At 64.5% G+C, this 57,671-nt stretch carries 52 protein-coding genes and 1 tRNA gene (2 of these 53 only partly in view); 31 read left to right on the plus strand and 22 right to left on the minus strand.

The annotated features are described in order from the left end of the window. The 14 genes from fdhF to HYG81_RS36355 all read left to right on the plus strand — a co-directional run. Positions 1-2,130 carry the 3' portion of a formate dehydrogenase subunit alpha gene (gene fdhF, locus HYG81_RS36290; RefSeq protein ID WP_180841015.1) on the plus strand. It extends 1,212 nt beyond the left edge of the window, so the window shows 2,130 of its 3,342 coding nt (coding positions 1,213-3,342); the start codon falls outside the window, past its left edge; its stop codon occupies positions 2,128-2,130. Positions 2,131-2,212: 82 nt separating this feature from the next. Next, positions 2,213-2,950, plus strand: a complete 738-nt coding sequence (locus HYG81_RS36295) for an NAD(P)/FAD-dependent oxidoreductase (RefSeq protein ID WP_180841016.1) — start codon at positions 2,213-2,215, stop codon at positions 2,948-2,950. A gap of 100 nt (positions 2,951-3,050) precedes the next feature. Then, positions 3,051-5,198: an IucA/IucC family protein gene (locus HYG81_RS36300; protein WP_180841017.1), complete on the plus strand. Its 2,148-nt coding sequence runs from the start codon at positions 3,051-3,053 to the stop codon at positions 5,196-5,198. 190 nt (positions 5,199-5,388) lie between these two features. Then, positions 5,389-6,561, plus strand: coding sequence for a bifunctional phosphopantothenoylcysteine decarboxylase/phosphopantothenate--cysteine ligase CoaBC (gene coaBC / locus HYG81_RS36305; RefSeq protein WP_180841018.1), 1,173 nt, complete (start codon positions 5,389-5,391; stop codon positions 6,559-6,561). Positions 6,562-6,676: 115 nt separating this feature from the next. Further along, positions 6,677-7,357 carry a DUF7344 domain-containing protein gene (locus HYG81_RS36310; protein WP_425607528.1) on the plus strand — a complete coding sequence of 227 codons (681 nt, stop codon included), beginning with the start codon at positions 6,677-6,679 and terminating at the stop codon, positions 7,355-7,357. A 138-nt stretch (positions 7,358-7,495) separates the two neighbouring features. Next, complete coding sequence (hpt, locus tag HYG81_RS36315; RefSeq protein ID WP_180841019.1) at positions 7,496-8,065, plus strand: hypoxanthine/guanine phosphoribosyltransferase; 570 nt, start codon at positions 7,496-7,498, stop codon at positions 8,063-8,065. A 155-nt stretch (positions 8,066-8,220) separates the two neighbouring features. Further along, entirely contained in the window at positions 8,221-9,882 is a 1,662-nt protein-coding gene (locus HYG81_RS36320) for an ABC transporter substrate-binding protein (RefSeq protein ID WP_180841020.1), read from the plus strand. A 22-nt stretch (positions 9,883-9,904) separates the two neighbouring features. Then, complete coding sequence (locus HYG81_RS36325) at positions 9,905-10,852, plus strand: ABC transporter permease (RefSeq protein ID WP_180841021.1); 948 nt, start codon at positions 9,905-9,907, stop codon at positions 10,850-10,852. A 12-nt stretch (positions 10,853-10,864) separates the two neighbouring features. After that, complete coding sequence (locus HYG81_RS36330; RefSeq protein ID WP_180841022.1) at positions 10,865-11,989, plus strand: ABC transporter permease; 1,125 nt, start codon at positions 10,865-10,867, stop codon at positions 11,987-11,989. After that, positions 11,989-13,068: an ABC transporter ATP-binding protein gene (locus HYG81_RS36335; RefSeq protein ID WP_180841023.1), complete on the plus strand. Its 1,080-nt coding sequence runs from the start codon at positions 11,989-11,991 to the stop codon at positions 13,066-13,068. The genes HYG81_RS36330 and HYG81_RS36335 overlap by 1 nt, the downstream gene beginning before the upstream one ends. Then, positions 13,065-14,393: an ABC transporter ATP-binding protein gene (locus tag HYG81_RS36340; protein ID WP_180841024.1), complete on the plus strand. Its 1,329-nt coding sequence runs from the start codon at positions 13,065-13,067 to the stop codon at positions 14,391-14,393. Before HYG81_RS36335 ends, HYG81_RS36340 begins: the two co-directional genes overlap by 4 nt. After that, positions 14,390-14,923 carry a DUF7974 family protein gene (locus HYG81_RS36345; protein WP_180841025.1) on the plus strand — a complete coding sequence of 178 codons (534 nt, stop codon included), beginning with the start codon at positions 14,390-14,392 and terminating at the stop codon, positions 14,921-14,923. Before HYG81_RS36340 ends, HYG81_RS36345 begins: the two co-directional genes overlap by 4 nt. 163 nt (positions 14,924-15,086) lie before the next feature. Next, a complete protein-coding gene (locus HYG81_RS36350; protein ID WP_180841026.1) occupies positions 15,087-16,109 on the plus strand; it encodes an ABC transporter ATP-binding protein in 1,023 nt (340 codons plus the stop codon). Then, positions 16,106-17,002: an ABC transporter permease subunit gene (locus HYG81_RS36355; protein ID WP_180841027.1), complete on the plus strand. Its 897-nt coding sequence runs from the start codon at positions 16,106-16,108 to the stop codon at positions 17,000-17,002. The genes HYG81_RS36350 and HYG81_RS36355 overlap by 4 nt, the downstream gene beginning before the upstream one ends. Positions 17,003-17,220: 218 nt before the next feature. Here HYG81_RS36355 and HYG81_RS36360 read toward each other — a convergent pair. The 3 genes from HYG81_RS36360 to HYG81_RS36370 all read right to left on the minus strand — a co-directional run bounded on the left by HYG81_RS36360 (position 17,221) and on the right by HYG81_RS36370 (position 18,228). Further along, positions 17,221-17,295: transfer RNA gene (locus HYG81_RS36360), tRNA-Met, on the minus strand. A 66-nt stretch (positions 17,296-17,361) separates the two neighbouring features. Further along, complete coding sequence (locus HYG81_RS36365) at positions 17,362-17,808, minus strand: GtrA family protein (RefSeq protein ID WP_180841028.1); 447 nt, start codon at positions 17,806-17,808, stop codon at positions 17,362-17,364. A 141-nt stretch (positions 17,809-17,949) separates the two neighbouring features. After that, positions 17,950-18,228 (minus strand): HAH_0734 family protein, encoded by a 279-nt coding sequence (locus tag HYG81_RS36370; protein ID WP_180841029.1) that lies wholly within the window; start codon positions 18,226-18,228, stop codon positions 17,950-17,952. Between the two features lie 130 nt (positions 18,229-18,358). Between HYG81_RS36370 and HYG81_RS36375 the strand changes: the two genes are divergently transcribed. The 5 genes from HYG81_RS36375 to HYG81_RS36395 are packed head-to-tail and all read left to right on the plus strand — an operon-like array spanning position 18,359 to position 20,576. Next, positions 18,359-18,640 (plus strand): 50S ribosomal protein L44e, encoded by a 282-nt coding sequence (locus HYG81_RS36375; RefSeq protein WP_098724294.1) that lies wholly within the window; start codon positions 18,359-18,361, stop codon positions 18,638-18,640. Between the two features lie 5 nt (positions 18,641-18,645). Continuing rightward, positions 18,646-18,819: a 30S ribosomal protein S27e gene (locus HYG81_RS36380; protein ID WP_097378458.1), complete on the plus strand. Its 174-nt coding sequence runs from the start codon at positions 18,646-18,648 to the stop codon at positions 18,817-18,819. Then, positions 18,816-19,616 carry a translation initiation factor IF-2 subunit alpha gene (locus tag HYG81_RS36385; RefSeq protein ID WP_180841030.1) on the plus strand — a complete coding sequence of 267 codons (801 nt, stop codon included), beginning with the start codon at positions 18,816-18,818 and terminating at the stop codon, positions 19,614-19,616. Before HYG81_RS36380 ends, HYG81_RS36385 begins: the two co-directional genes overlap by 4 nt. Positions 19,617-19,622: 6 nt before the next feature. Continuing rightward, positions 19,623-19,802, plus strand: coding sequence for an RNA-protein complex protein Nop10 (locus HYG81_RS36390; protein ID WP_180841031.1), 180 nt, complete (start codon positions 19,623-19,625; stop codon positions 19,800-19,802). 6 nt (positions 19,803-19,808) lie between these two features. After that, positions 19,809-20,576 carry a proteasome assembly chaperone family protein gene (locus tag HYG81_RS36395; RefSeq protein WP_180841032.1) on the plus strand — a complete coding sequence of 256 codons (768 nt, stop codon included), beginning with the start codon at positions 19,809-19,811 and terminating at the stop codon, positions 20,574-20,576. Between the two features lie 57 nt (positions 20,577-20,633). Here the strand turns inward: HYG81_RS36395 and HYG81_RS36400 are convergent, their stop codons facing one another. Beyond that, positions 20,634-20,999, minus strand: coding sequence for a DUF7344 domain-containing protein (locus HYG81_RS36400; RefSeq protein ID WP_340674428.1), 366 nt, complete (start codon positions 20,997-20,999; stop codon positions 20,634-20,636). A gap of 77 nt (positions 21,000-21,076) precedes the next feature. After that, on the minus strand, positions 21,077-21,856 hold the full coding sequence (locus tag HYG81_RS36405) for a DUF7839 domain-containing protein (protein WP_180841034.1): 780 nt from the start codon (positions 21,854-21,856) through the stop codon (positions 21,077-21,079). A 111-nt stretch (positions 21,857-21,967) separates the two neighbouring features. Between HYG81_RS36405 and artA the strand changes: the two genes are divergently transcribed. Together artA and HYG81_RS36415 are read left to right on the plus strand one after the other, a co-directional pair. Continuing rightward, positions 21,968-23,083 (plus strand): archaeosortase A, encoded by a 1,116-nt coding sequence (gene artA / locus HYG81_RS36410; protein ID WP_180841035.1) that lies wholly within the window; start codon positions 21,968-21,970, stop codon positions 23,081-23,083. After that, on the plus strand, positions 23,076-23,789 hold the full coding sequence (locus tag HYG81_RS36415; protein ID WP_180841036.1) for a metallophosphoesterase: 714 nt from the start codon (positions 23,076-23,078) through the stop codon (positions 23,787-23,789). The genes artA and HYG81_RS36415 overlap by 8 nt, the downstream gene beginning before the upstream one ends. A gap of 250 nt (positions 23,790-24,039) precedes the next feature. Here the strand turns inward: HYG81_RS36415 and HYG81_RS36420 are convergent, their stop codons facing one another. The 10 genes from HYG81_RS36420 to HYG81_RS36465 form a co-directional block, all read right to left on the minus strand. After that, positions 24,040-25,380 (minus strand): NAD(P)/FAD-dependent oxidoreductase, encoded by a 1,341-nt coding sequence (locus HYG81_RS36420; RefSeq protein WP_180841037.1) that lies wholly within the window; start codon positions 25,378-25,380, stop codon positions 24,040-24,042. Between the two features lie 138 nt (positions 25,381-25,518). Further along, positions 25,519-25,656 (minus strand): transporter, encoded by a 138-nt coding sequence (locus HYG81_RS36425; protein ID WP_180841038.1) that lies wholly within the window; start codon positions 25,654-25,656, stop codon positions 25,519-25,521. Positions 25,657-25,738: 82 nt separating this feature from the next. Then, positions 25,739-26,458, minus strand: coding sequence for an ABC transporter ATP-binding protein (locus tag HYG81_RS36430; protein ID WP_180841039.1), 720 nt, complete (start codon positions 26,456-26,458; stop codon positions 25,739-25,741). Then, on the minus strand, positions 26,455-27,186 hold the full coding sequence (locus tag HYG81_RS36435; protein ID WP_180841040.1) for an ABC transporter ATP-binding protein: 732 nt from the start codon (positions 27,184-27,186) through the stop codon (positions 26,455-26,457). Before HYG81_RS36435 ends, HYG81_RS36430 begins: the two co-directional genes overlap by 4 nt. Next, a complete protein-coding gene (locus HYG81_RS36440) occupies positions 27,183-28,301 on the minus strand; it encodes a branched-chain amino acid ABC transporter permease (RefSeq protein ID WP_180841041.1) in 1,119 nt (372 codons plus the stop codon). The genes HYG81_RS36435 and HYG81_RS36440 overlap by 4 nt, the downstream gene beginning before the upstream one ends. Further along, positions 28,294-29,175 (minus strand): branched-chain amino acid ABC transporter permease, encoded by an 882-nt coding sequence (locus HYG81_RS36445; RefSeq protein ID WP_180841042.1) that lies wholly within the window; start codon positions 29,173-29,175, stop codon positions 28,294-28,296. The genes HYG81_RS36440 and HYG81_RS36445 overlap by 8 nt, the downstream gene beginning before the upstream one ends. Positions 29,176-29,177: 2 nt before the next feature. Beyond that, positions 29,178-30,515: an ABC transporter substrate-binding protein gene (locus HYG81_RS36450; RefSeq protein ID WP_180841043.1), complete on the minus strand. Its 1,338-nt coding sequence runs from the start codon at positions 30,513-30,515 to the stop codon at positions 29,178-29,180. 364 nt (positions 30,516-30,879) lie between these two features. Next, positions 30,880-32,376, minus strand: a complete 1,497-nt coding sequence (gene gatB, locus HYG81_RS36455) for an Asp-tRNA(Asn)/Glu-tRNA(Gln) amidotransferase subunit GatB (RefSeq protein ID WP_180841044.1) — start codon at positions 32,374-32,376, stop codon at positions 30,880-30,882. Positions 32,377-32,781: 405 nt separating this feature from the next. Then, a complete protein-coding gene (locus tag HYG81_RS36460; RefSeq protein ID WP_180841045.1) occupies positions 32,782-34,812 on the minus strand; it encodes an AMP-binding protein in 2,031 nt (676 codons plus the stop codon). A 2-nt stretch (positions 34,813-34,814) separates the two neighbouring features. Further along, positions 34,815-35,672, minus strand: coding sequence for an SDR family NAD(P)-dependent oxidoreductase (locus tag HYG81_RS36465; RefSeq protein WP_180841046.1), 858 nt, complete (start codon positions 35,670-35,672; stop codon positions 34,815-34,817). Positions 35,673-35,900: 228 nt separating this feature from the next. Here HYG81_RS36465 and HYG81_RS36470 point away from each other — a divergent pair, with 228 nt between their 5' ends. After that, positions 35,901-36,617, plus strand: coding sequence for a helix-turn-helix domain-containing protein (locus HYG81_RS36470; RefSeq protein WP_180841047.1), 717 nt, complete (start codon positions 35,901-35,903; stop codon positions 36,615-36,617). Between the two features lie 332 nt (positions 36,618-36,949). On the opposite strand, the gene HYG81_RS36475 is transcribed toward HYG81_RS36470, so the two are convergent. Genes HYG81_RS36475 through HYG81_RS36495 form a run of 5 tightly spaced genes read right to left on the minus strand, consistent with a single transcriptional unit; the run spans position 36,950 to position 41,908 of the window. Next, positions 36,950-37,720: an ABC transporter ATP-binding protein gene (locus HYG81_RS36475; RefSeq protein WP_180841048.1), complete on the minus strand. Its 771-nt coding sequence runs from the start codon at positions 37,718-37,720 to the stop codon at positions 36,950-36,952. Next, positions 37,717-38,490 carry an ABC transporter ATP-binding protein gene (locus HYG81_RS36480; RefSeq protein ID WP_180841049.1) on the minus strand — a complete coding sequence of 258 codons (774 nt, stop codon included), beginning with the start codon at positions 38,488-38,490 and terminating at the stop codon, positions 37,717-37,719. Before HYG81_RS36480 ends, HYG81_RS36475 begins: the two co-directional genes overlap by 4 nt. A gap of 1 nt (position 38,491) precedes the next feature. Further along, complete coding sequence (locus HYG81_RS36485; protein ID WP_180841050.1) at positions 38,492-39,634, minus strand: branched-chain amino acid ABC transporter permease; 1,143 nt, start codon at positions 39,632-39,634, stop codon at positions 38,492-38,494. Continuing rightward, positions 39,631-40,551 (minus strand): branched-chain amino acid ABC transporter permease, encoded by a 921-nt coding sequence (locus HYG81_RS36490; RefSeq protein WP_180841051.1) that lies wholly within the window; start codon positions 40,549-40,551, stop codon positions 39,631-39,633. Before HYG81_RS36490 ends, HYG81_RS36485 begins: the two co-directional genes overlap by 4 nt. 28 nt (positions 40,552-40,579) lie before the next feature. Continuing rightward, on the minus strand, positions 40,580-41,908 hold the full coding sequence (locus HYG81_RS36495; protein WP_180841052.1) for an ABC transporter substrate-binding protein: 1,329 nt from the start codon (positions 41,906-41,908) through the stop codon (positions 40,580-40,582). A 280-nt stretch (positions 41,909-42,188) separates the two neighbouring features. Here HYG81_RS36495 and HYG81_RS36500 point away from each other — a divergent pair, with 280 nt between their 5' ends. From HYG81_RS36500 to HYG81_RS36520, 5 genes are all read left to right on the plus strand, one after another. Beyond that, complete coding sequence (locus HYG81_RS36500) at positions 42,189-45,233, plus strand: PAS domain-containing sensor histidine kinase (RefSeq protein WP_180841053.1); 3,045 nt, start codon at positions 42,189-42,191, stop codon at positions 45,231-45,233. Positions 45,234-45,471: 238 nt separating this feature from the next. Then, positions 45,472-45,789: a DUF7518 family protein gene (locus HYG81_RS36505; protein ID WP_180841054.1), complete on the plus strand. Its 318-nt coding sequence runs from the start codon at positions 45,472-45,474 to the stop codon at positions 45,787-45,789. 87 nt (positions 45,790-45,876) lie between these two features. Further along, positions 45,877-49,467: a chromosome segregation protein SMC gene (gene smc, locus HYG81_RS36510; RefSeq protein ID WP_180841055.1), complete on the plus strand. Its 3,591-nt coding sequence runs from the start codon at positions 45,877-45,879 to the stop codon at positions 49,465-49,467. Then, entirely contained in the window at positions 49,460-50,485 is a 1,026-nt protein-coding gene (locus tag HYG81_RS36515) for a segregation and condensation protein A (RefSeq protein ID WP_180841056.1), read from the plus strand. Before smc ends, HYG81_RS36515 begins: the two co-directional genes overlap by 8 nt. Before the next feature lie 96 nt (positions 50,486-50,581). Then, positions 50,582-51,202: a DUF8108 domain-containing protein gene (locus HYG81_RS36520; protein ID WP_180841057.1), complete on the plus strand. Its 621-nt coding sequence runs from the start codon at positions 50,582-50,584 to the stop codon at positions 51,200-51,202. Between the two features lies 1 nt (position 51,203). On the opposite strand, the gene mtnP is transcribed toward HYG81_RS36520, so the two are convergent. Beyond that, positions 51,204-52,064, minus strand: a complete 861-nt coding sequence (gene mtnP, locus HYG81_RS36525) for an S-methyl-5'-thioadenosine phosphorylase (RefSeq protein WP_180841058.1) — start codon at positions 52,062-52,064, stop codon at positions 51,204-51,206. Positions 52,065-52,226: 162 nt separating this feature from the next. Between mtnP and HYG81_RS36530 the strand changes: the two genes are divergently transcribed. Together HYG81_RS36530 and HYG81_RS36535 are read left to right on the plus strand one after the other, a co-directional pair. Next, on the plus strand, positions 52,227-53,669 hold the full coding sequence (locus HYG81_RS36530; RefSeq protein ID WP_180841059.1) for an MATE family efflux transporter: 1,443 nt from the start codon (positions 52,227-52,229) through the stop codon (positions 53,667-53,669). A gap of 258 nt (positions 53,670-53,927) precedes the next feature. Continuing rightward, positions 53,928-54,569 carry a class I SAM-dependent methyltransferase gene (locus tag HYG81_RS36535; RefSeq protein ID WP_180841060.1) on the plus strand — a complete coding sequence of 214 codons (642 nt, stop codon included), beginning with the start codon at positions 53,928-53,930 and terminating at the stop codon, positions 54,567-54,569. Positions 54,570-54,617: 48 nt separating this feature from the next. On the opposite strand, the gene HYG81_RS36540 is transcribed toward HYG81_RS36535, so the two are convergent. Continuing rightward, positions 54,618-55,316, minus strand: coding sequence for a phosphoribosyltransferase (locus tag HYG81_RS36540; protein ID WP_180841061.1), 699 nt, complete (start codon positions 55,314-55,316; stop codon positions 54,618-54,620). Positions 55,317-55,476: 160 nt separating this feature from the next. Here HYG81_RS36540 and thiC point away from each other — a divergent pair, with 160 nt between their 5' ends. Then, complete coding sequence (thiC, locus tag HYG81_RS36545) at positions 55,477-56,922, plus strand: phosphomethylpyrimidine synthase ThiC (RefSeq protein WP_180841062.1); 1,446 nt, start codon at positions 55,477-55,479, stop codon at positions 56,920-56,922. Positions 56,923-57,029: 107 nt separating this feature from the next. Further along, a protein-coding gene (locus HYG81_RS36550) for an alpha/beta hydrolase family protein (RefSeq protein WP_180841063.1) crosses the window boundary here: on the plus strand, positions 57,030-57,671 show its start. 699 nt of this gene lie beyond the right edge of the window; 642 of the gene's 1,341 nt are visible here — the first part of the coding sequence; it begins with the start codon at positions 57,030-57,032; its stop codon lies off the right edge, out of view.

Genomic DNA, 57,671 nt, shown 5'->3' on the forward strand with positions numbered 1-57,671 from the left:
ACCTGCGGGTTCTGCGCCGTCGGCTGTCGCTTCGAGATGTGGGGCAAAGACGGCGACTCGCTCGGCGTCGTCCCCGTCGACGACCCCGACGACGCGCCCGCGAACAACTTCTCGACCTGCGTGAAGGGGAAGTTCGGCCACGAGTTCGCCAACAGCGAGAATCGGCTCACGAGCCCGCTCGTCCGGAACGACCGCGGCGAACTCGAGGAAGCAACGTGGGACGAAGCGCTGGACCTCGTCGCCGAACGGCTCACCGAGATCCGGGACGAACACGGCGTCGACGCGATCGGCAGCCTCGCGTCCTCGAAGGGCAGCAACGAGGAGGCCTACCTCGTCCAGAAGTTCGCCCGGCAGGTGCTCGGGTCCAAGAACATCGACAACTGCGCGCGGCTCTGTCACTCCTCGACGGTGGCGGCGCTCCAGCAGACGGTCGGCTTCGGCGCGATGACTAACCGCATCAACGAGGACGTCGGCGAGGCCGACGCCTACCTCATCAGCGGTTCGAACACCACGGAGTCCCACCCGGTGCTGGCGACGCGCATCAAGCGGAACGTCAGGGACGGTGCCGACCTCGTCGTCTTCGACCCGCGGAAGGTCGGCATCGCCGAGCACGCCGACCAGTACACCCGGACGACCCCCGGATACGACGTGACGTGGCTCAACGGGCTCATCCGGTACATCATCGAACACGACCTCCACGACGAGGCGTTCATCGAGCGCAACACGAAGAACTTCGAGGAGCTGAAAGAGAAGGTGCAGGCCTTTACGCCGGAGACGGTCGAGGAACTGGCCGGCGTCTCCCCCGAGGAACTCGCGTCGGCCGCCGAGACACTCGCCGAGGCCGACTCCGTCGTGTTCGGCTGGGCGATGGGGATGACCCAGCAGAGCACCGGCACCGACAACCTGCTGGCGATGGCCGACCTCGCGCTCGTGCTGGGCCAACTCGGCAAGCCGGGCGCCGGCCTCTCGCCGTTCCGCGGCCAGAACAACGTCCAGGGCGGCGGCGGAGACATGGGGACGCTCCCCGGGAGTCTCCCCGGCTATCAGGACCCGGCCGACGACGAGGTCGGCCAGAAGTTCGCCGAGGTGTGGGGCGAGCGACCGCCCGAAGAGCCCGGCCTCACGGTGCCGGAGATGCTCGCGGAGGCCCACGAGGGCAACCTGCGCGGGATGTACGTCGTCGGCGAGAACCCCGCGCTCTCCGAACCCGACATCGATCACGCCGGGGAGGCGCTCGCGGACCTCGAGTTCCTCGTCGTGCAGGACATCTTCATGACGGAGACCGCCGAGCACGCCGACGTGATCCTGCCGGCGGCGACCTCGCCGGAGAAACACGGCACGTTCACGAACACCGAGCGCCGGATCCAGCGGGTCCGGCCCAGCGCCGAGCCGCCGGGAGCGGCCAAACAGGACTGGGAGATCACCCAGGCGCTCGCCGAGCGGATGGGCTACGACTGGGGCTACGACCACCCGCGCGAGATCATGGACGAGATCAGCTCGCTCACCCCGATCTACGGCGGCGTGAGCTACGACCGACTGGAAGACGGCGAGGAACACGGCCTCCAGTGGCCGGTTCCCGACGAGGACCACCCCGGAACGCCCTACCTCTACGACTACGAGGAGGGCAACTTCAACTTCGAGGACGGAAAGGCGCGGTTCGTCCCCGCGGACGGCGGCCACCCCGGAGAGTTGCCCGACGAAGAATTCCCGCTCACGCTCACGTCGGGGCGCGTGCTCTACCACTGGCACACCGGCCAGATCACTCGCCGCGTCGAAGGGCTGATGAGCCACGTCGGTCAGAGCTTCGTCGAGATCCATCCCGAGACGGCCGCCGACCTCGGCGTCGAAGACGGAGAATACGTCCGCGTCGAATCCCGTCGCGGCGAGATCGTCGTGAAGGCGCAGGTCACCGACCGCGTCGGCGAGGGAACGCTGTTCATCCCGATGCACTTCGCGACCGGCGCGGTCAACAAGCTCACCCAAGAGACGTTCGACCCGCAGGCCGGCATCCCCGAGTACAAGATCTCGAGCGTCCGGCTCGAGGCGCTCGGTGCGGAGACCGACGAAGCGGTGTTGGAGACGCCGGACGTCAGTGCCAGTAGCGGTCCGAACGTCGCCAGCGACGACTGACGTCCGACCGAACTCGTCGCGCTCCGTTTCGGGGCCGCGACGGACGACAACCTTCTATACCCGCGACGGGCAACGAACGGGCATGCGAGACGTCTGTATCGTCGGCGGGGGCGTCGCCGGCCTCGCCGCCTCGATCTTCACCGCACGCGCGGGACTGGATACCCTCGTCATCGACGGGGGCGAATCGATCCTCGCGCGCAACGCCAGCCTCGAGAACTATCCCGGCTTTCCCGAAGGCGTCGACGCGCGCCGCTACCTGCGACTGAGCCGCGAACAGGCCCGCAACGCTGGCGCCGAGTTCGAACTCGGTCGGGTCACGAGCACGGAACTGGTCGACGAGACGGATCTCGAGGCCGGTTTCGTCCTCGAGACCGAGGGCGGCGAGCCCCTCGAGGCGCGGCGGGTGATCGCGGCCTCGTGGTCGGACAGCGAGTATCTCGTCCCGCTCGACGTGGGTCGCATCCAGCGCGGGAGCAAATACTTCGTCGATACCGACGAGGCCGGCCGGACGGCCGTCGACGGCGTCTACGCCGCGGGCCGACTCGCGGAGGAACCCCACCAGACGATCGTCGCCGCGGGGCACGGTGCGAAGGTCGCCCTCGCCGCGATCCACGATTCGGACGCGAACTTCTATCACGACTGGGTCGCGCCGGAAGGCTACTTCACCGGCCGCGGGCGCGAGGTGCCGCCGGGCTGTGAGGAAATCGACGACGCGGAACGACGCGAGCGAGACGAAAAAGCGAGGGCCCGCATGCTCGAGGCCTTCGAGGAACCGCTCGACGAAGAGCCGACGATGCATCCCAGCGTCGAACGGGATTGAGCACCAGCATTCGCGTCGAATCGCCGTTTTCACGAACCGGACCGCCCCCCGTGAGTTAACACGGTCCGCGTCGAACTCCCGTACTGGTTCTTTCGCGACGATGAACGGGACGAATCGACGGAATCCGGAACAGCGATCGCTCGCCACGGCCGCGGAACGAGACGCGCTCGGTGCCGCGACCGGATACGCTCGAGCGCACGGACTCACGACGCCAGCCGAGGCGGCCTATCTCGAGGCGCTCGATGATGCACGCCGGGAGATTCTGCACCGGTTCGTTCGCGGCGTGCTTCGCGGCGATCCGAACGGGCTCCCCGACTCGCGTCTCGTGGCGCTCGAGTCGCTGTCGTCGGCTCCGGTCGTTCCGGACGCACCCGACCCGCTTTCGGCCCTCGAGCGGGAGCGACTGCAGTCGATCGTCGCGCCGCGTCCCGAGGCGTGTCGCCGGCTCGCGCTCGTTCCGTTGCCCGCGTCCGGAAGCGTCCTGATCGCGGGCATCGCGGCGAGACACGGCTACGACCGGTTCCGACTGGTCGGGCCGGTCCATCGCTGGTCGGCGGACGGTGACGCGGATTCGTCACCGCCGACGGACGCCGACCGAGTCGCCCATCCGGTGGAACTCGTCCCGATGCTCGAGCGCGAGGGCGCGTTCAGCGACGCCGAGCAGGCCGAACGGATCCGGGCGGAAGTGGCCGAGAGCGTCGCCAACCTCGCGCTCGCACGACTCGCCGCGGCCGTGCATGCACAGGTCGAACCGGAGCCGGACTCCGGATCGCCGCTCGAGACCGTCGCGAGCGGGATTTCGGCCGCCGACGCCGCCGCGCCGTTCGAGCGGATCGTCACCGACGGCCACCCCTTCCATCCCAGCGGCAAGATCCGACGCGGAATGACCCCTGCCGAGGGACTCGCGTACGCGCCCGAGTTCACCGACCGGATCGATCTCCGCTTCGTCGCGATCGACCGGGAGTACGCCCTCGAGACGCGCGCGACGGGTGCCGACCGGTCGACCGCTCGGCTGCTCGACGCGTTCGACGGGCTCGAAGGCGCGCTCGAGCGGGCGCTCCCTGCGGCGCGCGAACCCGGCGAGTACGCCGTCGTTCCCGTCCATCCGCTCCAGTACCATCGCACGATTCCGGACCGCTACGCCAGCCAGCGTGCAGACGGCCGCGTCGTTCCCCTCCCCGAGTACGCGCAGCCGGCGATGCCGCAGCTCAACCTCCGGACGGTGGTTCCGTACGAGACCGAACGAACCGGAGACGGGCCGCTGCCACGCTGCAAGCTCGCGATTCCCGTCCAGACGACGAACGTCGTTCGAACGCTGTCGCCAAATGCCGTGGCGAACGGCCCACAGGTGACCGACGTCGTGCGAACGATCGAGGAGCGGGAATCGCTCGAGACGCTGGGGCTGCTGGCCGAACCCGCGGCGACGTGCTACTACCCGCCCGGCGGCCCTCACTCGAGCGGCGAGGGATACGACGACGCTCGCCACCTCTCGGGTCTCCTTCGGACGCCGCCGGCTGAGCATCCGCTCGTGACTGACGATACCGTTCCGGTGGTGGCCTCGAGTCTCGTCGCCGACTCACCGGCCAGCGGACGGCCGCTCGTCTGCGACCTGATCGATCGGTACGGGGCGAACCGGGGGGAGACGAGCACCGCGGACGCGGCGCTCGCGTTCGTCGAGCAGTACGCGAGCGTCGTCGTCCCCGAACAGCTCCTGGTGCTCTGTACGTACGGGATCGCCCTCGAGAGCCACCTCCAGAACAGTCTGATCGTCTTCGACCGCGAAGACGCCCGTCCGGAAGCGACCCTGGTGCGCGACCTCGGCGGGATTCGGGTCCACGGGGACCGTCTCGCCGAGCACGGACTCTCCCTCGAGCCGTATCCGGAATCGGACGTGGACGCCGACAGTGAGGCCGATCTCCACCGGAAGCTGTACTACGCGCTCTTCCAGAATCACCTCGCGGAACTCATCGCGACGATCTGCGACGAACTCGGCGTCGACGAACGGGCCTGCTGGGAACGGATCCGCGAGCAGTGCGAACGGGCCTTCGAGCGTGCTCGAGCGGCGGATGCGGTTCCCGAGGCACGGATCCGACGCGACGAGCGGGCGCTGTTCGCGGAACCGACGGTCCACAAGGCGCTGACAGCGATGCGGCTGCGGGGCAAGCGCCACGAGTACGTGACGAGTGCGGTGTCGAACCCGCTCTCTCCGGACGGACGGCAGCGGATCGATCGCCGCGATGGGACGTAGTGGGTCTCGCCGTTCTCCGTTCGGCCCGAACGGGCTACGGGCCTGAGCGGGCTACGGACTCGTTCGGAGGAGCGACTGACGCGAAGGGGGAGGCCTGCGATGTCGTCGCCGATCACACGCCGGTTCCGGTCGCGACAGTCTGCCGACGCCCCGCTACGCTTAACATACCCCGAGAGAGACTAGCAGACGAATGCTCGAGGGAGTCAACGTCGCGCTCGGGATCACGGGGTCGATCGCGGCCGTGAAAACGGTCGAACTGGCCCACGAGCTGCGACGCCAGGGAGCGGCGGTTCGCGGCGTGATGACCGACAGCGCGCAGGGGATCATCCACCCCTGGGCGGTCGAGTTCGCCACCGAAAACGAGGTCGTCACGGAGATCACGGGGGGCGTCGAACACGTCGACCTCTGCGGCTACGACGGCTGGGCGGACGTATTTTTGATCGCGCCCGCGACGGCCAACACCGTCGGCAAGATAGCAGGTGCCGTCGACGACACGCCCGTCACGACGTGTGCCACGACCGCGCTCGGTGCCGACACGCCGGTCGTCGTCGCGCCCGCGATGCACGAACCGATGTACGACCACCCCGGCGTGCTCGAGGCCATCGACACCGTCTCCGAGTGGGGAATCAACTTCGTCGACCCGCGCATCGAGGAGGGGAAAGCCAAGATCGCGAGCGAAGAGGCGATCGTCTGTGACGTGGCCCGCGCAGCCGGCGACCGACCGCTCGAGGGCGAGCACATCGTCGTCACGAGCGGCGCGACGAGCGAGTCGATCGACCCCGTCCGAGTCATCACGAACCGGTCGTCGGGCAAGATGGGACGAGCGGTCGCGAAAGCCTGTTACGTCCGCGGAGCCGACGCGACGCTCGTCCACGACGGGCCCGACGTGCCCTACGCCGAGACTCGGCGGGTCGAGAGTGCCAGCGAAATGCTTGCGGCCACGCGCGATGCCTGTTCGGACGCCGACGCGCTCGTCTCGGCGGCCGCGATCGGCGACTACACCGTCGAGGAGAGCGACGAGAAGATCCGCTCGGGCCAGGAGCTCACGCTCGAGCTCGAGCCGACGCCGAAGCTCATCGACGAGCTCCGCACTGCATATCCCGACCTGCCGATCGTCGGCTTCAAGACCGAAACCTCCGGCGACGAGGCGGCGATGATCGAGCAGGCCAGAAAGACCCTCGAGCGGGCCGGTCTCGCGTTCGTCGTCGCCAACGACGCGAGCGTGATGGGGTCGGAGACGACGCGCGCACTACTGGTCCACGCGGATGACGCCGCCCGATACGAGGGGACGAAAACCGGACTTGGCAGCGAAATCGCCGACTCGATCGCGGCGGTTCTCGGAGTCGAGTCCGCAGACGGCTGATTTAGCGCTGAGTCCGTCAGGAGAATTATATGGGTGGGGTTCATGCGACCGAACTAATGGGTATTCGACTTGGTTTGGACGCGATCGAACTACCGGAATCGTCCGGCACTCCGAGGTGATCGACGTGGTACAACAACACCGACCTAACGATGGCGACGACCCAAATGATGGAGACGACAGTCCCATCGACGGTGATGTGGCCTCCGCTTCGGACGCCGACGCGACCGACGATCCCGACGCGGCCGACGAGCCGCTCACCAAGGGCGAAATCTTCGAAGTACTGCGAAATCAGCGGCGTCGCTATATCCTGCAATACCTCAAGCAGGACGATCGTCCCGTCGAACTCGGTGACCTCGCCCAGCAGATCGCCGCTTGGGAGTACGACACGACTCTCGAGGGCGTCACTCCCGAGCAGCGAAAGCGGGTCTATACGACGCTCCAGCAGACCCATCTCCCGAAGATGGACGCGGCTGATATCCTTTGCTTCGACTCCGATCGGGGCGTCATCGAGGGGACCGATCGAACCGGAGATATCAGCGTCTACCTCGAGATCGTCCCCGGCCGGGAGTTCGCGTGGCGCGAACTGTACCTCTCGCTGGGCGCGATCAGCTGTGCGCTGGTCGCTGCGCTGTGGCTGGGGATCTATCCGCTCACCCAACTCTCTGATCTCTCCTGGATGACCGTCGTCGCGGCCACGTTTACGCTGACCGCGGTTGCACACATCTACCACGAACGAAACATGCGTCTCGGTCACGGCGACCAGCCACCGGAGCTGAGCTACAGCACGGACGAGTGACCGACTCCGAACAGTCCGGTCGGCCCGAACGGGACGAGCGCCGGGGAGCCTGTAGGGACGGAATTCCCACGTCGGAATATCTCGCGGCTCACTCGCTCGGATCGTCAACTTTTACTCCGCGACGGTTCGACCCACAGCATGGATCAGTTGAAGCAGTCCCTCCTCGAGGCCCCGATCATCGAGAAGAACGGCTATCACTACTTCGTGCATCCGATCAGCGATGGGCTTCCCAAACTCGATCCGGGGCTGCTCCGCGAGATCGTCATCCGAATCATCCGAAAAGCCGAACTCGAGGAGGTCGACCGAATCGTCACCCCCGCGGCGATGGGCATTCACATCTCCACCGCCGTCTCGCTGATGACCGACATCCCGCTGACCGTCATCCGAAAGCGCAAGTACGGCCTCGAGGACGAGGTCGCAATCTCCCAGAAGACCGGCTACTCCGAAAACGAGATGTACATCAACGACGTCCGCGAGGGCGAGCGTGTCCTCGTCCTCGACGACGTCCTCTCGACGGGCGGCACGCTCGCATCGGTGCTCACGGCGCTCCACGAGATCGGTGCGGAGGTCGTCGACACGGTCGCCGTGATCAAGAAGGTCGGCGGCGAGAACAAGGTCGACGACGCCGGCTACGACGTCAAGACGCTGATCAACGTCGACGTCGTCGACGGCGAGGTCGTTATCGTCGACGAGGAAGGCGATCAGTAAGCGCGCTTCGATAAGCAGTTCGTTGAACCGTTCTCACACGAATTACGGACAACCGGCGGACTGCAGACGGAACTGAGACTCGAGTTTGGGGTTTCGACCCCCTCCGTGTCTACTCAACACAAGGAATATGTTTGCAGGATTAGAATCCCACGACGATGGCAGGGAATAGCGTCGGGCCGGGTGAACGCGGTCGGCTGCGACGGCGTTCACTCCTGAAGCGTGCGGGGGCGGCTGGGATCGCGGGACTCGCGGGCTGTCTCAGGTTCGACAGCGTCACGGCCGACGGTCCGGCCGAGGAGCTGATACAGGAGGGGTTCGAGGCGGCAGATATCGAGCCGCCGTTCGAGACCACGATCGCCATCACCCAGGACGAGGAACGGGACAAGTTCGCACAGCTACTCCGGAACGAACTCAACGGGACTGGCTTTTTCGACATCTCGATTACGTCTCAGGACTTCGGCTCTCACGTCGATCTGATGCTCGCCGCGGCCGAGGAGAACGAAAACGTCGTATTCATCTCGAGTTGGACCGGCGGCTGGGATCCCAGCAATTTCGTCGACATGCTCTTTCACTCGGACAGTCACGCGCCGAGTGGGTTCAACGTCGGTCACTACTCCAACGAGACCGTCGACGAGTACCTCGACGCGGGCCTCACCGAAACGAATCACGAAGATCGCGTCGAGAGCTACCAGAACCTGCAGACGGAACTGGTCGCCGACTCGCCGGCGTCCTTCGTTCGCTTTCACGAAGAGACCCACGTCTGGGACGACGACGTCGTCAGTCGCTGGGAGACGTATCCACTCCGGCCAGGGGCGTACTACGCAATATACGCACCCTGGGCCGGCGTTTACACCGATCTCGAGGAGGGGGCCGAATTTATCGGCGACCTCGGGAGCGACGTCACCAACTACGATCCCGTCTCGATAACCGGGACCGTCTCCAGTCAGGCGACGGCACTGCTCTACGAGCAACTCGTCGGCGTCGACTTCGACGGCGATATTCAGCCGATGCTCGCCACCGATTGGGAGCGAATCGACGAAGGGCAAACCGACGGGATGACCTACCGATTCACCCTCCGCGAGGGCGTCCGCTTTCACAACGGCGAAGAGCTCACCGCGGATCACGTCAAAGGCTCGCTCGAACGCTACGAGGGAACGACTCGAGAGAGCGACATCAACGACTGGTACGAGAGCAGCGAGGTTATCGACGACGAGACGATCGAGATCAGTTGCTCACGGGAGTACGGCCCCTTCGAAACCGCGCTGTTCAACGTATCGATCGTTCCGATGGCGGTGATCGACGGCGAACACGACCTCGAGTCGGAGCCCGTCGGAACCGGGCCCTACCGATTCGTCGAACACGAGAGCGACGACCACTGGCGAATGGAGCGGTTCGACGAGTACTGGTACGGGGGCGACAAAGCGGTCCCCGAAACGGCACCGATCGAAACCGTCACGCTCGAGATCATCTCCGAGAAGTCCTCTCGACAGGGCGCACTCGAGGCCGGGAACATCCACTTCAGTTACGGCGTCCCGTCGGCGAGCATCGCTGACTTCGAACGCAACAACGCCTACGACGTTGGTCGTCGCGTCAGCGGCAGCTACGATATGGTGATCTACCCCACGTACCGCGCGCCGTTTTCCGAGCGGTCGGTCCGCCGCGGCTGTAACATGTTGATTCCGCGCGAACGAATCCTCGAGAACGTCTACCGCGGTATCGGCCAACTCGCATATACGCCGATCTCACCGTTGCTCGAGGAGTACACGAGCGAGTCGTTTCAGGAGATGATCGCGGACGAGTACATCCGCCCGAACTAACGGGTCCGTTCCACTTACATCAATGTCGATCGGCCGATACATCTGGACGCGGTTGTTGGTCACGGTGCCAGTCCTTTTCGGCGTCACCGCGTTGACCTTTTCCTTCGTCCACCTGCTGCCGGGCGACGCGGTCGACGCGATCATCGGCTTTCAGGACGTCAGCCCGGCGGTCGAGGCGTCGATCCGGGCCGAGTACCACCTCGACCAGCCGGTGTGGAAACAGTACCTGCTGTGGCTGCGCGACGCGGCCACCCTCGAGTTCGGCGAGTCGCCGATTACCGGTCGCGACGTCACGGCGACGATCGGTCGCCGGCTCCCGGCGACGCTCGCGCTCGGCGGGGCCGCGTGGCTACTCGCGCTCGCTGTCGGGGTTCCCACGGGAATCGTCGCCGCCGTCAGAGAGGGCGAGCCGGCCGACGAACTCGGGCGGATCGCGGCGCTGGCCGGAATCGCGACGCCGAACTTCTGGCTCGGCCTCATCCTGTTGTTCGTCTTCAGCGTCCGATTGGGCTGGTTTCGCGTGATTCCACCGGACGCGCCGCTCGCGAGCCTCGCGATGGCGAAGTTCATGCTCCTGCCGACGATTACGCTGGGGACCGCTTCGGCCGCGCTGGTCATGCGCCTCTTGCGGTCGTCGATGCGCCGGGAACTCGAGGCGGCCTACGTCCGGACCGCACGCGCGAAGGGGCTCCCCGAACGAACGGTGATCCTGAAACACGTTCTGCGAAACGCCCTGCTCCCGATCGTCACCGTCGCCGGCCTCCAGCTTGCATTTCTCGTCGACGGCGCCGTCGTCGTCGAGCAGATATTCTCCTGGCCGGGCATGGGGCGGCTGCTGGTCCGCTCGATCCTGCGGCGGGATTACCCGCTCATCCAGGCGACCGTCCTCGTCATCGGCGTCGCGATCGTCCTCGCGAACCTGCTCGTCGACGTCGTCTACGCGATCCTCGATCCACGCATTCGATACTAACCAATCTACCCAATGAGCGACCGACGTCCCACCACCCAGCGCGGCCGGATTCGCATCGTCGGCTTCGACGACGCCGTCGCGGACCAGCAGGAGGGTAATCGGGAAGACGACGATGACGACGACGCAACAGCGACGGGGCCCATCGCCAGTTCGACGACGCCCGCGGAGACGACACCGAAGACGGAGTCGGAACCCGACCGGCCGAGACGCCGCCTCGAGGACGCGTGGCGTCGATTTCGACGGAATCGAACGGCGATGGTCGGACTGGGAGTGATCGTCGTCATGGCGGTGCTGGCCGTCTTCGCCAGACCGATCGAGGTGTCGACGGCAGATGTGACGATCACGCTCCAGCCGTTTTCGCTGGCACCGTACGATCCGTCCGCGATGTTCGTCGGCCCGGCGAACGCGCCGCCCTCTCGAGCGCACCCTTTCGGGACCGACTGGGCGGGCCGCGATCAACTCTCGCGGGTCCTCGTCGGCGGCCGGTACACGCTGGGGATCGGGCTCGTCGCCGTCGCGCTGGCGCTGTGCGTCGGCGTCCCCCTCGGGGCGATCGCAGGCTATTTCGGCGGCTGGATCGACGAGGCGATCATGCGGCTCGTCGACGTGCTGTACGCCTTCCCGTTTCTGGTGCTGGCGATCGCGATCGTCCCGATCCTCGAGCCGGTGCCAATCCTCGGCGGCGGCTTCTGGACGGTGGTGCTGGCACTGGCCGTCACCGGCTGGATCGGCTACGCTCGACTGTTGCGCGGCGAAGTTCTCTCGGTCCGGGAACGCGAGTACGTCACGGCCGCGAGAGCACTCGGCGTCCCCGATCGGACGGTCATCCGCAGACACGTCGTCCCGAACGCCGTCGCCCCCGTCGTCGTCCAGGCGACGCTCAACGTCGGCACGGTCGTCCTCACCGCGGCGGCGCTCGGCTTCCTCGGGCTCGGCCTCGAGCCGGGGAGCGCCGAGTGGGGCGCGATGCTCTCGCAGGGCCGGAGTTCACTCGTCCGAGGCGACTGGCACATCACCGTTTTCCCCGGGTTCGCGATTTTCCTCTTCGTGCTGGCGATCAACCTCGTCGGTGACGGAATCAACGACGCGCTCGACCCCCACCGGGACGCGAGCGACGAACGGAGGCGGCTGCGCTGATGGCGCTGCTCGAGGTCGAGGATCTCGTCGTCCAGTTCTATACCGAAAACGGCGTCGTTCGGGCGGTCGACGGCATCAGTTACGAGATCCGCGCGGGCGAGACGCTCGGACTCGTCGGTGAGAGCGGTGCTGGCAAGAGCGTCGCCAGCCTCGCCTTGCTCCGCCTGATCGAGTCCCCCGGCGAGATCGTCAGCGGCGAAATCCGGTTTCGCGGACGGAACGTTCTCGAGCTATCGGCCGACGAACTCCGGGCGCTCAGGGGCGACGAGATCGCGATGGTCTTCCAGGACGCCGGGGCGGCGCTCAACCCCGTCTACACCGTCGGCGAACAGATCGCGGAAGCGATCCGCGCACACGAGGCCGTCACCGACGAGACGGCCCGCGACCGTGCGATCGACCTCCTCGAGCGGGTCGGGATCCCGGATCCGGCCGCCCGGTATTCGGACTATCCGCACGAGTTCTCCGGCGGAATGCAACAGCGAGCCGTCATCGCGATGGCGCTGTCCTGCGATCCCGCCCTGCTCGTCTGCGACGAGCCGACGACTGGTCTCGACGTCACGGTCCAGGCCGGGCTCCTCGAATTACTCGCGGACCTCGCGCGGGAGTCCGAGACGGCGATCCAGCTGGTCACCCACGACCTCGGCGTCGTCGCCGAGTTGTGCGATCGGGTGCTGGTGCAGTACGCCGGCGAGATCGTCGAGCGCGCGCCGATCGAGGAGCTGTACTACGACCCCAAACATCCCTACACCGTCGGATTACTGGCTTCGGTTCCTCGAGTAGGCGACGGCCGCGAGCGCCTTACGACCATCCCCGGGACGACCCCCGACCTCGTTGATCCGCCGACCGGCTGCCGGTTCCACCCGCGCTGTCCGTACGCGGAGGACGTCTGCGCCAAACACCACCCGGAACTCGTCGAGACGGAATCGGGAGCCCCCGACGACGGCGATTTCGAAACCCATGCTGCCGCCTGCCTCGAGTACACCGGCGATCTCGAGGACGGGCTGGATTACGAGGTGCAGGTGCGGGACGGAGCGAACGGCGACCGTCACGAGCGAACGACATCGGGTGATCCGCGATGAGGACGACCGACGACGAGCCACTGATTCGAGCCGAAGGCCTCGAGAAACGGTATACGACGGCCGACGGCGTTCTCGACCGATTACTCGGCCGGCACGAGACGGTTCGGGCGGTCGACGGCATCGATCTCGAAATTCGCGCCGGCGAGACCCTCGGGCTGGTCGGTGAAAGCGGCTGCGGCAAGACGACGCTCGGCCGGGCGCTCGTCCGGCTGCTCGAGCCCACCGCGGGCACGGTCACCTACCGCGACACCGAACTGACCGAGTGCTCTCGATCCGAACTCCGGGCGCTGCGATCCGAGATCCAGTACGTCTTCCAGGATCCCCTCGCCAGCTTGAATCCGCAGCTGACCGTCGCCGACGTCGTCGGCGAAGCGCTCGCGGTTCACGACATCGTCCCGCCGGATCGTCGCGACGAGCGCGTTCGGGAGTTGCTCGAAACGGTCGGGCTGCAAGCCAATCACGCCAGCCGGTACCCCCACGAGTTCTCGGGCGGCCAGCGCCAGCGGATCGGCATCGCCCGCGCGCTCGCGGTCGAACCCGAGTTCGTCGTCTGCGACGAGCCGGTTTCCGCGCTCGACGTCTCAGTGCAGGCCGGGATTCTCAACCTGCTCTCCGACCTCCAGGAGGAGTTCGGGCTTTCCTACCTGCTCATCACCCACGACCTCTCGGTGGTCGAGCACATCGCCGACCGGGTGGCCGTGATGTATCTCGGAAAACTCGTCGAAACCGGGACGACTACCGAGGTCTTCGACGTTCCCTCTCATCCCTACACGGAAGCGCTGCTGTCGGCGATCCCCGAACCCGACCCCTGCTGGGCGGGCGATCGAATCGTCCTCGAGGGATCGGTTCCCTCCCCCACCGATCCCCCGTCGGGCTGCCGGTTTCACACGCGCTGTCCGAAGGTTATCCCGCCTGCGGCGTACGACCTCGAGACGGACTCGTTCCGCGCCGTCATGGCGCTTCGAACCCGGCTCGCCGAGGCGGGTGACGATGCGGGGCTCGAGGCGCTGCTCCCGCGAGCCGACGCCCGCGAAGACGCCGTGGCGGCGATCCGGGACGCCAACGGGATCCCCCACCGACTCTCCGATCCGGACGCGGAGGCGGCTCTCGCTGACGCGCTCGAGGTCGCCGCAGCCGGCGATTTCGAGGCCGCACGAGGCCGGCTCGCCTCGGCCTTCGAGACGCCCTGCGAGACGACCGAACCGGCGCTCGAACCGGGAACGGCCGATCATCCGATCGCCTGCCACCGGTTCGACGATCGAATTGCGGGCGATCCCGAGCCGAGCGTCGAATCGAACCGCTACCCGCGAGGGACCGACCGATGAAACGGATCGACGACGCCGACGCGCTCGAGCGGTCGGACGACGATCCGTTCGTACCCGGACGGGAGAGCGACGACGGGATCGGGGGCGGGCGCACGATCGACTGGGCGGCGTTCAGCCACGCGTTCACGCCGCGGACACTTCGCCACCGCGCGATCGACGTCAGCGTCTCGACGGACAAACGCCGATACGAGCCCGGCGAATCGGTCGAGATCACCGTCGCGTTCCGCAACCGGCTTCCGTTCCCGATTCGGATCCGGACCGAGTCGCCGAAGCGTTGGGTCTGGGCTGTCGACGGGGACAGGGAGGCCTCGCAGGTAGCGCGAACGGTACCGGATCGGCCCGCCGCGTTCTCCTTCGCCCGGAGCGAGCGCAAACGCTTCCGGCGGCAGTGGTCCCAGCGAATCCGGGTTTCCGACGACGAGTGGGAGCCGGTCGACGCAGGCACGTACGTGATCGAGGTTCGGATCAACCGCGCGGACGCTACGACCCGCGGTCTCGTCGCTCGAACCGAAATCGAAATCGAGGGCTGACGCGCCGCTCCGGACGGTGCGTCGATCCCCAATCGTATCCCTCGAGCGGTTGCTTCCGAGGATCGAAACGACGGGATGAAAACTATCTATACCACCCCTGGACCTCATTCAGCCGATCTGACAACCCGAATGTTATTTCCGTCTCTTCGTGTGACCCAGGCACATGCCGGCAATACGAACACGGGGACTCACGAAACGCTACGGTGCCGGCGACGAGGCCGTCGTTGCGCTCGAGGGGCTCGACCTCGAGGTCGCGGAGGGGGAGGTATTCGGCTTTCTCGGGCCGAACGGCGCCGGGAAGACGACCACGATCGACCTGTTACTGGACTTCGTCCGACCGAGCGAGGGATCGGCGACCGTCCTCGGCTACGACGCGCAGGACGAGACGGACGCGGTCCGCGACCGCGTCGGGGTACTGCCGGAAGGGTTCGATCTCTGGGACCGCTCGTCGGGCTATCGCCACCTCGAGTTCGCGATCGACTCGCAGGACGGCGAGCGGGAGCCGGACGCGCTCCTGGAGCGGGTCGGCCTCGACCGGGACGACGGGCGGCGGCCGGTCGGAGACTACTCGAAGGGAATGCTCCAACGACTCGCGATGGCGATGGCGCTCGCGGGCGACCCCGACGTGCTCATCCTCGACGAGCCGTCGGGCGGACTCGACCCGAACGGGATTCGGACGATGCAGGAAATCGTCCGCGAGGAGGCCGAGACCGGAACGACTGTCTTCTTCTCGAGTCACATCCTCGGGCAGGTCGCGGCGGTCTGTGACCGGGTCGGTATCCTCGACGACGGCGAACTGGTCACCGTCGACACCATCGAGGGGCTTCGCGACGCGGCCGGCGTGGGATCGCGACTCGTCGTCGAGGTCGCCGGCGAACCCGGGGAGCCGATCGGCGATCTGACGGCGGTCGAGGGCGTCACCGACGTCAGTCGCGCCGAAGACGGACTGCACGTCTCCTACACTGACCCGCGCGCCAAGGCGACGGTCGTCCACCGACTCGTCGAGTCCGACGCGGCGGTGCTGGATTTCGATATCGAGGAAGCGACGCTCGAGGACCTGTTCGCGGCGTTTACCGGATCGGACTCGAGCCGCGAGACCGATCGCCGAGCCGAGCGGGACGTGCGGGTCGAAACCGGGGGCGATGGGCCCGCGCTCGAGGCCGAATCGGAGGAGGTGGACCGATGACCTGGGTCGCGATCGCGCGCAAAGATTTCGAGGACGTCGTGCGTTCGCGGATGGTCTGGGGGATCATCGCGGTCTTCCTGTTCCTGATGGGGATCGTGACGCTCGGCGCGTCGGCCCAGATCGAGGACCCGAGCGCGACGGACGTCATCTTCTTCTTCACGAACGTCGGCGGACAGATATTCGTCCCCATCATCGCGCTGGTCGTCGGCTATATGGCGATCGTCGGGGAGCGTCAGTCCGGCAGCCTCCGGATCCTGTTCGGGCTCTCGCACAACCGCCGCGACGTGCTCTTCGGAAAGCTCGCGAGTCGAACCGGCGTCATCGTCGTCGCGACGCTCGTGGCCTGTGCGTTCGCCGCGGGCCTCATGATCGCCCTGTTCGGCTCGCTGCCCGTCCGGACGGTGCTGGGATTCGTCGCCCTGACGCTCCTGCTCGGAGCCGCCTTCACCGCCATCGCCGTCGGCGTCTCGGCGATGACTGACACCCGAATGCGGGCGATGGGCGGCGCGATCGGCAGCTACATCCTGTTTACCATGGTGTGGCACCCGCTGATCGCCGGCGTCCATTATCTGCTCGAGGGAGAACTCGTCGGGCTCGAGGCACCGGAGTGGTACCTCTTTGCGCTCCGGCTGAACCCGCTCGAGGCGTACAGACAGGCCATGAGCCTGCTGATCGATGGCTACGTGCCGGCGCTGGTCGGTTGGGAGAACATCGTCGAGGACGTTCCGCAGGGGGCGTTACAGGGCGAGGGGGTGCTCACAGTGTCGAACCGCGTCGCTGGGGAAGTACCGTTCTACCTGACGGAGTGGTTCGCCGCCGTCGTCCTGCTCGCGTGGATCGTCGTCCCGATCGCGATCGGCTATCGACGCTTCGAGCGAGCCGATCTGAACTAGCCACCCGCTCTCGTATCTAATGACCCACGCGACGACCGCTCGCTTCGCTCGACGCTCGTTATTGAACCGCTGAAGGGTATCGGGAGGTAAATTTGAACCACGCCGTCACCCTCGCTACGCTCGGGTGCCGTCTGGTTCAAACTACCACTAAACTATTTTCACGGATTCAGTACTCCCTCCTCGTCACACTCGTCGGTCGTCGTTGAATCCGTGAAAAGTAGCGGGAGGTAGATTTGAACTACCGGTCTGCGGGTTATGAGCCCGCCGGAATCTCCTGGCTATCCCATCCCGCTATCACATCATATCCGAGTGCGCTAGTTAAGGGTTGTGATTCGGTTGCCGTATGCGGGTTTCTACCGCTACTCTTGATGGACTTGCCACGTGTAGAGACTCTCACAGGTGTAATTGACGAAGAAGCCGACGCCCATCCCGGCCCCGTTTGCCAGCATATACCAGATGCCGAACTGCCGAACTAGCAACTCGAGTATCGCCAGCGTGACGAGAAACCCACCCAACCGAACTACGTTCGAGCGGAGGAACCGCCGTCCCAGTGCTCGTAACCCGACCTCGCCGTAGCTCGCGAACGTCCACCGTTCGTTGATTACGAAGATGACCACGATACCGAATTCCCAGGAAAAGAGCTTCGCGACCGGCCGTCCGAGTGACGTGGTCTCGACGAGCAAAAAGAGAACGGCGATATCGACGGTTGCACCGACGAGTCCGACGCCGACGAACTGGCGAAACCGGGTCGTTGAGCGCAGCGCACGGACCCGCATCCGGACGGCATCTACGAGCGAATCAGTCATATCGGTCTCGAGCGTATCCACCACTGTCGACGCCGCCGATTTCCCTCTTGCGGTCGCCGCGTAGAAGTGACAACGTTGGAATAAAACGGTCGGACGACGGGCCACGATATCTGGCACGTTCGCCGGCGCGGAGCGACGAGCTCAGATCGCGAGATCGCTCTTCGCTCGGACGACTTCAACGTCCTCGGCGTCGACGCGGTCGACATCGAGGAAGTGCGGCGTGAAGTTTCGTTTCTCGTAGTCCTCGAACTCGTCTTCGGCACCGACGGTACACCAGAGCTGGACCCGGTCGGGACCGTGGTACTCGCCGTTTCTGTTGATCCCGAAACAGACCACCTCCGATTCCCCCTCCGCCGCCTCGTATCGGATGATGGCCCCGTTTCGAATGCCGGGATCCCCGTGGATGATAAGTTGCTTCATAGCTCCGGTTTCACAGGAGAGCGGATTAAACGCTTCGGAGGCCTCTGGGACGACAACTGGCCTTTCGAACGACAGCGAACCAAACGGGTTATAAACGGCGCTATCTTAGGCCACGGCAAGTGAGATAACTATGCAGATGCCACGCCGATTCAATACGTACTGTCCGCACTGCAACGAACATCACGAACACGAAGTCGAAAAGTCCCGAACGGGTCGCTCGAGCGGCATGAAATGGGACGCTCGCCGTACCCGACGGAACAGTTCCTCGATCGGGAACTCCGGCCGTTTCTCGAAGGTACCCGGTGGCGAGAAGCCGACCAAGAAGACCGACCTCAAATACCGATGCAGCGAGTGCGGCAAGGCCCACCTCCGCGAGGGATGGCGCGCCGGCCGACTCGAGTTCCAGGAGTGATACCAATGGCAGGAAATTTCTACAGCGTTCGATGCAGTGACTGCGAGAACGAACAGACCGTCTTCGGCAAGGCCTCCTCGGAGGTCGCCTGTGCCGTCTGTGGCACGACGCTCGTGCGACCGACCGGCGGCAAAGCCGAAATCGAACACGAAATCCTCGAAACAGTCGAGTCACGATGAAGTACAGCGGCTGGCCCGATCCCGGCGAACTCGTCGTCGGCAAGATCGACGAAATCGAGGACTTCGGCGTCTTCGTCGATCTCGAGGAGTACGAGGACAAGCGCGGACTGATCCACATCTCCGAGGTCGCGAGCGGCTGGATCAAAAACACCCGTGACCACGTCCGAGAGGGTCAGATCGCCGTCTGTAAGGTCCTCGACGTCGACGAGAGCTCCCAGCAGATCGACCTCTCGCTCAAAGACGTCAACGACCACCAGCGCTCCGATAAGATTCAGGAGTGGAAAAACGAGCAGAAGGCCGACAACTGGATGGAACTCGCCTTCGGCGAGGAGATCGAGGACGAGGACTACACCGCGATCGCCAACGAACTGATCGCCATCCACGGCGGGCTCTACGAGGGCTTCAAGCAGGCTGCGATCCACGGCGAGGAGGCGCTCGAGGACACCGACCTCGACGACGACGAGATCGAATCGATCGTCGAAACGGCTCGCGAGAACGTCTCGGTGCCGTACGTCAACGTCACCGGCTACGTCGACCTCTCGAACCCCACCGACACCGGGGTCGACGGGATTCGCGAGGCGCTCGAAGCGGCCGAAGGAAACGGCGAGATCCCCGAGGAAGTCGACCTCGAGGTGAGCTACGTCGGTGCGCCCGAGTACCGGATCAAAGTGAAGGCACCGAACTACAAGACCGCCGAATCCCACCTCGAAGAGAGCGCACAGCGAGCGGTCACCGCGATCGAAGGCCACGGCGGCACCGGGCAGTACCACCGCGATCGCCGGACCGACGACGAATAACGACCGATGAAATCCGACATCCGGGTGTGTTCGGCGTGGCACGAGGCCCACGACCGCCCGGTGTACACCCTTTCTGAGAGCTGTCCCGACTGCGGTGCCGAGACGGCGAACAGCGCGCCGGCACCGTTCGATCCGACCGATCCCCACGGCGAGTACCGACGCGCTCTTAAACGTCGCAACCGCTGATACGGTATGGACGAACTCGAGATCGATGTCGTCGCCGAGGTCGAACTGGACGACCCCGTTCTCGTCGAGGGGTTGCCGGGGGTCGGACACGTCGGCACCCTCGCCGTCGAGCACTTGCTCGAGGAACTCGAGGGCGAGAGCACGCTCGTGCGACGGATCTACTCTCGGGAGTTCCCGCCACAGGTGAGCGTCGAGGACGGCGTCTCGGAGCTGACCTGTGCGGAGCTCTACGCCGTCGAGGTTCCCGAGGGCCGTGATCTGCTTCTGTTGACGGGCGACCATCAGGCCCAGAGCAACGACGGCCACTACACGCTCACCGACGCCTTCCTCGACGTCGCCGAGGAGTTCGGCGCGACCGAAGTATACGCGCTCGGCGGCGTGCCGACCGGCGAACTCATCGACGAGTACGCCGTCGTCGGTGCCGTCAGCGACGAATCGCTGCTCGAGGCGCTCGAGGACGCGGGCGTCGAGTTCCGCGAGGACGAACCCGCCGGCGGCATCGTCGGCGTCTCCGGCCTCCTGCTCGGACTGGGCGAGCGCCGCGGCTTCGAGGCGACCTGCCTGATGGGCGAGACCAGCGGCTATCTGGTCGATCCCAAGAGCGCCCGCGCGGTCCTCGAGGTCCTCGAGGAGATGCTTGGCTTCGACCTCGAGTACGAGTCACTCGACGAACGAGCCGACGAGATGGAGGAAGTCATCGGCAAGATTCAGGAGATGGAACAGCAACAGCAGATGGACGTGCCGACGGACGACGATCTGCGATACATCGGGTAACGCCATCGCGTCGCTCTCTGTTGGAGCTGCGTCCGATCGCGCTTCCGTTCCGCTGGACTACGAGAAACGAGAGAGCGGTGGCTCTGGCGGCCACTCGTCGAGTTCCTCGGCGGCCGCGAACAGCACGTCGACGCTCGGGTCGTCGGCGAGCGTGACCGTTCCGTCGCTCCAGTCGACGTCGATTACGCCCTGCTCGAGCAGGGAGGGGAGGTGAATGTGGACTGTTCGGACGCGAGCACGGTCGATTTCTGGAAGAGAGATCTTCTCGCTCGTCGTTCGGTGTCTCCGAGCGGCGATCCGTCGTGAGAGTTCTCCGATGGTACTCTCGCCGTTCCGTTCGCGGAGTTCGTAGAGAAGGTACTGACGGTCGACGCTGGCGAGCACTCTGAATGCCTCCGTCGGCTCCATACGATTGCTACTCAAATGGAAGCCACTCGTCGAGAAAGGGACACCGCCTAAAGGCGTTGGACGCTGCTCCCGTCGCGCGGGCGGCGGGACAGTCAGCCCTCGAGCACTTCGTAGGAGACGTCGGCGTCTCGGAGGGCGTCCGTGACCCGCCCGACCTCGTTGGTCGTGGCGACCGTGGTCACCGCGAGGCCGCGTTCGGCACCGTCGGCAGCGACCGCACCGGCCGCGAACGTGACCGCCGGATCGGTGCCGACCTGTCGACAGGCGACGACCGCCTCGACCCCGGCTGCGACGACGAGGTCGGCGCTTTCGCAGTGCTCGGAGACGGTCTCCGAATCGGCCGCTCGGCTGCCACCGGTCCGTACCGCGGGTACCTGCAGGACGGTGACCGAACCGGGCTCGAGGTCCATGACGCCCTCGAAGCTCGTGACGCCGACGTCGGTGCCGGCCTCGGCGTCGGTGGTCGCGACGCCGGTCGCCGGTCCCTCACCGCCCGGAGTCGCGTGGAGGAGTCCGTCCCTGACCGAGAGCGAGACGGTGTCGCCCTCGTCGATATCGTCGGTCGCGATGTAGGCGGCCTCGCTCATCGCGCCGAGGACGTCCCCGGTGACGTGGTCGGCGAAGCGGCGAACGTCGTCCGCGGTCCGAAAGAGCCAGTCGACGCCTTCGTTGGTGACGCGGTATCTGGATCGGCCCTCCTTCTCGACGAGCCCCTCGTCGACGAGTTCGCGGATGTACTCGCTGACTGCCTGGCTCGTGACGCCGACTTCCTCGGCGATCTCCCCCTGGCTGACCGCGGGCTGGCGCTCGGCGATCTGCACGAGGATCCGAAACCGCGTCGCGGCCCGTTTGTTGTCGAGGACGTCGACCATACGGCTACTGTCTCGCGAGCGCGGCAAAAAGGTACGCGGTCGCGCGGTCGCAGTCAGCGTCGGATCGAGGCGTCAAGTTGATAGCCGGAGAGTCCGTCGGATTGAGTGAATATGCCGGCCCTACCAGCGACGACCGCCGCGAGCACGGGGGTCGTCGATCCCGCGGCGACGGGATCCGCGACGTTCCTCGCTTCGACTGCCGGATCCGTTCCGCTAGCGGACTCGCTCGCGTGGATCGCGATCGGCGCGTTCGTCGCGGCGATGGTCCTCGAGTGGCGCGGTGCCGTCGATCCCGCGCGATACCTCGCCGCGGGCGCCTGGGTCGTCTTCGGCGTCTTCTGGCTGACGATGGTCCCCCACTACTACCTCGAGGTCAAGAGCCCTATCCAAACGCTGCTGACGATCGCCGCGTTGCCGCTGTGTGCCTACGCGGGCTACCTGCTCGTCCGGGGCCGCGAGTCGCTGCTCTTGCTCTCGAAAGCGGTCGCGTTCATGGGACTCATCTATCTGCCGGCCGAGACGATCCCGTTCGTTCGCACCTGGCTGATCGAGACGACCGCATCCCAGACCCATTTCGGGATGGAACTGCTGGGGCACAGCCCCGGCATCGAAGAGGGTTCGAACGGCTACCAGAGCCGCTTCGCCTTCGATCCCGACGAGACGGTCACCGGTCGAACGACCTACATCATCATGTCCTGTACCGGGATCGGCAGCATGGCCATCTTCGGCGGGCTGATCGCGTCGGTCAAGGCGCCGCTCAAACGGAAGATCGTCCCGTTCGCGCTCGCCATCGGGGTCATCTGGTTTCTCAATCTCGTCCGGAACGTCTTCATCGGCCTGGCCTCGCCGTGGGGCTGGTTCCAGCAGGACGTCCTCGTCTACGTCGTCACGGAGTTCATGGGTGCGCCCGCCGACCGGACCTCCTATATCGTCGCCCACAACTTCATCGCCCAGTCGCTGTCGATCGTCGCGCTGCTGGGGATCACCTACCTGGTCGTCCGCCTCCTCCCCGAAGTCTTCGAGCCCCTCGAGGAGGTCCTCTACATCCTGACGGGCACGGAGTACGACCTCGCGGACGCGCTCGGTCAGGAACCGCGTTCCGTCGGCGGCTCGGATACGGTCGCCGCGCCCGAATCGACTTCCGACACCGGTGACACGCCCGATCCCGGCGTCACCGACCCCGATGTCGACCCCGAGTCCGCATCGGGCGAAACGGACGATGACTGACGTCGACATCGACGTCCCGTTCGATGTTTGCGATCGGTCCGTCTACGTTCCCGCCGCGGAGACGCTCGTGCTGGCGGACGTTCACCTCGGCAAAGCGGCCGCCTCGAGCGTCGACGCTCCGATCGACGACGGGAGCGACGTCCTTGAGCGACTGCAGCGATTGCTCGAGTCGACCGAGCCGGCCACGGTCGTCGTCGCCGGCGACCTCTTGCACTCGTTTTCGAAACTCCCGCGCGGCGTCGAGCGGGATCTCGACCGCCTGCTCGAGGCCGTCGACGCGGCCGGTGCCGACCTGATCGTCACGCCGGGCAACCACGATACGATGCTTGCAGCGGCGTTCGACGGCGAGACGGCTCCCGCGTACGAACTGGCCGACAGGGAGACGGTGGTCTGTCACGGCCACGAGCGGCCCGACGCGACGGCCGACCGGTACATCGTCGGTCACGACCATCCCGCGCTGGCGATCGAGGGACGCAAACGGCCGTGTTTCCTCTATGGCCCGGGTAGCTACGACGGGGCGGACGTGCTCGTCCTCCCAGCCTTTACGCGACTGGCCGCCGGTTCCACCGTCAACGGAATGGACGGCCGCGACTTCCAGACGCCGCTGGTCCGGGACGCCGACGGGTTCTACCCCGCGGTCAGGGACGACTCGAGCGGCGAGACGCTCTGGTTTCCGCCGCTGGGCGAGTTACGGCGGTTGCTGTGATCGTCGTCTCCGTGTTCAGTAGAGCAACCTCTTTTACCGGGGTCCTCCCTCGTTCGCTTCGCTCACTCAGTCGAACCCCGGCAAAACCCGTTGATGCCAAAAAGCCGCCGTCGCGGGGTTACACCTCGCTCCGGCGGTGAACCGCTCGCATTGCTCGCGGATTCTCACGTTCTACCGCGCGTTCAGTGTACACCTCTACTGAACGCTACGAACGACTCGAGAGACCGGATCACGACTCGGGGAAACAAGTTTATCCAGACAAATCGTCGATGGCCGCTTTCGCGGCCTCCCGACCGCTCTCCATCGCACCCTGAATGGACGACCATCGCGTGTAGTCGCCCGCGAGATAGACCGGTCCCGCGGGATCGCGGACGTCCGGTAGCCCCTCGAAAAACCCCGGCGGCTGCGCGAACTGGGCGAACGGTACCCGCGCGGTGTGCACCGCCTCGAGCCCGTCGAACCGCCGATCCGGATACCACGACTCGAGCGTCCGTCGCGTCAGCGCAGCGAGATCTTCGTCGCGTTCCGCCCGTTCACCGAGATAGGTCGCGCTGATGAGGGTCACATCATCGGGAGCGTACGCCGGCGCGACCGCGCTGTGGGGCACGACGTGGTTCGGCCCCTGCTCGGTCGCGTTCAACAGCAGCCGCCGATCCGTCTCGAGGCCGGTCCCGGCCGGCAGCGCGTAGTACTGAGTGACACAGCGACGCGCGTCGGTGGGGATCGCGTCGACGCCCGTCAACGCTCGAGCGGCCGGCGGATCGGTCGCGACGACCACCGCGTCAGCCTCGACGGTTCCGGCGTCGGTCTCTACCGTGACGCCCGCATCTGATCCGCACCCGTTGATGCCCTCTTCGGATCCGCGCTCGCCACCGCCGCTCGAGTCGCCGTCGGCTCCCGAGACCGACTCGACCGTGACACCCGTCTCGATCCGCCCGCCGACCTCGCGGACGCTGTCTGCGAGCTGGGTCGGAATCGCTTCAATCCCCGCTGCCGGAACGGCGATTTTGCCCGCCGCGAGGGTCCTGAAGGTGTACTCGAAGACGTGCCTCGAGGTCGACAGCGAGCGGTCGAGGGTGATCCCACCGTAGAACGGTGCGATAAAGTCCTCGACGAACCGCCTCGAGAAGCCGCGCTCGCGGAGGAACGCGTCGATGGTCGCGTCGTCGCCGGCGAACGATGTCGCCGCATCCGCTCGCCGGAGGTCCCACCAGAGCCGGGCGACCCGCAGTGCGTCACCGACGGAGACGGAGGGGTTGGACAGCGTCGCCGGAATCGTTCCGGGCTCGCGGAGCGGGTCCGCGAGCGTCGACAGACCGTCGGGGCTGGCAACGGTAGCACCCGGGGCGAACTGACGTAACTCGAGCGCCTCGCAGTCGAGTTCCCGCTGTACTGCGGGATACGCGGTGAACAGCACCTGAAAGCCGCGATCGAATCGGTAGCCGTCCCGCTCGAGCGTGCGAACGCGGCCGCCGACCGTCTCGCGGCGCTCGAGCAACGCGACGTCGACGCCGCCACCGGCGAGGTGGCGGGCGGCGACCAGTCCGGCCAGTCCGCCGCCGGCGACGATCACCTGCGGAGTCGAGTGCATGGGCGACCGTCGGAGAGCGGCGAATAAAACCGTCGTCCCGACACTGTGTGCTCGAGCGGTTCGAGGAGACGACCGCGCGGGCGACGAACCGTTTCGGACGCCCGCAGCCGAAAGGACGGTGCAGTACTCGAGTCCGCCTTACCGGTCCATCAGGAACCGAAGCACGAGCCCGGCGAGAATCACGGCGACGCCACCGAGTGCGCTCGCGATCGGCGGAATCGGGAAGACGAGCATCACGACGCCGGCGAGGATCACGATCGTCGAGAGTTTGACCATGCGTACTAGCCGACGCGGTGTCGGATAGGGAACCGGCAAGCATTCACAGCGGCCAATCGAAATCCGGAACCGAGAGTTGTGCTCAGTGGACGCCGACGTATGCCTCGCGGACGTACTCGTTGTCGTGGAACTCGTCGTGGGTTCCCGAGAGCTCGATTTCGCCGGTCTCGATCAGCGAGAGCCGGTCCGCGTGGGTCAGCGCGAACGTCGAGTTCTGCTCGGCGAGCAGGATCGTCAGTCCCGCTTCCGCCTGAAGCGTCTCGAGCGCGTCTCCGATGTCCTGGATGATGACCGGTGCGAGCCCGAGCGTCGGTTCGTCGAGCATCAACACGTCGGGATCGCTCATCAGCGCCCGACCGACGGCGAGCATCTGCTGTTCGCCGCCGCTCATGGTCTCGGCCTCCTGCGTGCGGCGTTCGTCCAGTCGCGGGAACAGGTCGTAGACCATCTCGAGGTCGTCTTGTACCGCGTCGCGATCGGTCCGGAACTGGGCACCCATCAGCAGGTTCTCGTGGACCGAGAAGTACGGGAACAGGTCCCGGTCCTCGGTACAGTAGATCAGGCCGTCCCTGACGATCTGTTGGGGCTTCACGGTGGCGAGATCCGTTCCGTCGTAGTGGATGGTGCCGTCGTACTCGACGAAGCCCGCGATGGCGTTGAGCATGGTCGTCTTGCCGGCCCCGTTCGGGCCGATCACGCCGTAGATTTCGCCTTCGTTGATCGACAGCGAGATGCCCTTCAGTGCGTGTGACTTGCCGTAGTAGACGTTGAGGTCCTCGACCTCGAGTAGTGGATCAGTCATTGTATTCCCTCCCCGGCGAGGTACGCCTTCTGGACCGCTTCGTTCTCGGCGATCTCCTCGGGAGAACCCGCCGCGATTTTGGTCCCGTTGTTCAGCACGACGACCCGGTCGACGAGATCCATCAGGCCGCCCATGTTGTGGTCGACGACGACCATCGTCATTCCTTCCTCGCGGAAGCGTTCGATCTGGGCGGCCAGTTCCGTGATCTCGGCCTGGTTCATCCCGGCGAACGGTTCGTCGAGCAGCAGGAGCTCGGGCTCGGTCGCCAGCGCCTTGGCGATCTCGAGTCGGCGGACGTCCGCGTGAGGCAGTTCGTCCGGCATCTCCTGGAGATCGTCTTCGATACCAATGCGTGCGGCGTAGTCGTAAATCTCCCTCTCGCTGGCACCGCCGCGCAGCGAGACGATGCTGTTCGGGAGCGTGAACAGCTTGATGTTACCGGCGACCGACATCGAGTCGATCGGGTTCGATTCCTGGGAGACTCGCGAGAGCCCCTTGTTGACGACCTCGTGTGTCGCATCGTCGGTGATGTCGCCGCCGTTGAACCGAATCGAGCCGTCGGTAACGTCGTAGATGCTCATGATACAGTTGAACACCGTCGACTTGCCCGAGCCGTTCGGGCCGATCAGGCCGACGATTTCACCGGGTTCGACCTCAAGCGAGAAGTCGTCGACGGCGACGAGTCCACCGAACTGCTTCGTGAGTCCGTCGACCTCGAGGAGGCTCATTCGCGATCACCTCTCACCGAGCCGAGAGCGTGCCAGATCCAGCGGAACAGGCCGTCTCGAGCGAAGACGAGCACGAGGAGGACGAGTAGCCAGAGCACGATCCATCGCGTCGAGTGGCCGAACCAGAGTCGCAGTATCTCGTCGCGCAACAGGACGAAGAGGAACGCGCCACCGATCGGGCCGAGGATGGAACTCATGCCGCCGATGACCGCCATCGCGATCATCTCGATGCTCCGGTCGACGACGACGAACGTTGCGGGGTCGACGTTGCCGCCGAAGTGGGCGAGCAAGACGCCGCCGATCCCCATCGTGATCGAACTGAGCGTGAACGACCAGAGTTTGAACTTGGTCGGGTTGAGCCCGGCCGCCGACACGGCATGTTCGTTCTCGCGAATCGCGACGAGTATCATCCCGATGTTCGATCGGGCCACGTACGTCAGTACGACTGCGATCAACAGCATCGGGACGAGCATGAGGTAGTATCGCTCGGTGAAGTTCCACGTGAACACCTCGACCGCCTGAAACCCGTTTTCGCCGCCGAGGACCCCACTGAACCCGAACGTCAACCGGTAGAACAGGAGGACGGAGACGAAGGTGACGAGCGAGAAGTACGGACCCGACAGCCGGAGCGAGGGAAGCCCGATGAGTAACCCGAGCAGCAGTGCTGCGAGGATCGAGACCGGGATCGTAATCCAGAAGCTCAGCTCCGGACCCACGTTGACGGCCAGTAGCGCGGTCGTGTAGCCGGCAGCGGCGGACAGCACCGAGTGCCCGAAGCTAATGTAGCCGGTGTAGCCGCTCTGAATGTCCCATCCCATCGCGAAGATCGCCCAGATGCAGGCGATCGTAAAGGTCCGCATGTAGTTCCCGATCAGGAACGGGGCCCACATCGGAACGGTACCGAGCGCCACGAGCGCCGTAACGAGCGCGCCCAACTGGAGCCCGGTCACCTCGCCGAAGGCGGTTCCGAGGAACCGATTGAAGAGGTTCGCTCCGGGTTGTAGCGCTCGGTCGATCGGTGCGAGAACGCGAGCGACGGCCCGACCGCTCGGGGTGAGAATCGATTGTCGAACGGTGCCTCGCAGTCGTCCGAAACGCTGCGTTTCTTCACTCATGGACGAATTCCCTCCCGTACAATCCTTGCGGGAGCAAGAACAGTACGACGAGGAGGATAACCAGCGAGAGGATCCCGCGGAAGCTCTGTCCCAGTACGGAGACGGTAATTGTCTCGGTGTATCCGATCAGGTACGCGGCGACGATCGATCCCTTGATCGAACCGATGCCGCCGATCACCACGATGATGAACGCCAGTGCGAGAGGGTTCAGCCACATGAGCGGCATCGCGGACTGACCGCCGCCGAGGAAGATCCCCGCGACGCCCGCGAGCGCACCGGCGACGACCCACGTTCGAGTCTGCACCGAACGGAGGTCCACGCCGGTGAGCTGTGCACCGCGTTCGCTCATCGAGGCGGCGAGGATGGATCGACCGCCGTCCGTCTGCGTAATGTAGTACCACAACAGACCGATCGCGATCCACGAAACGACGAACCCGGCCAGATCGTTGTACGAGACGGACGTGCCGACGAGATCGAACTGGCCGTCGATTACCGTATAGGCGTACGGCTGATCGCCGAAGAGGTCGAGCGCGATTTCCGTCGTCATGGTCGCGACGACGACCGTCGCCAGGAACGTGATCACGGGGTTGTCCTCGACGTAGCGGACGAGACCGACGTACAGCCCGTACGAGAGCAACGCGATACCCCCGACTGCGAGGGGAAAGACGACGATGTTCGGCAAGACGACCGATTCCCAGACGATGTCGCGGCTGAGGGTCATGAACAGATAGGAACCCGCCATGATCAAGGCGCCGTGAGCGAGATTCAACACGCCGCCGACCCCGAATATCATCGTAAACCCGATGGCGATCAGCGCGTAGAGCGCGCTGATCATTGCCCCGGCAATCAGTATCGAGAGGAGCGACTCCCACATGCCTAGTTCATCCAGTCCGGTGCGATGTGGTCTGCAGTACGGTACTGTTCGGGGTAGACACACTCGAGGCCGCCCTCGGGTCGCCACTGCGTGATCGGGAAGTTCGTGATCACGCCGTCGTCGTTTCGTTCTTCCACCACGTCGTGTGGGTATTCGTCACCCTCGCCGTAGAACGAGATCTGGCCGGCGGTGCCCGTGTAGTCCATCCCGAGCATCGCGTCCACGATGGCATCGAGGTCGCTCTCGTAGTCGGCCGTACCGGCCTCCTCGACGGCTTCCTTGTAGAGGTAGATCGCGTCGTAGGTGTTGAACCCCATATACATCGGTAGCTCCGGTGCATCGTCGTCGTCCTCGGTGTACGATTGGTAGTTGTCGACGAAGTCGAGCGTCTTCTCCGTGATGTCCGTCGTCCCGGCGGCGCCCGACTGCGAGGTCGTCTCGTAGGTAGCGGCTCCCTCGGAGAGTTCGTAGAAGTCCGGCGTCATGGACGCGACGTGGATTCCCTCGATGCCGAAATCGGCCTGGCTCTGATGCCAGGACCCGAGCATGTCCGTCCCGATAATGTGGGCGAAGAACCGGAAGACTGCGTCGGGGTCCTCGTCGTCGAGCGTGCTCATCACCGTGCTGAAATCGTCGATCTCGGTCGATAGCTCCGCCTCGTGGACGACATCGTATCCGCGTGATTCCAGCTCCCCCGGCAGGTTCTCCGTGAACGGATCCGTCCAGGCCGCGTCGTCACCGAGGTACGCGAACGTGTCCCATCCGTGACGGTCGTTGAGGTAATCGGCGTAGCCACCCATCGCCTCGGCCTGGAAGTTGGAGTTGATCGGACCGGACCGGAAGATGTTCTTGTTCGCCTCGTAGTCCGAGCCGATCGAGTTTTCGATGATCGCTGGCGACGCTGATCCGGTCACGATGTACGGAACGTCGTTCTCGGAGATCATATCCATGATATTGAGCGAGACCTCGCTCGAGAAGGTCCCGACGATCATGTCGACGTTCTCCTGATTGATCAGTCGCGACGCACCGTCCTGGGCCGTCGAGGGATCCCCTCGAGTGTTTTCGGTGACGACCTCGACTTCCTCGTCCATAATTCCGCCGTCGTCGTCGTTGATTTCTTCGGCGGCTAGCTTGCCGCTTCGGTCGGACCCGATCCCCTGGGTATTCGTCATCGGAGCGAGGTGACCGATCGTGATCCCGTCGCTGCCGCCGCCACCGATACATCCTGCGAGGGTGGTCGTCACGGCACCGGCGCCCGCAGCCCCCAGGAACGTTCGGCGCCCCACGGAAAACCTTCCAGTCCTTCCCGATTTGATATTATTGTTATTTTCGTTAGCCATTGTATATCACTGAGTTACCGATTCTCACTCTCCCATTTTGATTCGCCACTAATAAAGATGAGGGTAGTTAACAAGGGGCTTGAGAATTATACGCGTGTGTATGATTGTCGATACAGAGGGAAACTGGGTGATAGTACCCCCTCACAATCGCCGAATAAATGCGCGCTGACCGTCCTCTCGTCGACCGACCCGTGATCGGCACGGAATCGGTAAGTACTGATAAAAGCCGGAGTAGGAGGCTCGCTTACACTGAAATCGCGATCCTCGCTCGAGACGAGCGATCGAACAACCGAAACGAAAAGCGGAGAAACGACCGAACGAGAAAACCGAGACTGAAATAGGTCGAGACGACCGAACGTGCCGATTAGCCCTCGAGTTCGGCCCGAAGCAACTGATTCACGTCGCCCGGATCGGCGCTGCCGCCGGTCTTCTGCATGACCTGTCCCACGAGGAAGTTGATCGCGCCGTCGTCGCCCGACTCGTAGTCGTCGACGGCGTCGGGGTTCTCGTCGATTGCCTCGACGACGGCCTGCTGGACTTCGTCCTCGCCGGTCTTGCCCAGCCCTTCCTCTTTGACGACCTCGTCGGGCGTCCGACCGTCGTCGAGCATCGACCGCAGGACGGTCTCGCGGGCGTTTTTCGCCGTAATCTCGTCCTCGGCGAGGAGTTCGACGAGCCGTTTGACCTCCTCGAGGCGGCCCTCGATTTCGGTGATCTCGATGTCGCGGTAGTTGAGTTCGCCCAGCAGGTTGTCCGCGACCCACGTGGCGGCGAGGTCAGGGTCGAACTCGCCCGCGACGTCCTCGTAGAAGTCCGCGACCTGTTTCGTCGAGGTCAGTTTGGAGGCCGCTTCCTCGCTCAGCCCGTACTCCGCCTGGAACCGTTCGCGGCGGGCGGAGGGGAGTTCCGGGATCGCGAGTTCGTCCTTCCAGTCGGAGACGCGCAGCGGCGGCAGGTCCGCCTCCTCGAAGTAGCGGTAGTCCTTCTCCTCCTCTTTCGAGCGCATCGAGACCGTGATCCCGCGACTCTCGTCCCAGTGGCGGGTCTCCTGTTCGACCGCGCGACCGCGCTGGATGGCGTTCTTCTGTCGGGTCTCCTCGTAGGCCAAGGCCTTCTCCGCGCCCTTGTGGCTCGAGATATTCTTGACCTCCGTTCGATTAGCCGCCTCGAGCGCGTCGATTCCGATCTCGTCGGTGTCGTCGCCCTCGATCGCTTCCTCGGGGATAATCGAGAGGTTGGCGTCGATCCGCAGGCTGCCGTCGCGTTCGGCGTCGAAGACGCCTAGGTACTCGAGGACCTCCTCGAGTTCGGCGAGGAACGCTCGCACCTCGCTGGGACTGCGGAAGTCGGGTGCCGTGACGATCTCCATCAGCGGCGTCCCCGCGCGGTTGTAGTCGACGAGGGTGTACTCGGCCGAATCGATGCCGCCACCGCCGCCGACGTGCTGGAGGCTGCCCGGATCCTCCTCCAAGTGTGCGCGCTCGATCGCGACGGTGCGTCGCTGGCCCTCGACGGAGACCTCGAGTTCGCCGTCCTGACAGATCGGCTCGTCGTACTGCGTGATCTGGAAGTTCTTGGGCAGGTCGGGGTAGTAGTAGTTCTTCCGGTGGAACCGGGTCTCTTCGGGGATCTCGGCGTCGATCGCCTTCCCGATCTTGACGGCGGCCTCGACAGCGGCTTCGTTGAGCACTGGCAGTGCCCCCGGCAGGCCGAGACAGACCGGGCAGACGTTATCGTTGGGCTCGTCGCTCGGCTCGGTCGAACAGCCACAGAAGATCTTCGTGTCGGTCTCCAGCTGGACGTGGACCTCGAGCCCGATGACGGTCACGAGGTCGCCCTGCTGGACGGTCTGGGCAGTCATTGGAGGCGATTCGGGCCCGTGGGGGTAAAACGTAACGGGACGGAGTCGTGAGGGTTCGATGATAGCTGCGAACTATGCGATCCGTTGTGCGGAGCGCTCGTTATGGATAGAGTGAATTGACCGGTGGGTTCGAGAGCGACTGAGAAGAACAAAGTAGTCTGCTATCGCGGCGACACGGAATCGCCACGCCCTCCCCAGCCGATTCGTTCGCTGCGCTCACTCATCCCTCGCGCAGTGTTGGGTCGCGTCTCGCTTTCGCTCGCCGCGACACAGCGCGCGCCACCGCACGCTGGTTGCTCAGTCTGGATAATACGCGCGTGAATCGGTCCAACCGACGAGCGAGAGGAAATGAGCCGACGGCGGTCGTGAGTCGAGACGGCGACGAATCCGTACGATCCGTGCTGACTACCGCGCGTCCTCGAGTTCCTCGAGCGCCTCGGGGTTCTCGATGCTGCTCATGTCGCCGAGATCCTCTCCAGTATAAGCCGCCTGAATGGCCCGTCGAATGATCTTGCCTGACTGGGTCTTGGGGAACTCGTCGACGAACAGCACCTCGCGCGGGCGGAACGGTTTCCCTAACTCGTCGCCGACCTGCGCGCGCAGTTCCTCCCGGAGGTCGTCGCTCTCCTCGAATCCAGCCTCGAGGATGACGTAGGCGACGACGGCGGTGCCGGTGGTGTCGTCGGGCGCGCCGATGGCGGCGGCCTGATTGACCGCCTCGTGGTCGATGAGTGCGCCTTCGACCTCCGCCGGGCCGACCTTGCGACCGGCGACGTTGAGGGCGTCGTCGGCGCGGCCGTGGAGGAACCAGAAGCCGTCTTCGTCCTTCTGGGCCCAGTCGCCGTGGTCCCACATCGGCGGGTCCTCGAACGTCGACCAGTACTCCTCGAGGTAGCGCTCGTCGCCCGACCAGAGCGACTTGGTCATCGACGGACAGGAATCACGGGCGACGAGGTAGCCGCGCTCGTTGTTCTCCCTGACCGAGTTCCCCTCGCGGTCGACGATGTCGATGTCCATGCCTAGTCCCGGGCCGCCGAGCGTACAGGGTTTCAGCGGTTCCGTCGGCATCGGCATCAGGAAGCAGCCGCAGATCTCGGTCCCCCCGGAGATGTTGATGATCGGAGAGTCGCCGCCGCCGACGTTCTCGTGGAACCAGTGCCAGGACTCGGGGTCCCAGGGTTCGCCCGTCGAGCCGAGAATCCGGAGGCTGGAGAGGTCGTGGCCCTCGAGCCGCTCGTCCCCGTGCTTGCGGAGCGCGCGGATCGCGGTCGGCGAGATGCCGAACTGGGTGAGCTCGTGGCGGTCGATCATCTCCCAGAAGCGGTCCGGTTCGGGGTGGTCCGGCGCGCCCTCGTACATGAAGACGGTGCCGCCGAAGGTGTGGGTGCCGATCAGGGACCACGGCCCCATCATCCAGCCGATGTCTGAGACCCAGAAGAAGCGGTCCGCGGGTTTGAGGTCCATCCCGAAGTAGACCTCCTTCGGACACTGGACCTGGACGCCCGCGTGCGTGTGTACAATTCCTTTCGGCTTGCCCGTCGTCCCCGAGGAGTACAGCAGCAGCGACTCCTGGCTCGAGTCGAGTGACTTCGTCTCGTACTCGTCGTCCTGGCTCTCGATGGCGTCGTCCCACCACTCGTCACGGTCATTGCTCCACGGAATTTCGTGTTCGCTCGTCGTGGTACTGGAACCGAGCCGATCGAACACGATCGTCTCCTCGACGTGGCCGGCCTCTTCGATCGCCTCGTCGGCGGCAGACTTGAGGAAGACCGGGTCGCCGCGGCGGTAGAAACCGTCGCCGGTAAAGAGCACGGAACACTCCGCGTCCGCGATCCGGGTGGCGGCCGCGTCGACGCCGAAGCCAGAGAAGATCGGAACGGCGACCGCACCGACCTTGAAACAGCCGTAGAGGATCGAGACGACCTCCGGCACCATCGGCATGTAGAGTCCGACGGTGTCGCCCGTTTCGATGCCGCGCTCCTCGAGCGCGTTCGCGACCTGATTCGTCCCCCGGTGAAGTTCGTGGTAGGTCACCTCCCGGACCTCGCCGTCCTCGCCCTCCCAGATGGTGGCGACCTTGTTTCGGCGCTCCTCGTCGACGGCCGCGTGGCGATCCACGACGTTGTGGGCGATGTTGAGTTCGCCGCCGGGATACCAGTCGGTGAACTGGGGCCCCTCGCTGTTATCGCGGATTTCGTCGTACTCCTCGTAGAACTCGATTCCGAGGTAGTCGACCAGTTCGTCCCAGAACCAGTCGACGCCGCTTTCGGGTTCGCCCTCGAGGTCCGTCGTCGTCCGTTCGATGAGCTCTTCGTAGTCGTCGATCCCATACGTCGCCATGAACTCGGCGACGTTGGTCGATTCGACGAACTCCTGGCTCGGTTCGTGGGCGATCTCATCGATGTCCTCGAGACTCGGGCTGGTGTTTCCAGGCATTGTTATTCGTAGGTAAGGGTCATGCCCCCATCAAACAACAGGTCGCCGCCATCGAGGTGTCGACCCAGTTCCGAAAAGCCCAGCAAGAAGAGATTGGCGACGTCGATCGGTTCCATCATCTCTTTCACTCGAGACTGGCCGAGCATGACGTCCTCGATCACCTCGTCGACGCTGATTCCACGCTGTTCGGCGGTGTCCTCGAGTTGAGCCGTCACGAGCGGCGTCTTCACGTAGCCAGTGCTGATCGAGAACCCGCGGATCTTCCCCTCACCCTCCGCAGCGATCGACTGGGTGAGCCCGCGCAGGCCGAACTTCGAGACGTTGTAGGCGACCTTGTCACTGGTGACGTAGTGGCCGTGGACCGACGCCATGTTACCGACGCAGCCCTCGCCGTCCGCGGTTTCTCGAAAGTGCGGAACGCAGAGCTTCGAGAGATAGAGCGGTGCTCGGAGCATGATCCGATGCATCGTATCGTATGCTTCCATCCGAAACTCGTCGATCGAATCGATGCGTTGTATCCCCGCGACGTTCGCGAGGTACTTGATGTCGCCCAGCCGTGCGGCCTCATTGACAATTCGCTCGAGGTCGTTGTCGTCCGTGAGATCCCCAAAAATCGACTCGATCGATCCTTCGAGATCGAGCTCCTGTCCGCGGTCGATCGTTCCCGCGAGGCCGTCCTCATCGATGTCCGTGGCCGCGACGGTGAGCCCGTTGCCGGCGGCGGCCAGTGCGGTCGCCCGTCCGATGCCGGAGGCCGCGCCCGTCACGAGACAGACGTTTCGATCCGTAAATGATTCGTCGGGGAACGGGTAGATCTCCTCGCGCGAGATCGTCGGTGGAGTAACTTGATTCCGTGACATTCTACACGGCTAGATACTAGTACAGAACGACCTAAAAGAGAGCTATTAACATATTAACGGCGACGTCTCGGACAGCCGTTTGCGAAACAGGATCTGAAATGATCGATTCGTGGTAAATTCCAGCAATTTTCGACCTAATCAATCGGGAAACACCGATATTACGCTTCGGATTGGTGTGTATAATACCAACTATTAAGACCTTGTATGTCTACCTATCTCACCATAGCGATGATCGACCTCGATATCGATATGCGGCAGTACGACTGTCCGTTCATCGATACAACCGACGACATCGACATCGCATTCTCAGCCGTCCAGTGGCAACTCGACACCGACGCCGCAAAACTCGAGACGCGGCTCATCGCCAAGGCGGATTCGCGGGGAGCGCTCGACGACGGGCTCCGGACGCTCCGAGAGCACCCGAATATGACGAACTGCTATATCCTCTCGAAGCGAGACAACGTCGCCGAAATCGGCACGAAAATAAAGGAGACCAATGCGATGCAAACGATCCAGCGAAACGGCGGTTACATTACCGGACCGTTCCAGATCGAGAACGGGCGGGAACGGTGGCACGTCGGCTTCGATGCGGACGAAGACGAGGACCGGACCTTAGCGGAACTCGAGCGACACAACGATTACAGCGTCGAGAACCGCGATCAGTTCGGCCCGTCGACGTTGTTCGATCTCCTCGAAAACTCGGAGAGCGCGACGCAACTTCTCGAAGGCTGTCGGTCGCTGACCGAAACCGAACGCGAAACGTTCGAGGTCGCGTCTCGGAACGGCTACTACGAGACGCCACGGGCGACGACGCTCGACGAACTCGCGGACCACTTCGATATCTCGAAGACGGCTGTTTCGATGAATCTGCGCCGGAGCGAGCGAAAGGTCCTTCAGGCGGCACTGGGGGCGATCGATCGAATGGAGGATGACGACCAACTCTGAGATCGGCGGGTAGAACGACGAATCGGCGGTCGATACTCCTCTTCTTCGGCCGCATTTCGTACGCGGCTGCTCACCCCATGAACGGAACGACTGCTACCAAGTACGTCTCCGCAAGCGCAGCGAGCCGTTCTCCACCAGAGCGAGGTGAAACCGCGCGACTACGGCCCTTTTCAGCGACATCTGTGAGAGCGAAGCTCTCTCTCTCTCTCTCTCTCTCTCTCTTACGCTATCGAAAACCGCCGATCTCTGGGAACGTGTCTCCGCGGGAATGCGGCTGGCGTCTCAGACGCCGGCCGATGTTCGATAAAAGAAGTCGCGGTCGACGGGACCGATTACTCGCCGCCGCCCTGCATGAGCATCTGGATTTCCTCGTCCGACGAGAGTTCCGCGGGATCGCCGCTGTCGACGATCTCGCCGCGTTCGATCACGTACATCCGGTCGACAATCTCCGGGACGTGACTCGCGTTCGACTCGGCGATCAACACCGAAATGTCCCTATCGATAATCTCGCGAATGTAGGACTTGACGTTCTCGACGACCACCGGAGCCAGCCCCTCGAGCGGTTCGTCGAGGATGAGTAGATCCGGCTTGAGCGCGAGCGCCCGCCCGATCGCGGTCATCTTCCCCTGGCCGCCGCTCAGGTTCTGCACTTCGGCGTGGCGGCGGTCCTCGAGTTCGTCGAAGAGATCGAAAATATCCTCGACCATGGCGTCCTCATCTTCGATCCCGCGTGCCGCGCCGGCGGTCCATATCGGGAGTCGGAAGTTCTCTTCGACGGTCATTCCGGTGAAGAGGTCTCGGTTCTCCGGTTGGTAGCCGACCCCCCGCTTGGGGATCAGTTCGGGCCGCATCTCGAGCAGTTCTTCGCCGTTTAGCCGAATCGAGCCGTTCGTAACCGGCGTGAGCCCCATGATCGACCGGAACGTCGACGTCTTGCCGGCACCGTTACGGCCGACGAGGGCGACAGCCTCGCCCTCGTTGACCTCGAGATCAACCCCGCGGGTGACCTCGAACCCCTCGACCGTCGCCGAGAGGTCCGATACCTCGAGCAGCGGACCCGACGCACTATCGCCGGCGTCGGACCCGGGGCCGAGTGTGCTCATTCGTCCACCCCCAGGAGGACCCGTCTGAGTTCCGAGTCGGTCTCGAGCAGAGAGGGGTCACCTTCCCGAAAGACCGCTCCCTCGTGGAGGACCACGAGACGATCCGCGTACTCCTTGACGAGGTCCATGTCGTGTTCGATCGTCACCGTCGTCACGTCGTCGGCCTCGCCGGCCTCGACGATCGTCTCGATTACGTACTCCTTCTCGCGAGTAGCGACGCCGGCCGTCGGCTCATCGAGCAGCAGGTACGTCGGGTCGAGTCCGAACGACATCGCCACGTCGAGCAGTTTCCGGTCGCCATGAGGTAGCGTCTCGGCGACCTCGTGTTGGACGTCCGCGAGTCGGAACTGTGCGAGGAGGTCGTCGATCTCGCGTTCGACCTCTTCGTGGCTGTCGTCGACGGTCCGCATGCTCAGTGTCTTGCCGTGACGGGAGAGGACCGCAATGCGGACGTTCTCGCGGACGGTCATCTCCTCGAAGATGTGGACGATCTGGAAGCTCCTGACGAGTCCCTCCGTGACGCGGTCCTCGGGAGCCATCTCCGTAATGTCCTCTTCGACGGCAGCGCCGTTCTCTCGCCTGTGGACGACGACCGAACCCTGATCGGGCTCAAGCAGTCCGGTCAGCAGATTGATGAGCGTCGTCTTGCCGGCCCCGTTTGGACCGACGATGAACACCATCTCGCCGGCGGTCTCGCCGAACGTCAGCGAAACGTCGTCCGTGGCGCGCAGTTCTCCGAATTCCTTGCGAAGATTTCGTGCTTCGAGCATGTTAGTTGACCCCGAAAACGATGATTCGAACGGTGGTTACGGCGCGAGTCACGCTCCGGCGAAGCGACGAACCGAGCGTCGTAACGTCCTTTCGAAGCAGGCCGGGATCGCGACGTCGTCGCGCCAATCCGGTCCCGATCTTCGGGATCGATCCCAGGATTCCCTCGGGAAGGAAGAGCACGACCGCGAGCAACGTTAGCCCTGTCAGGGCGTTGTAGTACTCCACGTAGAACGGTGCCTGAATCAGCATGTAAACGAGGACGACACCACCGATGACGGGCCCGACGAGCGTTCCGAACCCGCCAAGGATCGCCATGAACAGAATTTCCCCCGACACGAACGCATACAGAGTCGGATCCGGGCTGACGTGCAACTGCAGGAGCGCGAACAGCCCCCCGGCGAGTCCGCCGTAGATACCCGAGATTACGAATGCGACCCAGACGTACTTCTCGACGGGAATCCCGACGAACCTGGCCCGCGTCCGGTTCTGACCGATAGCGTCCAGTGCTCTCCCGAACGGCGAATTGATCAGTTTCCACATCACCAGCAACGAGACGACGAGCACGACGACTGTGAAGTAGTACAGGATCAGATCGTATCCCGTCGACGTCCACTCGAGGCCGAACAGCGTTGGCGGGTTCAGCCCGTCGGGGCGGACGCTGAGCCCATCGCTGTAGTTGAAGTAGCCGCTCTGCAGGACGAACGCGTACAGGACCTGGTTGAACGCGAGCGTCAGCAACGCGAAGTAGATGTCGAGGTAGCCGGCAACGAAGTAGCCGATCAGCACCGAGATCGTCGTCGCCGCGAGGACGCCCCCGAGCAGCAACAGGAGGCCGCTCGAGACATCGAAGTGAGACGCCAACACGGCGGCTCCGTAGGCCCCGACGCCGAAGAACGCCGCGTGACCGAACGAGACGAGTTCGGTGTGGCGCAGGAGTAGATTCAGCCCGACCGCGGCGAGCCCGAACAGAATTCCGCGGTGGATCGCGGTAAACGAGAGCCCAGTAAACCGCGTGATATCGGGCACGAGGAAGAGGACGACGAGACCGACGACCGCGAGGACCGTCTGGCCCTTGGTCAGTTCCATCCCCTCTAGCAGCCGAACGTGGGTTTCGCCGTCGCGCTCGACGAGGAAGCGACTCATTCGATCTCACCCCACGTCCCGTAGAGGCCCTCGGGCCTGACGAGCAAGACGAGGACCATCAGGAGGAACGGTGCTGCCAACTCGAGCGGTGAATAGTACGCCGTCGCGACCCGGCTGGAGATACCGACGAGCAGCGCGCCGACGAACGCGCCCTTCAAGCTACCGAGCCCGCCGATGACGATCACGACGAACGACAGTACCAGCCAGTCGAGTCCCATGCCGAGAGACGCCGACCCCGGACCGATGCTGACCATCGCACCGCCGAAGCCGGCGAAGAACGCACCGATGGCAAACACGAGGGTGAACATGCGGTCCGTGCTGACCCCGATGGCCGTCGACATCTCCCGATCGATGGCGGTCGCTCGCACGATGCGGCCGGTCTTCGTGCGATCGAAGAACCAGACGAGCCAGGCGAACACCGCGACGCCGACCAGAATGACGAGGATATTGTACGAGGGGTAGCTGACGCCGACGAGCTCCGTCGTTGGAATCTCGTTGATGCCGCTGTAGACGCCGACGTCGATCGGCGACGGTCCCCAACCCAGCTTCATCACGTCCGTGAGGACGAGCAGTAGTCCGTAGGTCAACAGGAGCTGGTAGACCTCGTCCCGGTCGTAGATCGGTCTGATGAACGTCGCCTCGAGCGCACCGCCGACCGGCAACAAGACGGCGGCGGCCGCGAGCGAGCCGGCGAGGACGACCAGACCGAAGATCACTGCAGTCACGGGTCCGGTGGGGGAGGCGACCTGTCCCGCGGCGAAGCCGACGACGGTGAAGGCGGTGAATGCACCCAGCGCGTACAGCTCACCATGTGCGAGGTTGAGGATCCCCAGGACGCCGAAGATTATCGTCATTCCCGACGCGATCATAAACAGGACAGAGCCGTAGTAGAGCCCGTTGAGTACGTGTTCGAGCATAGTTACTGGATACGGTTTCGCACGGTACTCACCAGCTCCCGATCCAGTCGGTGGAGCTCTCTCCCGGCGGCGGCGACACCGACTCGGCGGAGAAGACGTTCACGTCCGCGAGCGCCGCAGCATCGTGTTCGTTCGACCAGGTCAACTCGCCGAAGTGAGCGTTGGAGTAGCCCTGATGGTCCGCGCCAATCGTGTGGTAGCCGGCCGGCGTGAAGAATCCGTGATTCTCGAGGATCGTCGCGAGTTCGTCCTGCTCGGGCCAGCGGCCGAGGAGGCGGACGGCCTTTTCGGCGGCCGTCGCCCACGCCGTCACCGCACCGTAGCCGCTCATGAAGTGGGCCGTCGGCACGACGCCGTACTCGCTCTGGACCTCGTCGACTAGATCGGCGGCCGGGCTCCACCGGTCGGTCGACGGCTCGCCCCAGTAGAAATTTCGCGAGCCCGAGTAGATCGACCCATCGACGAGATCCTCGGTCATATCGTTAGCCGAGCCGTAGAGGACCGGGCCGACCAGCAGTTCGATACTGTCGAACATCCCGTTGGCGTGGCCCTGCTCGAGCAACAGCGTCGCGTCGCCGCCCCAGCAACTCGAGAAGAGGACGTCGGGTGCCTCACTGTTGATCTCGGTGATGTGTGTCGACATGTCGTTGGTCCCCAGGTCTGGGAACCCGCTGTGTACCTGTTCGGCACCCGTCAGCTGTTCGATCCCTTGCGAGAACAGCTCCATCTCGTCCTGGCCGAACGCATAGCCGGGATTGATTCCAGCGTAAGTGTCGATTTCGTCCGCGCCGAGGACTTCGACCGCCTGGTTGACGGCCGCGATCGCCTCCATCACGTCGTGGTTCTGGAACCGGAACGAGTAGGTCACGTCCGGGAAGTCCTCCTCGTACAGCGTCGTCACCGTTCCGTCGGTCGAGACGTTGATAACTTCCTGCTCCTCGATCTCTGGAACCATCTCCGCGTGGCCGCTGCTCGAGATCGGACCGAAGGTGACGTCTTTTCCCTCGTCGACGAATTGCTGGTAGTTGACGAGGTAAGCGCCGCCCTCCTCGACGACGTCGAGATTCATCTCGCGGCCGGCAATCCCATCGTTCTCGTTGATCCGACGAACCGCGGTTTCGGCGCCGTACCGGGCCTGTACGCCGAGAACCGCCGGTGCACCCTCCGTGAACGTCTGCAGACCCGACTCGATCGGCTCGTCCGGGACGTCAGCGTCCGCCAGCGGATCGTCTTCGCCCTCGAGCAGTTCCGTACAGCCGGCCAGTGCGACCGCGAGCGCCGAACCACCGACCGTTTTCAGTAGCGTTCGTCTGTCGATACCGTCCGACTCCGTACCTGCGATTAATCCACTTGTCATAGCTAGTAGACACCGTTCACTGCCTGTTGCGGCATACGTATGATACACACTACCAATGCAAATAGGCGAATGTGTACATGTTAACAACGCAGCTGTCAGCTCGAACTCAACCGATCCACGAATCACGACGGCGCTTCGAATCGATGTGCTGTCGCACCGGGATGGTCGCGAGAGGGTCGGTAGTGACACTCAGTGACAGAGCGACGGTGCGACTATGGTGTGTATAAAGCGCCCCAGAGCGACGAGGGGTTTTTTCTTGCTCAGTGCTTATCGGGAAAGCATGAGTACTCGAGCGGGCGCAGACGACGGGGCATTCTGGGGGGATGCCGACGACGACGTTGCGCTCCACCGATATCAGACGCTCGTCAACACGATCGACGACGGCATCTACCAGCTCGATACCGACGGACACTTCGTTGCGGTCAACGACGTTATCGTCGAGGCAACCGGCTATACGCGCGACGAACTCATCGGCGAACACGTTTCGCTCGTGCTCACCGATGCCGATATCGACCGTATCGAACGCGGTATTGCAAGCGGAATCGACGCGAGCGACGAGGACGACGGTATCGCCACGTTCGATATCACCGTCCGAACTGCCGGCGGCGACGAGATCCCCTACGAACTCCGGGTCAATCTTCTGGTCGCGGACGGCGAGCTCCGGGGCACCATCGGTGTCGCTCGCGACCGCTCCGAGGAACAACGCCGACAGGAGACGCTTACGTCGGCAGTGGAATCGTACGATTCTATCACGAGCATCCTCGACAAAGCCGACATCGGCGTCTGCGTCACCGACGAGGACGGCGAGATCGCGTGGGCCGACGAGACCATCGACCGCTACTTCGATCTCGATCCCACGGCCCTCATCGGGCAGCGCAGTCGTGCAGTCGTCGCCGACGCCCTCAAATACAGGTTCGCCGAGCCAGATTCGTTCGCAGCAACCGTTCTCTCGGCGTACGACGACGGTCGCTACGTCGATCGATTCGAGTGTCGGGTCACCGGTGACGGGGGCAACCGCGAGGAGCGCTGGCTCAGATACCAGAGCAAACCGATCGAATCGGGGGAGTTCGCCGGCGGCCGGGTCGAATTCTACTACGATATCACCGATCAGAAGCAATCGGAAGCGGATTTACAGGAGAATAAGGAAGCGTTTCAGTCCCTGGTCGACGCCGTCGAAGAGTACGCGATCTTCCGGCTAGACGCGGACGGTCACGTCCTCACTTGGAACAGGGGTGCGCGGAACCTCAAGGGCTACGACCACGAGGAGATCATCGGCGAACACTTCTCGACGTTTTACACCGAGGCGGATCGAGCGGCGAACGTTCCGGAACGGAACCTCGAGATAGCGCTCGAGAACGGTTCCGTCGAGGACGAAGGCTGGCGCGTTCGCAGCGACGGGAAGCGATTCTGGGCGAACGTCACGATCACACCGATTCGCGACGACGACGGCACCCTCCAGGGCTATCTGAAGGTGACTCGCGATATGACGGATCGCTGGGAGCGCGAACAGGAACTCGAGAGCGAACTCCAGCGCATTCTCGGACGGATCTCGGACGCCTTCTACGCGGTCGACGACGAGTTTCGGTTCACCCACGTCAACGAGCGCGCTGCGGAACTCCTCCAGCACTCCGAGGAGGAACTGCTCGGCGAACAGCTCTGGGAGGTGTTTCCCGATCTCCGCGATCTCGACGAGGTCTGGGACGCCTTCCACACGGCGCTGGAAACGCAGGAACCGACCAGCTACGAACTCTACTACGACACGCTCGACTTCCGGGTCGAGGCGAACCTCTACCCCTCCGAGACCGGAATATCGGTGTATTTCCGCGACGTCACCGAGCGCCGGGAGCGCGAGCGCGAACTCGAGCAAACGGAGCGGCGCTTCGAAGCGATCTTCGAGGATCCGAACATTCTCGTCGGCCTGCTCGAACCCGACGGGACGGTACTGGATATCAACGGGACGGCGATGGAGTACATCGACGCCGACCTCGAGGACGTGATCGGCGAACCGATGTGGGAGACGCCGTGGTGGGACGAAGGCGATCAGGTCCAGCGCGACGTCAGAGAGTGGACCGAACGCGCGGCGGCCGGCGAGTACGTCAACTTCGAGACCGATCTCACGCGACCGAACGGCGAGTGGTACACGCTCAGCGGCGTCTTCAGGCCCGTCACGAACGACGAGGGCGACGTCGTGTCGATCTTCGTCTCGGACCGCGACATCACGGAGCGAAAGAAGCGCGAACGCGAACTCGAGGAGTCCGAGCAGCGCTACCGCACCCTCGCGGAGCACTTCCCGAACGGCGTCGTTACCCTTTTCGACCACGACCTCACGTACACGCTGGTCGCGGGACAGGGTTTCGACAAGATACCCGTGGATCCGGCGGACGCCGAGGGAGAACAGTTCGACGACGTCTGGCCTACTGAAACGAGCGATGCACTCAGACCGGCGCTTCAGGCCGCACTCGAGGGCGAAGAGCGATCGGTCGAACTCGAGTACGCCGGCCGGGAGTGGGTGATCTATACGGTCCCGATCACCGACACCCGGGGAGACGTCTTCGCCGGCGTGTCGATGGCCTACGACATCACCGAGCGGAAGGAGTACCAGCGCAAGCTCGAGGAGACGGTCGACCGACTCGAGGAATCCAACAAGCGCTTGGAGCAGTTCGCCTACGCGGCCTCTCACGACCTGCAGGAGCCGTTACGGATGGTCTCGAGCTATCTCCAGCTGATCGAGAGCCGCTACGCCGACGCGCTCGACGAGGACGGCGAGGAGTTCCTCCAGTTCGCCGTCGACGGGGCTGACCGGATGCGCGACATGATCGAGGGTCTACTGGCGTACTCTCGAGTCGAGACGCAAGGTGATCCGCTCGAGCCCGTCGACCTCGATTCGGTCCTCGAGAGCGTGCTCGCGGATCTACGGCTTCAGATCGAGGAGACGGACGCCGAGCTCGAGACCGACACCCTCCCCCGCGTCGAAGGGGACGCCAGCCAGTTGCGCCAGGTAATCCAGAATCTGCTGAGTAACGCACTCGAGTACAGCGGCGACTCGTCGCCGCGGATTTCCGTCGACGCCGAACGCCGGGGGCGAGAGTGGGTGATCTCGGTCAGCGACGAGGGGATCGGGATCGATCCCGACGACCAGGACCGCGTGTTCGAGGTCTTCCAGCGGCTCCACAGTCGGGAGGAGTATTCCGGCACCGGGATCGGCCTCGCGCTGTGTCAACGGATCATCGAACGCCACGGCGGCGAGATCTGGGTCGACTCCGACCCCGGTGAGGGAGCGACGTTCTCGTTTACGCTTCCCGCAACTGAGGATTCCACGCAGTGAATTCACTGCTCACGGCAGTCCTTAGCGATCATCGGCGCCCGCTATCCGTTTCCCGACCCACGACCCGCCTCAGTCCACAGCGGCCGCGACGCTCTCTCCCAACCGTTACGGTTACCCCGGTCAGCGGGTAGCCCATCCACGAATTTGTGACCAGCGCAAACGTGCCCCTCCGAGAGCTGTAAAATAAATTATAGTCGTCTGACGTACGTTTATGTGGCCGGACGGCCGCCTAGTTGATATGTCGAACAACCGCGTCGAGACGCTCGAATCGACGGTTGCGGAACTCGAGTCGACGGTAGAAGGACTGACGGACGAACTCATCGAGGCGAAAGAGCGAATCCGCGTCCTCGAGGCCGAACTAGACGCCGACACGCCGACGCGTGTGCCCGAACGCCGCAGTGAGAACGCGGAGACGACGGCGGCGGCGGAAGACGAAACGCCCGAAGCCGAACCCGACGAGGTCGCCGAGGCGGCCGCGGACGCCGAGGGCGGGAATGCGGAAGAAACCGGTGACGAAGCGGAAGACTCAGGTAGCGACGACATTATCGTTGCATAACTGCAGATACCGCCGCGGAAGGGGGGTCGCGGACGTGCCGATTCCCCTTCTTCCGGCTGCTGGCGGTGTGGAGGTCGCGCAATAAGAATGTATATCAAGGCGATCGTCCTCGACGATTTCAAGAGTTTCGGCAGAAAGACGAAGATCCCGTTCTACGAGGACTTCACGGTCGTTACGGGCCCGAACGGCTCCGGCAAGTCGAACATCATCGACGCTGTCCTCTTCGCGCTCGGACTGGCCCGTACCCGCGGGATTCGCGCCGAGAAACTGACCGACCTCATCTACAACCCCGGTCACGAAGGTGACGACGCCTCGAGCGGCCCTCGCGAGGCGACCGTCGAGGTCATCCTCGACAACTCGGAGGACACCCTCGAGCGCTCGCAGGTCGTCAACGCCGCGGGCAGCGAGGACATCGGCGACGTCGACGAGATTTGCATCCGTCGCCGGGTGAAGGAGACCGAGGACAACTACTACTCCTACTACTATCTCAACGACCGCTCGGTCAACCTCTCGGACATCCAGGATCTGCTCGCCCAGGCCGGCATCACCCCGGAGGGGTACAACGTCGTCATGCAGGGCGACGTCACCGAGATCATCAACATGACACCCCACGCCCGCCGGGAGATCATCGACGAGATCGCGGGCGTCGCGGAGTTCGACGCGAAGAAGGAGGACGCGTTCGGTGAACTCGAGACCGTTCAGGAACGGATCGACGAAGCCGAACTCCGCATCGAGGAGAAACGAGATCGGATCGACCAGCTCGCGGACGAGCGCCGGGAAGCCATGCGCTACCGCCGGCTCCGCCGCGAGAAAGAGGAGTACGAGGGCTACAAGAAAGCCAGCGAACTCGAGGAGAAACGCGCCGAACTCGAATCGGTCGAGAGCGAGGTCGACGACCTCGCAGACGAGCTTCGAGAGCTCCAGCGCGAACTCGACGAGCGCGAGGGAACGGTCGTCCGCCTGCAGGAAGACCTCGAGGACTTAAACGCCGAAATCGAGCGCAAGGGCGAGGACGAACAGCTCCGGATCAAAAGCGAGATCGAGGAGATCAAAGGCGACATCTCGCGGTTCGAAGACAAGATCGAGGCCAGCGAGGAGGCGATCGAGGAGGCCGAGTCCAAGCGCCGCGAGGCGTTCGTCCAGATCGACCGCAAGCAGGAGACGATCGACGACCTCGCCGACGAGATGCGCGAGCACAAACTCGAGAAGGCCTCGATCACGAGCGAGATTCAGGAACGCGAGCGAGAGCGCGACGAACTCGAGGCCGAAATCGACGCCGTCGACACCGAGTTCGACGAACTCAAAGCCGACCTCGCCGAGCGCAAGGACGAGCTGGAAGCAGCCAAGACTGAGAAGAACGACCTCCAGCGCGAACAGGACCGCCTGCTCGACGAGGCTCGGCGACGCTCGAACGCGATCAGTGAAAAGGAAACGACGATCGAGGCGAAACGCGAGGAGCTTCCCGAGATCGAGAGCGAGCGCAGCGACCTCGAGCGGGAACTCGAGAAGGCGAAGCGGAATCGCGCGAACATCGCCGAGGTCGTTGACGACCTGAAAAGCGAGAAACGGCGGCTGCAATCCGATATCGACGAGCTTGACGACGAGATCCAGGCCAAACAACAGGAGTACGCCGAACTCGAGGCCAACGCGGGCGAGAGCGGCGACTCCTCGTTCGGTCGCGCGGTGACGACGATCCTCAACTCGGGGATCGACGGCGTTCACGGCGCGGTCGCCCAGCTGGGGACCGTCCCCGGCGAGTACGCGGTCGCCTGCGAGACCGCCGCCGGCGGTCGGCTCGCGAACGTGATCGTCGACGACGACGTCATCGGCCAACAGTGTATCGAGCACCTCAAGTCCCGAAACGCGGGGAGAGCGACCTTCCTGCCGCTGACGGACATGAGCCAGCGTCGGCTCCCCAACGCGCCGAGCGATCCGGGGATCGTCGACTTCGCGTACAACCTCGTCGATTTCGATGCCGAGTACTCGGGCGTCTTCTCCTACGTCCTCGGTGACACGCTGGTCGTCGAGGACATCGAAACCGCCCGCTCGTACATGGGCGACTATCGGATGGTCACCCTCGACGGCGACCTGGTCGAGAAGAGCGGCGCGATGACCGGCGGCTCCGGCGGCGGCTCGCGCTATTCCTTCACCGGCGGCGGCGAGGGCCAACTCGAGCGGGTCGCGAAACAGATCACGGCGCTCCAGGAGGAACGCGAGTCCCTCCGCGAGGAATCCCGCGGCGTCGAGGAGCGACTCGACGACGCCCGCGACCGCAAGAGCGACGCGGCCGACGAGGTGCGGTCGATCGAGTCCGAACTCGAGGGGCTCGACGAGAGCCGCGAGGCGATCGAGACGGCAATCGAGGACCTCGAGTCGGACCTCGAGGAGCTCCGCGAGGAGCGCGAGTCCGTTGACGAACGGATGAACGAGATCTCCGAGGAGATCGGCGCGAAGACGGCGACGGTCGAGGAACTCGAGGCCGATATCGCGGAGCTCGAGACCGAACTCGCGGACTCGAAGATCCCCAAACTCACCGACCAGATCGAGGCGCTCGAGGTCGAGATCGACGAGCGCGAGGACCGCATCCAGGAACTCGACAACGAACTCAACGAGTTGAGCCTCGAGAAGGAGTACGCCGAGGACGCCATCGAGGACCTCCACGACGACATCGAGGCCGCGCAAAATCGGACGGCCGAACACGAAGATCGGATCGACGACTACGAGGAGGAAATCGCCGGGAAGCGCGAGGAACTCGAGGAGAAGCGAGCGGCCGTCGAGGAGTTAGAGGAGGAGCTCACGGAACTGAAAGCCGAGCGCAGCGACCTCAAAGAGGAGCTGTCGGAGGCCCGGACGAAACGCGACCAGCAACAGGATCGGGTCAACGCCGTCGAGAGCAAACTCGAGGACGCCGGCGAGCGCGCGAGCAGCCTCGAGTGGGAGATCGAATCCCTCGAGTCCGAGGTCGGCGACTACGATCCCGAGGACGTGCCGGATCACGACACCGTCCTCGAGATGATCGACCTCCTCCAAGCCGACATGGAGGCGATGGAGCCGGTGAACATGCTCGCGATCGACGAGTACGACGAGGTCAAGAGCGATCTCGAGACCCTCGAAGAGGGGCGGGCGACGCTGGTCGAGGAGGCGGACGGCATCCGCGAGCGGATCGAGCAGTACGAGACCCAGAAGAAGCAGACGTTCATGGACGCCTACGATGCGATCGCCGCGCACTTCACCGAGATTTTCGAGAAGCTCTCGGAGGGGACGGGGACGCTGCACCTCGAGAACGAGGAGGATCCGTTCGACGGGGGACTGACGATGAAGGCACAGCCGGGCGACAAGCCGATTCAGCGGCTGGACGCGATGTCCGGCGGCGAGAAGTCGCTGACCGCGCTCGCCTTTATCTTCGCGATCCAGCGGCACAACCCGGCCCCGTTCTACGCGCTCGACGAGGTCGACGCCTTCCTCGACGCCGTCAACGCCGAGCGGATCGGCGAGATGGTCGACGAACTCTCCGACGAGGCCCAGTTCGTCGTCGTCTCCCACCGGTCGGCGATGCTCGACCGCTCCGAGCGGGCGATCGGCGTGACGATGCAACAGGATAACGTGAGCGCAGTGACCGGGATCGATCTGAGCGACGGCGGCGACGGGAGCGGGGAGGAGGTGCCGGTCAGTGACTGACCACGACGAATTTTATACTGATGGAGGGGACGAGATTCCCCTCGACATCGCGGGCCACGAGGACCGCGAGCGCCCCGGGGACGCGGACTCGAGCACGGACGGCGATTCCGACGACGAGAGCCCGCCGGCCGGGGCCGACGGTTCCGTCCTCGAGTTCACTGACGCCGAGACGGCCACGGAGACGGCCGAGGACGACGAAGATGAGGAGACGGTCGAGCCCGTCGAACTGCTCGTCCAACTCGCGAAGGACGGCGAAATCGACCCGTGGGACATCGACATCGTCGCAGTTACCGACAAGTTCCTCGAGGCGATCGACGAGGTCGACCTCCGAACCTCCGGACGGGCGCTGTTCTACGCGAGCGTCCTCCTGCGGATGAAAAGCGACGAGCTGTTCGCCACCGACGAGCCCGAGGAGGAGGAGCTCCCGCCGTGGGAAGCCCCCTTCGCCGACGACGGGCCGATGGATCCAAAGGGCGACGACGAGCGGGAGTATCCGCCGGGGTTCGACCCCGTCGAGAACCTCGAGGAAGAGATGGAACGCCGCCTCGAGCGCAAGCACGCCCGCGGGAAGCCGGAGACGCTGGACGAACTGGTCCGCGAGCTTCGGACCGCCGAACGCGACACCTGGTGGAAGGAGTCCCGAAGTTACGACACGAGCGACTCGCCCAAAGGGTACGACCGCGGCGTGCAGGAGCTGAACTACCACTCCGGCGACGACTTCCGGGTCGACGACGAGCCGACCAGCGACGACGTGACCCACACGACCCACGAGGAGGACATCGAGGCGGTCATCGACGACGTCGAGACCGAACTCGAGGACCACTACGAGCAAGGCCGCGACGAGGTGCTGTACGCCGAGATCGACGAGGTCGGCGGCACGCGCGTGATGACCTACCTCGCGCTGCTCTTTCTGGCCCACCGAGGGAGAGTCACGCTCGAGCAGGACGAGCTGTTCGGCGATCTCTGGGTCAAAGAGGCAGCAGTGGAGGCGGAGGCGAGCGAAGCGATCGCCGACTGAATTCTCATACCGGCTTGAGGGTAACTCTCCGTACCGACTTGGGAATGGCTCGAGCGCCCACAAGCGTTTAGCCCGCACCGGCGAAACCTCGAGTCGATGACGAGGCCGGACGATGTGCTCTTTCGCAGTCGCGTCGAGACGTTCGCGCTGGTTCGGAAGCTGCTGCCAATCGCCCTCCTCGCGGGGGCCATGATCGGGCCGCTGTTCCGGTTCGAGCCGACAGTCGCGATGTGGGTCTCGGCGGTGTGCTTCCTGTTCGTTCTCGTCGGACTCCTCCTCGTGAGCCGTCTCCCGCTGTATCCGGCCCATACGTTCGGAATCGAGTATCGGTTCGAGGAGGAACCGTTCGAAACCGGTCGACGACACTGCGTCCGCTGTGGTGTGTTAGCGGAATCGGGTACCCACCGCCGCTATGCCCGGCAGCTCGTCGTTCTCGGCGTGCCGTTCCACACCCTCGAGTGGGGGAGCAACGACTTCTGTGACGACTGCGTGACGATCGAGAACGGCGTCGGTTCACGCGGCAGTCCCGATCGAGCACCGGCGTCGGAACCGACACCGACTCGCGCCGAACCAATGGGACCGAACCGGAACCGGGAGACGGAATCGAAATACGATGCAACGAGCGCTGACCGCGAACCCCTTCAGGTAGATCGGGTCCGCCGGGTCGACCGGAACGACGAGACGACCGCGCTGGAGCTCAAACGCGCGTTCGACTGACTCAATCGAGGTAGTCGCCGGCCAGCAGGTCGACGCGCTCGAGCGTCTCCTCGGGGATCGCCTCCTGTGGCGTGTTGATCGTCCCCTCGAGCGCGCTCCAGGCCTCGCTCTCGAAATCCTCGGGCATCGTTCGGATGGCGCGTTCGACGACCGCGTTGATCGCGTCCTGATTGGCCGCGGCGTTCTCGAGGACCTCCTCGAGGGTGACCTCGCTGTCTTGCTTCCAGACGTCGTAATCGGTGACGCCGGCGACGGTGGCGTAGCTCAGCTCGGCCTCGCGGGCGAGTTTGGCCTCCGGGATGGCGGTCATGCCGACGATGTCCCAGCCCTGGTCGCGGTAGAACTCGCTCTCGGCCCGGGTGGAGTACTGCGGCCCTTCGATACAGACGTACGTGCCGTCTTCCTGGGTTTTCGTTCCGTCGTCGGTCGCTTCCCGTGCCGATTCCGCGAGGTGGGAGACCATCTCCGGACAGTAGGGATCGGCGAAGCCCATGTGGACGACCATGCCGTCGCCGAAGAAAGTCGGCGTGCGGTGTTTGGTCCGGTCGAAGATCTGGTCGGGAACGACGAGCGTCCGCGGCGGCAGGTCCTCGCGCAGGCTGCCGACCGCGTTCGTGGCAATGACCCGGTCGACACCGACCGATTTGAGTGCGTAGATGTTCGCCCGGTAGGCCGCGTCGGTCGGCGGATGCTGATGGTTCTCGCCGTGACGCGGGAGGAACGCGACGTCTCGCTCGGCGAGTTCGCCGAGGGTGACCGCCTCGCTCGGCTCGCCGTACGGTGTCGAAATCTCCTCTTTGCGGGTGTTCTCGAGTGGCAATGCGTCGTAGATGCCGCTGCCGCCGATAACGCCGATTGTCATGGCGGAACGTGCGCGGACCAGTCCCCTAAAGCTCCTGTTTCGACTCCTGACCGCCACGGGACCGGATCCGTCGACGGGCGAACAGCGTCGTCGTTCGTGTTCGGTGTCCGACGTTATCATGACTCACGAGAGCCCAAGTAGGGCCGCCGTCTTGCTTCGGCTATGGTTACGGAATCGTCCGACGGAACACTCACCGACGGCCCCCTCGTTCGACCGATGATCCGGCTCGCGTGGCCGCTCGTGGTCATCCAGCTGCTGCAGGTCGCCTACAACGTGGGCGACACCTTCTGGCTGGGGGCGCTCTCGCCCGACGCGGTCGGGGCCGTGAGCCTCGCGTTTCCGATCCTCTTCTTGCTGATCGCGGTCGGCGGCGGCTTCACGACGGCCGGTGCGATCCTGATCGCCCAGCACACCGGCGCGAAGAGCGGCGACGCCGGACTGATCGCCGGCCAGACGCTGTCGTTCGTCTCGCTGGTCGCCATCGGCCTGAGTACTCTGGGCTTTTTCGCCACCGGGCCGCTGCTCGCCGCTCTGCCCGCCGACGCCGCGACGCAGGCCGAGATCATCCCGCTCGCGGCCGGCTACCTCCGCATCTTCTTCCTCGGGCTCCCCTTCCTCTTCGGTTTCTTCGTCTTCGTCGCGCTCATGCGCGGCTACGGCAGCACGCGCGCGCCGATGCGCGTAATGCTCGTCAGCGTCGTCCTCAACGTCGCGCTCGATCCGCTGTTCATCTTCGGCGTCGGTCCGTTCCCCCGCCTCGAGGTCGAGGGGGCCGCCGTCGCGACCCTCATCTCGAGGGGGCTCGCGACGGCGATCGGGTTCTACCTGCTGTACTACACCGACGTGGGGCCGGACATCCGGGCGAGCCACCTCCGGCCGCGACGGGAGTACGTCGCGAAGATCACGCGACTGGGGGTCCCGACGGCGCTCGAGCAGTCGATGACCGCCCTCGCCCTCGTCGCGATGACGGCGATCGTCGTGACGTTCCCGCCGGCGGTCGTCGCGGCCTACGGCCTGGGAAATCGGCTGATCTCGCTGGCCTTCCTGCCGGCGATGGGATTGGGGCAGGCGACGGACTCGATCGTCGGCCAGAACCTGGGTGCGGGCAACCCCGACCGGGCGGCGAGGGCGGTCCGGATCGCCGCGAGCGTGATCGGCGCGGTCATGTTCACGGCCAGTATATTCGCGTTCCTCTTTCCGGAGCCGTTCGTCTCGGTGTTCGTCACGGCTGACGCGGCGGGGAAAGCGGCGACGATCGACTACGGCGTGACCTACCTTCGCTTCGCCGCGGTCGGCTTCGCCTTCATGGGCGTCCTGCAGGTCGTCCAAGGGGCGTTCCGCGGGGCCGGCAACACGAAGACGGCGCTTGCGTTCGCTGTACTCGGGCTCTGGATCGTGCGCGTCCCCGTCACCGCCTATCTCGTCTTCGTCGCCGACTGGGGGACGACGGGCATCTGGACGGGCGTCGTGATCGGCGATATCGTCGGTGCGATCGCCGCCGTCGCGTGGTTTTCGCGCGGCACGTGGAAGGGGGCGCTGGTCGATGGGGACGGCGCCGAAGCGGAACAGACGGGCTCGAGTGAAACCGAATCGGTCGCGGAGTGACGGCAACCGACGCCGGTCCCGAGCCATACATTCGCGGGCGAAGAATCGCCAGAAACGGGATTATTCGTCCGCGAGCGCATCGTAAACGTCACACGAGAAGGGAGTGTAAGCACGCCGGAGTTCTGTTCGTAAAATCCAGTTCGAATCCGAGGACTGAGAACGGACACGGTGTCGGTGTGGCGCAGGCGGGGAGCGGAGACCACAGCTGATAGAAATCGGAACGAAGATTGAACAACGAGGGCTCGGTATCTTTCAGCGATGGTCGACAAGGATGTCGTTCGTCGGGGATACGACGCCGTGGCGGAAACGTACGCTGCGGAGCGATCCGAGGGCGGTACCGAGATGGACGTCCTCGAGGCGGTGCTCGAGTCGCTTTCCGACTCGCCGACCGTTCTCGACGTCGGTTGCGGCCAAGGGATGCCGGTTCTGCGGCGGGTGAGCGACGCTGGGAGCGCGGTCGGCACGGATTTCTCGCGCGAACAGTTGGCGCTGGCGGCGGCGAACGCCCCGGCGGCGGCCTTCGTTCAGGGGGACATGGTGACGCTGCCGTTCTCCGACGGGGTCTTCGATGCCGTGATCGCCTTCCACTCGCTGATTCACATTCCTCTCAATGATCACCGGGCAGTCCTCGACGAGTTCGCTCGGGTCCTGCGGCCCGGCGGCCGAGTGCTGCTCTCCGAGGCCCCGGGGGAGTGGACCGGTGAGAACCCGGACTGGCTCGAGACCGGCGTCGAAATGCAGTGGGACATGGCTGGCGCGGCGGCCACGCGAACCCAGCTGCGCGAGGCCGGATTCGCCGTCGTCGACGAGCGTGAGAGTACCGAGACGCTCGTCGACGACGAGCACTGGCTGTATCTCGCCGGTCGACTCGAGGAACCGGTGGAAACGGAGAACGAGTAGTCGTCTCGCGACGAATGCGAGCGCGAGTAGACGTGAGCGACCGTCCGCTTATTCAGTTGCGAGTCTCCACTCGTCCGAATCGGCCGACTCGAGCAGTTCGCGCCGTTCCATCTCGCTCAAGACTTCCGAGAGCCGGTCGGGCTGGGCGATCTCCATCTCGATTCGCTCGATGCCGTGGTGTTCGGTGAGGAAGTGACGGATCTCGTCGTTCGTGAAGCTCTCCTGGTCGGCCTTCTCCATCGCACTGGAGATCAGGTCCACCATGTCCTCGATGAAGTTCCACGGGTAGACGACCCAGGTCCACTCCTCGAGGCGTTCACCGACGTAGTCGGGCTGGAACTCGCTGGTGCCGAGCAGCTGCAACGTTGCGGTTCGGACCTCGCCGGCGTCGCGATCGTCGACGTACTCGTAGGCGCGCTGGATCGAGCCGCCGGTGTCGGCGATGTCGTCGATGATGAGGACGTCCTTGCCCTCGACGCTCCCCTCCGGCATCGGGTAGCGGACGGTCGGTTCGCCAGACTTCTCGGCGGTGCCGACGTAGTGTTCCATCTTCAGGCTCGTCAGGTCGTCCAGCCCGAGGAAGTCACAGAGACACCGCCCCGCGAACCAGCCGCCGCGGGCCAGTGCGACGACGACGTCCGGCTCGAACGCGTCGTCGCGAACGTCGTCGGCGACGTCCCGACAGAGGCCGTAAATATACTCCCAGTTGGTTATCGTGCAGTCGAAGTCGTCCGGTAGGTCGGACATCTGATGGCCACCTACTCGTGAGGCTGTGGCGCAACCCCCTTAAGGTAGCTGAAACCGTCACGCGTTCGATGGTAGTTGCGGCCACCCAATATATCGGATTACTACGACCCAGCGAGCGGCATCCTGCTCTTTATTAATTAGTGGTACAACCTAGTTATTGATGGCGCAGACACAGATCCAGGCCGCCCGTGACGGGACAGTAACGCCCGCGATGGAACGCGTCGCCGAGCGAGAGAACCGCGGTCCGGAATTCGTGCGCGAACGGGTCGCCGCGGGGCAGGCCGTGATTCCGGCGAACCGTCACCACGACGCGCTCGATCCGATGATCATCGGCCGCGAGTTCGCGACGAAGGTCAACGCCAACATCGGCAACAGTGAAACGACCAGCGACCTCGAGACGGAACTTGAGAAGCTCCACACCGCGGTCCACTACGGCGCGGATACGGTGATGGACCTGGGAACCGGGAGCGACCTGGACGAGATTCGAGAAGCCCACATCGAACACTCGCCGATACCGCTCGGCACGGTCCCGCTGTACGAGGCGGTCAAGCGGGCCGGCAGCCCGGAGGATATCACGAAAGACCTGCTGCTCGAGATTATCGAAAAGCAGGCGAGACAGGGCGTCGACTACATGACGATCCACGCGGGAATTCTCGCGGAACACCTCCCGCTGACCGACGGCCGGAAGACGGGAATCGTCTCTCGAGGCGGCTCGATCATGGCCAAGTGGATGGAGGAAAACGGCGAGCAGAATCCGCTCTATCAGGTGTTCGACGAAATCTGCGAGATCTTCGCCGAACACGATGTCACGTTCAGCCTCGGGGACAGCCTGCGACCGGGCTGTCTGGCAGACGCCTGCGACGAGGCCCAGTACGCCGAACTCGACACGCTGGGCGAACTCACTCGCATCGGCCGGGATCACGGCGTCCAAGTGATGGTCGAAGGGCCGGGTCACGTCCCGATGCACAAAGTCGCGGAGAACATCGAGCGACAGCAAGAAGTCTGCGACGGCGCGCCCTTCTACGTGCTCGGGCCGCTCGTCACTGACATCGCGCCGGGCTACGACCACATCACCAGCGCCATTGGAGCCGCGATGGCAGCCCAGGCCGGTGCCGCGATGTTGTGTTACGTCACTCCGAAGGAACACCTCGGCCTCCCCGAGGAGGAAGACGTCCGCGACGGCCTCGCGGCCTACCGGATCGCCGCCCACGCCGGTGACGTGGGGAACGAACGCCCCGGCGCTCGCGACTGGGACGACGCGCTCTCGGAGGCCCGCTACGAGTTCGACTGGCGCGAGCAGTTCGACCTCGCGCTCGATCCCGACCGCGCCCGGTCGTTCCACGACCAGACGCTGCCCGAGGACAACTACAAGGAGGCCCGCTTCTGCTCGATGTGCGGTGCAGAGTTCTGTTCGATGCGGATCGATCAGGATACGCGCGATATTGGTGAGATGGAAGCGATCGAGGGCGAGGAGCGGACCGACCTCGAGTCCTCGCCCGCCGCGGACGTAAATCGGCCGCCCGTCGGGACTCACCAATCTGGCAATCTGCCGCCGATGGCGGACCACGAACACGGCGATCCGCTCGAGGAAACAGGAGACGATTGATCCGCGACTGGCCGTGAGTCGCGGACGCCTTCGAATATCAACGTCGAATACAGTCACAGAGAATCCACCTCGTCTTTATCTGACAAACCGTGGTCGGTTCGGTATCGATGGCACCTCGACGACGGACCGTACTGACAGCGGTATCGACGGCGACAGCGTCAGCAGTGGCCGGTTGTGCCGGCCTGCTCGGCGAGGAGACGGGCGATGAAAACGGCCCGGAGAACGAGGAAGACGCGGCGGCGGCGTTCGTCGACGATCTCGCGAACGAGCGGTTCGAGCGGGCGAGCGAGCGATTCGTCGAGCGAGAACGAGACAAACGCGGCGACCCCGCCCGACTCGAGCGCCTCTGGATGGGATACGGCGCGGTGAGCGGCACGTATGCGGAACTCGTCGACACGGACGTATCGACGAAAAACGGCATCTCCGCGGTCGATCTGACGCTGTCGTTCGACCGCGGCGACCACGTCTGTCGAACGCTCGTCGACAGGGAGTCTCGTCTCGTCGACTGCGGCGTCGTCGACGAGTACGAGCGACCGTCGTACGTCGATTCGAGTGCAGTCACCGAACGGGACGTGACGCTCGCGGTCGAGGACTGTTCGCTCCCCGGAATCGTGACGACACCCGCAGCCGAGGACGAGGCGGTCCCCGGCGTCGTTCTCGTTCACGGCGCCGGCGCGGGAACGAAGAACAGCGACCGAGGCGGCTCGGAGCCGTTTCGGGATCTGGCCGAGGGCCTCGCCACGCGGGGC

The organism is Natrinema zhouii, assembly GCF_013456555.2.
GTDB classification, from domain to species: domain Archaea; phylum Halobacteriota; class Halobacteria; order Halobacteriales; family Natrialbaceae; genus Natrinema; species Natrinema zhouii.

Bases quoted from the DNA above. Each gene is read 5' to 3' on its own strand.
- HYG81_RS36295 (WP_180841016.1), top strand. From the start codon at position 2,213: ATGCGAGACGTCTGTATCGTCGGCGGGGGCGTCGCCGGCCTCGCCGCC.
- HYG81_RS36300 (WP_180841017.1), top strand. From the start codon at position 3,051: ATGAACGGGACGAATCGACGGAATCCGGAACAGCGATCGCTCGCCACG.
- coaBC (WP_180841018.1), top strand. From the start codon at position 5,389: ATGCTCGAGGGAGTCAACGTCGCGCTCGGGATCACGGGGTCGATCGCG.
- hpt (WP_180841019.1), top strand. From the start codon at position 7,496: ATGGATCAGTTGAAGCAGTCCCTCCTCGAGGCCCCGATCATCGAGAAG.
- HYG81_RS36320 (WP_180841020.1), top strand. From the start codon at position 8,221: ATGGCAGGGAATAGCGTCGGGCCGGGTGAACGCGGTCGGCTGCGACGG.
- HYG81_RS36325 (WP_180841021.1), top strand. From the start codon at position 9,905: ATGTCGATCGGCCGATACATCTGGACGCGGTTGTTGGTCACGGTGCCA.
- HYG81_RS36330 (WP_180841022.1), top strand. From the start codon at position 10,865: ATGAGCGACCGACGTCCCACCACCCAGCGCGGCCGGATTCGCATCGTC.
- HYG81_RS36335 (WP_180841023.1), top strand. From the start codon at position 11,989: ATGGCGCTGCTCGAGGTCGAGGATCTCGTCGTCCAGTTCTATACCGAA.
- HYG81_RS36340 (WP_180841024.1), top strand. From the start codon at position 13,065: ATGAGGACGACCGACGACGAGCCACTGATTCGAGCCGAAGGCCTCGAG.
- HYG81_RS36345 (WP_180841025.1), top strand. From the start codon at position 14,390: ATGAAACGGATCGACGACGCCGACGCGCTCGAGCGGTCGGACGACGAT.
- HYG81_RS36350 (WP_180841026.1), top strand. From the start codon at position 15,087: ATGCCGGCAATACGAACACGGGGACTCACGAAACGCTACGGTGCCGGC.
- HYG81_RS36355 (WP_180841027.1), top strand. From the start codon at position 16,106: ATGACCTGGGTCGCGATCGCGCGCAAAGATTTCGAGGACGTCGTGCGT.
- HYG81_RS36365 (WP_180841028.1), bottom strand. From the start codon at position 17,808: ATGACTGATTCGCTCGTAGATGCCGTCCGGATGCGGGTCCGTGCGCTG.
- HYG81_RS36370 (WP_180841029.1), bottom strand. From the start codon at position 18,228: ATGAAGCAACTTATCATCCACGGGGATCCCGGCATTCGAAACGGGGCC.
- HYG81_RS36375 (WP_098724294.1), top strand. From the start codon at position 18,359: ATGCAGATGCCACGCCGATTCAATACGTACTGTCCGCACTGCAACGAA.
- HYG81_RS36380 (WP_097378458.1), top strand. From the start codon at position 18,646: ATGGCAGGAAATTTCTACAGCGTTCGATGCAGTGACTGCGAGAACGAA.
- HYG81_RS36385 (WP_180841030.1), top strand. From the start codon at position 18,816: ATGAAGTACAGCGGCTGGCCCGATCCCGGCGAACTCGTCGTCGGCAAG.
- HYG81_RS36390 (WP_180841031.1), top strand. From the start codon at position 19,623: ATGAAATCCGACATCCGGGTGTGTTCGGCGTGGCACGAGGCCCACGAC.
- HYG81_RS36395 (WP_180841032.1), top strand. From the start codon at position 19,809: ATGGACGAACTCGAGATCGATGTCGTCGCCGAGGTCGAACTGGACGAC.
- HYG81_RS36405 (WP_180841034.1), bottom strand. From the start codon at position 21,856: ATGGTCGACGTCCTCGACAACAAACGGGCCGCGACGCGGTTTCGGATC.
- artA (WP_180841035.1), top strand. From the start codon at position 21,968: ATGCCGGCCCTACCAGCGACGACCGCCGCGAGCACGGGGGTCGTCGAT.
- HYG81_RS36415 (WP_180841036.1), top strand. From the start codon at position 23,076: ATGACTGACGTCGACATCGACGTCCCGTTCGATGTTTGCGATCGGTCC.
- HYG81_RS36420 (WP_180841037.1), bottom strand. From the start codon at position 25,380: ATGCACTCGACTCCGCAGGTGATCGTCGCCGGCGGCGGACTGGCCGGA.
- HYG81_RS36425 (WP_180841038.1), bottom strand. From the start codon at position 25,656: ATGGTCAAACTCTCGACGATCGTGATCCTCGCCGGCGTCGTGATGCTC.
- HYG81_RS36430 (WP_180841039.1), bottom strand. From the start codon at position 26,458: ATGACTGATCCACTACTCGAGGTCGAGGACCTCAACGTCTACTACGGC.
- HYG81_RS36435 (WP_180841040.1), bottom strand. From the start codon at position 27,186: ATGAGCCTCCTCGAGGTCGACGGACTCACGAAGCAGTTCGGTGGACTC.
- HYG81_RS36440 (WP_180841041.1), bottom strand. From the start codon at position 28,301: ATGAGTGAAGAAACGCAGCGTTTCGGACGACTGCGAGGCACCGTTCGA.
- HYG81_RS36445 (WP_180841042.1), bottom strand. From the start codon at position 29,175: ATGTGGGAGTCGCTCCTCTCGATACTGATTGCCGGGGCAATGATCAGC.
- HYG81_RS36450 (WP_180841043.1), bottom strand. From the start codon at position 30,515: ATGGCTAACGAAAATAACAATAATATCAAATCGGGAAGGACTGGAAGG.
- gatB (WP_180841044.1), bottom strand. From the start codon at position 32,376: ATGACTGCCCAGACCGTCCAGCAGGGCGACCTCGTGACCGTCATCGGG.
- HYG81_RS36460 (WP_180841045.1), bottom strand. From the start codon at position 34,812: ATGCCTGGAAACACCAGCCCGAGTCTCGAGGACATCGATGAGATCGCC.
- HYG81_RS36465 (WP_180841046.1), bottom strand. From the start codon at position 35,672: ATGTCACGGAATCAAGTTACTCCACCGACGATCTCGCGCGAGGAGATC.
- HYG81_RS36470 (WP_180841047.1), top strand. From the start codon at position 35,901: ATGATCGACCTCGATATCGATATGCGGCAGTACGACTGTCCGTTCATC.
- HYG81_RS36475 (WP_180841048.1), bottom strand. From the start codon at position 37,720: ATGAGCACACTCGGCCCCGGGTCCGACGCCGGCGATAGTGCGTCGGGT.
- HYG81_RS36480 (WP_180841049.1), bottom strand. From the start codon at position 38,490: ATGCTCGAAGCACGAAATCTTCGCAAGGAATTCGGAGAACTGCGCGCC.
- HYG81_RS36485 (WP_180841050.1), bottom strand. From the start codon at position 39,634: ATGAGTCGCTTCCTCGTCGAGCGCGACGGCGAAACCCACGTTCGGCTG.
- HYG81_RS36490 (WP_180841051.1), bottom strand. From the start codon at position 40,551: ATGCTCGAACACGTACTCAACGGGCTCTACTACGGCTCTGTCCTGTTT.
- HYG81_RS36495 (WP_180841052.1), bottom strand. From the start codon at position 41,908: ATGACAAGTGGATTAATCGCAGGTACGGAGTCGGACGGTATCGACAGA.
- HYG81_RS36500 (WP_180841053.1), top strand. From the start codon at position 42,189: ATGAGTACTCGAGCGGGCGCAGACGACGGGGCATTCTGGGGGGATGCC.
- HYG81_RS36505 (WP_180841054.1), top strand. From the start codon at position 45,472: ATGTCGAACAACCGCGTCGAGACGCTCGAATCGACGGTTGCGGAACTC.
- smc (WP_180841055.1), top strand. From the start codon at position 45,877: ATGTATATCAAGGCGATCGTCCTCGACGATTTCAAGAGTTTCGGCAGA.
- HYG81_RS36520 (WP_180841057.1), top strand. From the start codon at position 50,582: ATGACGAGGCCGGACGATGTGCTCTTTCGCAGTCGCGTCGAGACGTTC.
- mtnP (WP_180841058.1), bottom strand. From the start codon at position 52,064: ATGACAATCGGCGTTATCGGCGGCAGCGGCATCTACGACGCATTGCCA.
- HYG81_RS36530 (WP_180841059.1), top strand. From the start codon at position 52,227: ATGGTTACGGAATCGTCCGACGGAACACTCACCGACGGCCCCCTCGTT.
- HYG81_RS36535 (WP_180841060.1), top strand. From the start codon at position 53,928: ATGGTCGACAAGGATGTCGTTCGTCGGGGATACGACGCCGTGGCGGAA.
- HYG81_RS36540 (WP_180841061.1), bottom strand. From the start codon at position 55,316: ATGTCCGACCTACCGGACGACTTCGACTGCACGATAACCAACTGGGAG.
- thiC (WP_180841062.1), top strand. From the start codon at position 55,477: ATGGCGCAGACACAGATCCAGGCCGCCCGTGACGGGACAGTAACGCCC.